Annotated in this window: 49 protein-coding genes (2 of these 49 running past the window's edge); 28 read left to right on the forward strand and 21 right to left on the reverse strand. The window is 42.1% G+C overall.

Features of this window, described 5'->3' with window-relative positions:
• The 3 genes from JEY82_RS06305 to JEY82_RS06315 all read left to right on the forward strand — a co-directional run.
• Positions 1 to 1,472 carry the 3' portion of a methyl-accepting chemotaxis protein gene (locus tag JEY82_RS06305; RefSeq protein WP_304083894.1) on the forward strand. The gene continues 577 nt to the left of window position 1, outside the view, so 1,472 of the gene's 2,049 nt are visible here — the last part of the coding sequence; its start codon lies beyond the left edge, outside the window; it ends in the stop codon at positions 1,470 to 1,472.
• A gap of 86 nt (positions 1,473 to 1,558) precedes the next feature.
• Positions 1,559 to 2,104 (forward strand): chemotaxis protein CheW, encoded by a 546-nt coding sequence (locus JEY82_RS06310; protein WP_304083897.1) that lies wholly within the window; start codon positions 1,559 to 1,561, stop codon positions 2,102 to 2,104.
• Between the two features lie 320 nt (positions 2,105 to 2,424).
• Positions 2,425 to 4,374, forward strand: a complete 1,950-nt coding sequence (locus JEY82_RS06315) for a response regulator (RefSeq protein ID WP_304083898.1) — start codon at positions 2,425 to 2,427, stop codon at positions 4,372 to 4,374.
• 15 nt (positions 4,375 to 4,389) lie between these two features.
• Here the strand turns inward: JEY82_RS06315 and JEY82_RS06320 are convergent, their stop codons facing one another.
• Genes JEY82_RS06320 through JEY82_RS06330 form a run of 3 tightly spaced genes read right to left on the reverse strand, consistent with a single transcriptional unit; the run spans position 4,390 to position 6,945 of the window.
• On the reverse strand, positions 4,390 to 5,001 hold the full coding sequence (locus JEY82_RS06320) for a MarC family protein (protein WP_304083901.1): 612 nt from the start codon (positions 4,999 to 5,001) through the stop codon (positions 4,390 to 4,392).
• A gap of 15 nt (positions 5,002 to 5,016) precedes the next feature.
• On the reverse strand, positions 5,017 to 5,670 hold the full coding sequence (locus tag JEY82_RS06325) for an L-fuculose-phosphate aldolase (protein ID WP_304083903.1): 654 nt from the start codon (positions 5,668 to 5,670) through the stop codon (positions 5,017 to 5,019).
• A 36-nt stretch (positions 5,671 to 5,706) separates the two neighbouring features.
• Entirely contained in the window at positions 5,707 to 6,945 is a 1,239-nt protein-coding gene (locus JEY82_RS06330) for a M48 family metallopeptidase (RefSeq protein ID WP_304083905.1), read from the reverse strand.
• Positions 6,946 to 7,248: 303 nt separating this feature from the next.
• On the opposite strand from JEY82_RS06330, the gene JEY82_RS06335 reads away from it, so the two are divergent.
• Positions 7,249 to 8,241: a M48 family metallopeptidase gene (locus JEY82_RS06335; protein ID WP_304083907.1), complete on the forward strand. Its 993-nt coding sequence runs from the start codon at positions 7,249 to 7,251 to the stop codon at positions 8,239 to 8,241.
• A gap of 101 nt (positions 8,242 to 8,342) precedes the next feature.
• Here JEY82_RS06335 and groL read toward each other — a convergent pair whose 3' ends face one another.
• From groL to JEY82_RS06350, 3 genes are all read right to left on the reverse strand, one after another.
• Positions 8,343 to 10,019 carry a chaperonin GroEL gene (gene groL / locus JEY82_RS06340; protein ID WP_304083908.1) on the reverse strand — a complete coding sequence of 559 codons (1,677 nt, stop codon included), beginning with the start codon at positions 10,017 to 10,019 and terminating at the stop codon, positions 8,343 to 8,345.
• A 43-nt stretch (positions 10,020 to 10,062) separates the two neighbouring features.
• A complete protein-coding gene (gene groES / locus JEY82_RS06345) occupies positions 10,063 to 10,353 on the reverse strand; it encodes a co-chaperone GroES (RefSeq protein ID WP_092162603.1) in 291 nt (96 codons plus the stop codon).
• Between the two features lie 190 nt (positions 10,354 to 10,543).
• Positions 10,544 to 11,191 (reverse strand): S24 family peptidase, encoded by a 648-nt coding sequence (locus JEY82_RS06350; protein WP_304083913.1) that lies wholly within the window; start codon positions 11,189 to 11,191, stop codon positions 10,544 to 10,546.
• Positions 11,192 to 11,423: 232 nt separating this feature from the next.
• Between JEY82_RS06350 and JEY82_RS06355 the strand changes: the two genes are divergently transcribed.
• The 3 genes from JEY82_RS06355 to JEY82_RS06365 all read left to right on the forward strand — a co-directional run bounded on the left by JEY82_RS06355 (position 11,424) and on the right by JEY82_RS06365 (position 14,208).
• Positions 11,424 to 11,741 carry a helix-turn-helix domain-containing protein gene (locus tag JEY82_RS06355; protein ID WP_304083916.1) on the forward strand — a complete coding sequence of 106 codons (318 nt, stop codon included), beginning with the start codon at positions 11,424 to 11,426 and terminating at the stop codon, positions 11,739 to 11,741.
• A gap of 126 nt (positions 11,742 to 11,867) precedes the next feature.
• The gene (locus JEY82_RS06360; RefSeq protein ID WP_304083918.1) at positions 11,868 to 12,638 is read left to right on the forward strand and encodes a hypothetical protein; all 771 of its coding nucleotides are present in this window, start codon (positions 11,868 to 11,870) and stop codon (positions 12,636 to 12,638) included.
• Positions 12,616 to 14,208, forward strand: coding sequence for a diguanylate cyclase (locus JEY82_RS06365; RefSeq protein ID WP_304083921.1), 1,593 nt, complete (start codon positions 12,616 to 12,618; stop codon positions 14,206 to 14,208). Before JEY82_RS06360 ends, JEY82_RS06365 begins: the two co-directional genes overlap by 23 nt.
• Before the next feature lie 60 nt (positions 14,209 to 14,268).
• Here JEY82_RS06365 and JEY82_RS06370 read toward each other — a convergent pair whose 3' ends face one another.
• Positions 14,269 to 14,727, reverse strand: a complete 459-nt coding sequence (locus tag JEY82_RS06370; RefSeq protein WP_092162599.1) for a chemotaxis protein CheX — start codon at positions 14,725 to 14,727, stop codon at positions 14,269 to 14,271.
• Positions 14,728 to 15,222: 495 nt separating this feature from the next.
• On the opposite strand from JEY82_RS06370, the gene JEY82_RS06375 reads away from it, so the two are divergent.
• The 5 genes from JEY82_RS06375 (at position 15,223) to JEY82_RS06395 (ending at position 22,433) form a co-directional block, all read left to right on the forward strand.
• Positions 15,223 to 16,923 (forward strand): glutamine--tRNA ligase/YqeY domain fusion protein, encoded by a 1,701-nt coding sequence (locus JEY82_RS06375; RefSeq protein WP_304083925.1) that lies wholly within the window; start codon positions 15,223 to 15,225, stop codon positions 16,921 to 16,923.
• A gap of 234 nt (positions 16,924 to 17,157) precedes the next feature.
• The gene (gene hydF / locus JEY82_RS06380; RefSeq protein WP_304083928.1) at positions 17,158 to 18,666 is read left to right on the forward strand and encodes a [FeFe] hydrogenase H-cluster maturation GTPase HydF; all 1,509 of its coding nucleotides are present in this window, start codon (positions 17,158 to 17,160) and stop codon (positions 18,664 to 18,666) included.
• Positions 18,667 to 18,721: 55 nt separating this feature from the next.
• Positions 18,722 to 19,735: a BMP family ABC transporter substrate-binding protein gene (locus JEY82_RS06385; protein WP_304083930.1), complete on the forward strand. Its 1,014-nt coding sequence runs from the start codon at positions 18,722 to 18,724 to the stop codon at positions 19,733 to 19,735.
• A 19-nt stretch (positions 19,736 to 19,754) separates the two neighbouring features.
• A complete protein-coding gene (locus JEY82_RS06390) occupies positions 19,755 to 22,115 on the forward strand; it encodes a response regulator (RefSeq protein ID WP_304083933.1) in 2,361 nt (786 codons plus the stop codon).
• 18 nt (positions 22,116 to 22,133) lie between these two features.
• Positions 22,134 to 22,433: an Hpt domain-containing protein gene (locus tag JEY82_RS06395; RefSeq protein WP_304083936.1), complete on the forward strand. Its 300-nt coding sequence runs from the start codon at positions 22,134 to 22,136 to the stop codon at positions 22,431 to 22,433.
• Between the two features lie 20 nt (positions 22,434 to 22,453).
• Here JEY82_RS06395 and JEY82_RS06400 read toward each other — a convergent pair whose 3' ends face one another.
• Positions 22,454 to 23,386, reverse strand: coding sequence for a DUF2156 domain-containing protein (locus JEY82_RS06400; protein WP_304083939.1), 933 nt, complete (start codon positions 23,384 to 23,386; stop codon positions 22,454 to 22,456).
• Positions 23,387 to 23,632: 246 nt separating this feature from the next.
• Here JEY82_RS06400 and JEY82_RS06405 point away from each other — a divergent pair, with 246 nt between their 5' ends.
• The gene (locus JEY82_RS06405) at positions 23,633 to 24,556 is read left to right on the forward strand and encodes a bile acid:sodium symporter family protein (protein ID WP_304083942.1); all 924 of its coding nucleotides are present in this window, start codon (positions 23,633 to 23,635) and stop codon (positions 24,554 to 24,556) included.
• 37 nt (positions 24,557 to 24,593) lie between these two features.
• On the opposite strand, the gene JEY82_RS06410 is transcribed toward JEY82_RS06405, so the two are convergent.
• Positions 24,594 to 25,946 carry an L-serine ammonia-lyase gene (locus JEY82_RS06410; RefSeq protein ID WP_304083944.1) on the reverse strand — a complete coding sequence of 451 codons (1,353 nt, stop codon included), beginning with the start codon at positions 25,944 to 25,946 and terminating at the stop codon, positions 24,594 to 24,596.
• 95 nt (positions 25,947 to 26,041) lie between these two features.
• Between JEY82_RS06410 and JEY82_RS06415 the strand changes: the two genes are divergently transcribed.
• The gene (locus tag JEY82_RS06415) at positions 26,042 to 26,446 is read left to right on the forward strand and encodes a DUF523 domain-containing protein (protein WP_304084070.1); all 405 of its coding nucleotides are present in this window, start codon (positions 26,042 to 26,044) and stop codon (positions 26,444 to 26,446) included.
• 80 nt (positions 26,447 to 26,526) lie between these two features.
• On the opposite strand, the gene JEY82_RS06420 is transcribed toward JEY82_RS06415, so the two are convergent.
• Together JEY82_RS06420 and JEY82_RS06425 are read right to left on the reverse strand one after the other, a co-directional pair.
• On the reverse strand, positions 26,527 to 26,802 hold the full coding sequence (locus tag JEY82_RS06420; protein WP_304083947.1) for a hypothetical protein: 276 nt from the start codon (positions 26,800 to 26,802) through the stop codon (positions 26,527 to 26,529).
• Between the two features lie 2 nt (positions 26,803 to 26,804).
• Complete coding sequence (locus JEY82_RS06425) at positions 26,805 to 27,473, reverse strand: YkgJ family cysteine cluster protein (RefSeq protein WP_304083950.1); 669 nt, start codon at positions 27,471 to 27,473, stop codon at positions 26,805 to 26,807.
• Between the two features lie 370 nt (positions 27,474 to 27,843).
• On the opposite strand from JEY82_RS06425, the gene dsrA reads away from it, so the two are divergent.
• The 4 genes from dsrA (at position 27,844) to JEY82_RS06445 (ending at position 32,116) form a co-directional block, all read left to right on the forward strand.
• Positions 27,844 to 29,157 carry a dissimilatory-type sulfite reductase subunit alpha gene (gene dsrA / locus JEY82_RS06430; protein WP_304083952.1) on the forward strand — a complete coding sequence of 438 codons (1,314 nt, stop codon included), beginning with the start codon at positions 27,844 to 27,846 and terminating at the stop codon, positions 29,155 to 29,157.
• Positions 29,158 to 29,172: 15 nt separating this feature from the next.
• A complete protein-coding gene (gene dsrB, locus JEY82_RS06435; RefSeq protein WP_304083955.1) occupies positions 29,173 to 30,318 on the forward strand; it encodes a dissimilatory-type sulfite reductase subunit beta in 1,146 nt (381 codons plus the stop codon).
• A gap of 61 nt (positions 30,319 to 30,379) precedes the next feature.
• A complete protein-coding gene (locus JEY82_RS06440; protein ID WP_304083958.1) occupies positions 30,380 to 30,625 on the forward strand; it encodes a dissimilatory sulfite reductase D family protein in 246 nt (81 codons plus the stop codon).
• A 99-nt stretch (positions 30,626 to 30,724) separates the two neighbouring features.
• Entirely contained in the window at positions 30,725 to 32,116 is a 1,392-nt protein-coding gene (locus JEY82_RS06445) for a cobyrinate a,c-diamide synthase (RefSeq protein WP_304083960.1), read from the forward strand.
• On the opposite strand, the gene JEY82_RS06450 is transcribed toward JEY82_RS06445, so the two are convergent.
• Entirely contained in the window at positions 32,117 to 32,863 is a 747-nt protein-coding gene (locus JEY82_RS06450) for a hypothetical protein (protein WP_304083962.1), read from the reverse strand.
• A 112-nt stretch (positions 32,864 to 32,975) separates the two neighbouring features.
• On the opposite strand from JEY82_RS06450, the gene lgt reads away from it, so the two are divergent.
• The 3 genes from lgt (at position 32,976) to JEY82_RS06465 (ending at position 36,852) form a co-directional block, all read left to right on the forward strand.
• Positions 32,976 to 33,785, forward strand: coding sequence for a prolipoprotein diacylglyceryl transferase (gene lgt / locus JEY82_RS06455; protein WP_304083965.1), 810 nt, complete (start codon positions 32,976 to 32,978; stop codon positions 33,783 to 33,785).
• Positions 33,786 to 34,103: 318 nt separating this feature from the next.
• On the forward strand, positions 34,104 to 36,074 hold the full coding sequence (locus JEY82_RS06460) for a FecR domain-containing protein (RefSeq protein ID WP_304083968.1): 1,971 nt from the start codon (positions 34,104 to 34,106) through the stop codon (positions 36,072 to 36,074).
• A 193-nt stretch (positions 36,075 to 36,267) separates the two neighbouring features.
• Positions 36,268 to 36,852: a hypothetical protein gene (locus tag JEY82_RS06465; RefSeq protein ID WP_304083971.1), complete on the forward strand. Its 585-nt coding sequence runs from the start codon at positions 36,268 to 36,270 to the stop codon at positions 36,850 to 36,852.
• 90 nt (positions 36,853 to 36,942) lie between these two features.
• On the opposite strand, the gene JEY82_RS06470 is transcribed toward JEY82_RS06465, so the two are convergent.
• From JEY82_RS06470 to JEY82_RS06490, 5 genes are all read right to left on the reverse strand, one after another.
• Entirely contained in the window at positions 36,943 to 38,319 is a 1,377-nt protein-coding gene (locus JEY82_RS06470; RefSeq protein ID WP_304083975.1) for a sodium-dependent transporter, read from the reverse strand.
• Positions 38,320 to 38,548: 229 nt separating this feature from the next.
• Positions 38,549 to 39,292, reverse strand: coding sequence for a complement resistance protein TraT (gene traT, locus JEY82_RS06475; protein WP_304083976.1), 744 nt, complete (start codon positions 39,290 to 39,292; stop codon positions 38,549 to 38,551).
• Between the two features lie 9 nt (positions 39,293 to 39,301).
• Entirely contained in the window at positions 39,302 to 41,536 is a 2,235-nt protein-coding gene (locus JEY82_RS06480) for a S1C family serine protease (RefSeq protein WP_304083979.1), read from the reverse strand.
• Positions 41,537 to 41,690: 154 nt separating this feature from the next.
• Positions 41,691 to 45,926 (reverse strand): acyl-CoA dehydratase activase, encoded by a 4,236-nt coding sequence (locus tag JEY82_RS06485; protein WP_304083982.1) that lies wholly within the window; start codon positions 45,924 to 45,926, stop codon positions 41,691 to 41,693.
• A gap of 3 nt (positions 45,927 to 45,929) precedes the next feature.
• Positions 45,930 to 46,736: a glutaminyl-peptide cyclotransferase gene (locus JEY82_RS06490; RefSeq protein WP_304083983.1), complete on the reverse strand. Its 807-nt coding sequence runs from the start codon at positions 46,734 to 46,736 to the stop codon at positions 45,930 to 45,932.
• Positions 46,737 to 46,849: 113 nt separating this feature from the next.
• Here JEY82_RS06490 and JEY82_RS06495 point away from each other — a divergent pair, with 113 nt between their 5' ends.
• Positions 46,850 to 47,839, forward strand: coding sequence for a tetratricopeptide repeat protein (locus tag JEY82_RS06495; RefSeq protein ID WP_304083986.1), 990 nt, complete (start codon positions 46,850 to 46,852; stop codon positions 47,837 to 47,839).
• A gap of 11 nt (positions 47,840 to 47,850) precedes the next feature.
• Here JEY82_RS06495 and JEY82_RS06500 read toward each other — a convergent pair whose 3' ends face one another.
• The 3 genes from JEY82_RS06500 to JEY82_RS06510 form a co-directional block, all read right to left on the reverse strand.
• Entirely contained in the window at positions 47,851 to 48,504 is a 654-nt protein-coding gene (locus JEY82_RS06500; RefSeq protein ID WP_304083988.1) for a TrkA family potassium uptake protein, read from the reverse strand.
• A gap of 41 nt (positions 48,505 to 48,545) precedes the next feature.
• Positions 48,546 to 49,907 (reverse strand): TrkH family potassium uptake protein, encoded by a 1,362-nt coding sequence (locus tag JEY82_RS06505; protein ID WP_304083989.1) that lies wholly within the window; start codon positions 49,905 to 49,907, stop codon positions 48,546 to 48,548.
• A 108-nt stretch (positions 49,908 to 50,015) separates the two neighbouring features.
• On the reverse strand, positions 50,016 to 51,932 hold the full coding sequence (locus tag JEY82_RS06510) for an ATP-binding cassette domain-containing protein (protein WP_304083991.1): 1,917 nt from the start codon (positions 51,930 to 51,932) through the stop codon (positions 50,016 to 50,018).
• Between the two features lie 288 nt (positions 51,933 to 52,220).
• On the opposite strand from JEY82_RS06510, the gene JEY82_RS06515 reads away from it, so the two are divergent.
• The 5 genes from JEY82_RS06515 (at position 52,221) to JEY82_RS06535 (ending at position 56,702) form a co-directional block, all read left to right on the forward strand.
• Positions 52,221 to 52,637, forward strand: coding sequence for an Hpt domain-containing protein (locus JEY82_RS06515; protein ID WP_304083993.1), 417 nt, complete (start codon positions 52,221 to 52,223; stop codon positions 52,635 to 52,637).
• 140 nt (positions 52,638 to 52,777) lie between these two features.
• On the forward strand, positions 52,778 to 53,869 hold the full coding sequence (locus JEY82_RS06520; protein ID WP_304083994.1) for a bifunctional 3-deoxy-7-phosphoheptulonate synthase/chorismate mutase type II: 1,092 nt from the start codon (positions 52,778 to 52,780) through the stop codon (positions 53,867 to 53,869).
• Entirely contained in the window at positions 53,869 to 54,957 is a 1,089-nt protein-coding gene (gene aroB / locus JEY82_RS06525) for a 3-dehydroquinate synthase (RefSeq protein WP_304083995.1), read from the forward strand. The genes JEY82_RS06520 and aroB overlap by 1 nt, the downstream gene beginning before the upstream one ends.
• 5 nt (positions 54,958 to 54,962) lie before the next feature.
• The gene (gene metC / locus JEY82_RS06530) at positions 54,963 to 56,126 is read left to right on the forward strand and encodes a cystathionine beta-lyase (protein ID WP_304083997.1); all 1,164 of its coding nucleotides are present in this window, start codon (positions 54,963 to 54,965) and stop codon (positions 56,124 to 56,126) included.
• A gap of 213 nt (positions 56,127 to 56,339) precedes the next feature.
• Positions 56,340 to 56,702, forward strand: a complete 363-nt coding sequence (locus JEY82_RS06535) for a hypothetical protein (protein ID WP_304083998.1) — start codon at positions 56,340 to 56,342, stop codon at positions 56,700 to 56,702.
• Between the two features lie 9 nt (positions 56,703 to 56,711).
• Here JEY82_RS06535 and JEY82_RS06540 read toward each other — a convergent pair whose 3' ends face one another.
• Positions 56,712 to 57,152, reverse strand: coding sequence for a hypothetical protein (locus JEY82_RS06540; protein ID WP_304083999.1), 441 nt, complete (start codon positions 57,150 to 57,152; stop codon positions 56,712 to 56,714).
• Between the two features lie 176 nt (positions 57,153 to 57,328).
• Here JEY82_RS06540 and JEY82_RS06545 point away from each other — a divergent pair, with 176 nt between their 5' ends.
• Positions 57,329 to 57,671, forward strand: partial view of a YkgJ family cysteine cluster protein gene (locus tag JEY82_RS06545; RefSeq protein ID WP_304084001.1) — the start only. 425 nt of this gene lie beyond the right edge of the window; only the first 343 of its 768 coding nucleotides appear in the window; it begins with the start codon at positions 57,329 to 57,331; the stop codon falls past the right edge of the window.

The raw sequence follows: 57,671 nt of genomic DNA on the forward strand, positions 1-57,671 counted from the left end.
TCCAAAAAGCTGATGATGCCAATAGATCTATCAAGTGGTTTATTACAACCCGTAAGAATGAGAAAGAGTACATAATTTCTTCCGACAGTAAATATTTAGATATGGTCAAAAATGATGTGGCAAACATTGTTGAACTTATGAAAGATCTGTCTGGAAGATTTTCAAATCCAGTCAATGTTGCTCAGGTTCAGTCCATTTTAAAAGCAATTACTGGTTATGAAGAGAATTTTATAAGTTATACAAATTTAATGAATGATCAAGTGCAGGCAGAGAAACAGATGGTTATCGCTGCACGTAAAGCTGAAAATGAATGCCGTGACGCCCGCGCTGATCAGAAAGCAAAGATGCTTAGTCAAATGGATTTCTCAAATATGATTTTGGTGGTTGGAGCCTGTATAGCTCTGGTTCTCGGAGTTATTACTGCAATCCTTCTGACAAGAGGGATTACCGGACCTATTGGTATGGGTGTAACTTTTGCACAACGTATGGCTCAAGGAGATTTCACAAGAACTCTGGATATAGATCAGAAGGATGAAATCGGAATACTTGCAACCGCCTTGAATGATATGGTGAGCAAACTTTCTTCCGTTGTTACTGAAGTTGGCAGTTCTACTGAAAATGTTGCCGCGGGAAGTGAGGAATTGTCTGCAACCGCTGAAAGTCTTTCACAGGCATCAACGGAACAGGCTGCTAATGTTGAAGAAGTTTCTTCATCTATCGAAGAAATGACCGCGAATATCAGGCAGAACGCTGAAAATGCTCATGAGACTGAGCGGATTGCGTTGCAGTCTGCAAAGCAGGCAGAAGATGGCGGGGCCGCAGTCACTCAGGCTGTCGTTGCAATGAAAAATATTGCGGAAAAAATATCTATTATTGAAGAAATTGCCCGTCAAACCAATTTGCTTGCTCTTAATGCTGCAATTGAAGCCGCTCGCGCAGGTGAGCATGGTAAAGGGTTTGCGGTAGTTGCTGCAGAAGTGAGGAAGCTGGCGGAAAGAAGTGGAGAAGCCGCCGGAGAAATAGGTGATCTTTCTTCAACAACCGTGAATGTTGCTGAAAAAGCCGGAGAAATGCTTAACCAGCTGGTTCCGGATATCAAGCGGACATCAGAATTAGTTCAGGAGATAGCGGCTGGAAGCAATGAGCAACTTTCCGGGGCAGAGCAGATCAATAAGGCGGTTCAGCAGCTTGATCAGGTGACTCAGCAAAATGCTTCTGCTTCCGAGGAAATGGCTTCCACTTCAGAAGAATTATCGAGTCAGGCAGAGCAGCTTCAGCAAGTAATGAGCTTCTTCAGGGTTGGTTCGCAATCTTCAGCACCAATGAGAGCATTGCCTTCCCATCGTCCTCCTGTACGTAAGGTTCCTGAGTTTAAGACTGTGGCGACTGAAAAGCCGGCCAGAGATAATTCATCAGGAGTCGCACTTGATATGAGCGGAGATTTTTCAGATTCAGATTTTGAAAAATTCTAATAAATACTGGATGAAGACTTGTTCTTTAATTGGTATATGCTGAGTTGAAATATGATTGATTATTATCAAAACAAAGCAGGTGAGTGATGGGCGATGAAATGAACAGCACAATGAATCAGTATCTGACCTTTACCTTGAATAAAGATATCTATGCCCTTGATATCTCGAGTGTCAGGGAAGTTCTGGAATTGACTCCTATAACTCGTATTCCAAGAACTCCGAAGTTTATGAGGGGAGTTATTAATCTACGTGGACATGCTGTACCTGTCGTCGATATGCGGCTTAAATTCGGTATGAGCAAGACTGAAGATACAATAAACACTTGTATCATCATTGTTGAAGTCCTTTTTGATGGTGATAGCACTGTTATGGGCGCTCTTGCGGATTCAGTCAGGGAAGTTATTGAGTTTACGGAGGATATGATTGAAGAGCCTCCTAGAATGGGCACGACGATCAAGACTGATTTTATTCGCGGAATGGGTAAACAGGATGATGATTTTGTCATAATCCTTGATATTAATAAGATCTTATCCGTGGAAGAGCTTGCTATGCTTAAGAGTGCACATCAGGAGTCTTCCGCTGAAGCTGTTCCCGAGGTAAATCCGGAGCAAGGCATGACTCTTAATCTTTAAATTAATCACATCTATTTAATTATACGGTATTTTATCCTTACAATGGTCAGTATAAGGCCCGCCCTCGTTTTTTCGGGGGTGGGCTTTAATTTTGTTCTCTAATAAACTAATGATGAATGTTTATTGAATTGTATTGCTTGATAAGACATAGCTAAGTGTATATATATTGTTTGATTATTTATTCTAAGATGTGATAAATGCTTGCTATATAGCATGTAGTGAAATAGAGTGCTTTTTTAATATTGAGTGATTAAATTGATTTATAATTTATTAATAGTGTCTCAAAAATAATTACATGCAAGAGTAATGATAATTCTGCCATGCAACGTATCTTTTATAGTACCTTATTCGCAATTTCTCTCTTAGGAGCATTTATAGCAGGAATTCTGCATGCAGTGTATCCTGTTGCTGCATTAATTTGCGCAATTGGAGCGATAAGTGTTTTAATTTTTGGAATAATTCTTATTGGCAGAGCCTGGGGCCATAGAAATAAAGTAAATGAAGATTTCTATTCTGAGATAGTGCGTAATGCTGATGTCGGATTATATCGGGCGGATCTTAATGGTAAGTGTTTGTTTACAAACGATTGTTTTGAAAATTTATTTAAACATTTTAAAAATTTATCTAAAAATAAAGAACAGGGGATTATAGTTCCTTTTTGTGAAGACTCCGAGAAGCGTAAGGCTTTTATGGATCAGCTTTTATCTGGTGGTGAAGTTCAAGGATTTGAGTCCAGTTTTTACGGTGCTGATGAGCAAATTATTCATATAGCCGAGGATGCTAAACTTCTATTCGATTTGAACGGGACCCCCTCAAGTTTTGTCGGAGTGGTAAAAAATATTTCGGATATTAAGAAAATTGAGAAAGAACTGGCGCTGGAAAAGAGGTATTTGACAGCAGTGATGGATAATTCCTCTGAAAGTGTTTTTATTGAAGACTTTGAAGGTAAATTTTTGAAAGTTAACCGTGTCTTTGCCGATTATGCCGGGGTGGATAACCCTGATCTTTGTGTGGGCAGTAACGTTTATAATTATCTTTCTCCTCAGTTATCCGCAGCTCTTTTAGATGATATTTCAAATGTTGTATTAACGGGAGAGGATAGTTCTTTTATGCTCTCTGCAGATGATAGTCAGGGAAATGGTCTAAATCTTGTTGTTCAACACTCCTTATTTAGAAATTCAGAGGGAGAACCAGCCGCTATTATCGGGTACGCCAGAAAGGTTGAAAGCAAGGTAGAGAGTGTCTCAGACATTCCTTTTTGTTTAAGCAACCTGTGTCATGAATTGAGAACTCCTTTCGTTGGGATAATTGGAAGTTTAAAGGCACTTAATGATGAAGATTTGCCGCAAAGTGCTAAGCCTTATGCTCTTAAGGCTTTGAAATCAGCAGAAAGATTTAAGGATGCACTTAATGGTTTTTTGCACGATTTTTCAGGTGAAGAATCTGTTGTTTCGGGAAATAATTATTTTAATCCTGCTACTGTTTTTTCAAAGATATTGGATATATATATTCCCGCCGTTGAACTTGAAGGTAAGAGCCTTGAGCTTGTTGTTAATAAAAATATTCCAGAAAAATTTTTAGGAAAATGCCAAAAACTGTCACAGGCTCTTTTCGGCTTGATTGGTAACGGGCTATCCCTTATGGAGGGAACAAAGCTTGTCGCAGGAATTGATATGCAGAACATAGCTGTAAACAAAGCTATATTTTCTTTTTTTGTTACTGACAGTTTAAGTGGAAGTATTGAATTTAGCGACAATCAATTGTCGAATGGATTTAAGGATGCGGTCAATAAAATTGAGGGAGAAATTTATTCTCAATTGGATAACAATTTTACAATCGGGTTCAAAGTAGAAACCGGCTTTATTGTCGGTTCGGCAGACGAAGTAGAGAGTTTTGCAAGTATAAAGAAGAGCATTTTGCTGGCAGAAGACGATATAAGCAGCCAGTTTATGATGCGGAAAAAACTTGAGAAATGGGGCTATACTGTGCGCACTGCTTCTACAGGAATTGAGGTCTTAACGTGCTTAAAAGATAGGGCTTACGATCTTGTGCTGATGGATATCCAAATGCCGGAGATGGATGGTTTTGAAGCAATAAAAACTATTCGTGATAACGAGTCTGGCAAAGAGCGGGTACCAATTGTTGTGCTTAGTGCCTACGGCGCTGACATTAATACCGAGCAAATGGCTTTGCTGGGTATTAATGAATTTATTTCTAAGCCGATACGGATGGAAGTACTTAAAGATATAGTCTCTAAGTACTTAAATTGAAGAATAAATTTTTTTTTATTTCGTGAGTACATTTCTGATATAAAATTCAATACCGTCTTCAAGCATTTGCACTGAAAGAAGAATCAGAATCAGTCCCATAAGCCTTTCACAAGCCCTTAGTCCGCGCTTACCCAGAAAGCTGGCTAAAGTCGGCCCGATCATCATAATACCGAATGATACTCCCCACGCCAGCATTACTCCCGCCAGTACAGTCAGAGTTGCGCTTTCTTTGGAGCCGTAAACCATAACTGCTGCCAAAAGGGACGGACCGGCAAAGAGCGGAACAGCTATGGGAACAATGAAAGGGTCTTTTTCAGGTGTAATTTTTAAGTTGTCAGGCTGCGGGAAGACCATTTTCATGGAAATGATGAAGAGGATCACCCCTCCTGCGATACGCAGCGTCGACTGATGAATATTGAGCATCTTCATGAGTCCTGATCCGAGGTACATGAAAAGGATGATGATACCCAGTGCAAATAGAAGTTCTCTTAAAAGTATTTTTCTCTGACGTGCAGGCGAAAAATCTTTCAGCATCGACAGGCACGTTGGAAGATTACCCAACGGGTCCATGATAAGAATGAGAGGAAAAGCGATTTCGATTATCGCGCGAATTGTTTCGTACTGCATGGGTAGGTTCCTTTCTTATCTTTTTCCGCCGGCTTGACCGTACGTTGAAAATTTTTCGATTACTTTATTCATTTCATTTTCGGGAACGATTACAGGAGTGCCGACGGAAAGGGCCTGAATATAAATTCTGGCGACAAGCTCAAGCTCTTCGGCAGCATCAAATGCGTTCTGTATAGCGGCTCCTACAGTAATCAGGCCGTGGTTTGCAAGCAGAACCGCGTTGTAATTTTTAATTGTATTGATGACGTTTTCAGCTAGTTCCGGAGAGCCGAAAGTTGCATATGGTGCAAGGGGAACTTTGTTACCTGCAAAACCTACGAGATAATGAACAGCAGGTAGTTCCATGTTTAGGCAAGCTACAGTTGAAGCATAGACTGAATGTGTATGGACTACTGCATTTATGTCCGTGCGATGTTTGTATAGCGCAGTGTGAAATCCGGCTTCGCTAGAAGGCGTCCGGTTTGAATCGTGTATTTTCCCGTCAAGGTCCATAACAACAACATCGGCAGGTGTGGTTTCAAGGTAATTCAGTCCACTGGCGCTTATGGCTATTAACCCTTTTTCACGGTTTAAAACGCTTAGGTTTCCGCCTGTCCCAGTCGTTAATCCCGCTTCAATCATTTTGCGGCCATATTTTACAACGGAATTTCTTTCATCTTCGAGCAGCATTGTAGTTGTCCTTATCTTTTTATTTGAAATAATTAATTATGCATTGTGCGATTTTAAATTTTCAATTCGTTTTAAAACCGGTGGATGGCTGTATTCAAGCCAGACATAAAAAGGATGCGGAGTAAGATTTGACAGATTGCTTGCAGATAATTTTTTCAAAGCTCCGATAAGTGCAGACGGAGTCTTAGTGGTTTTCGCTGCGAAATTATCCGCTTCAAATTCATGTTTACGAGATTTTGCATTGCTGAAAACAGAGAGTACCACTGATACAGGGGTGTACAGAAGTGCAAAGAATATCAAGCCGGCATGAATGGAAATATTCTGCATGCCGAAGGCCGCAAATAAATCCTTATTGCCGAGAAAAAAAGACATAAGCAGAAAAACTATACCGGTATTTATTATGCTCATGATGATCATTTTGCGGATATGGCCCAGTTTGCTGTGACCTATTTCGTGAGCAAGTACCGCAACAATTTCATCTGTTGAAAGTTCTTTGATAAGTGTGTCGAAAAGGGCAATGCGTTTCTTTTTACCGAATCCTGTGAAGTATGCGTTGGCTTTTGTGGAACGCTTAGAACCGTCAATCATGAAAATGCCGGAAATTTCAAATCCGTTATTCTTTGCAAACTGCCCTATTTTATCTTTAAGTTCACCTTCTTCAAGAGGGGTGAATTTGTTGAACAGAGGGAGAATCCATGTGGGGGCTATATATTGAATTGCAAGAGTTACAACGACAATGAACAGCCAGCACCAAGCCCATGCAAATTGTCCGGCAAGGCTGAAAAAGAGTAGGATTCCGCTTAAAAGAATTCCTCCGATAATTCCTCCGAGAAGGTATCCTTTTATTTTATCCATGAAGAATGTTTTTAAATTGGTTTTGTTGAACCCGAATTTCTCTTCGATCACAAAGGTTTGGTATAGTGAAAATGGCAATGATATCAAATCGCTGAGGATTGCCAGTCCTGCAAAAAAAATTAAGCCTGTGATAATTTCATTATATCCGAAACTGGTTGCCCATATGTCGAGGATGTTAAATCCTCCGCAAATGATAAATAATAAAGTTACCAGAGTCATAAAAGTGCTGGATATGTTTTCGAAACCTATACCCGCTTTAGTATAGTCTTGAGATTTACGATATTTATCAGCGTTGAATGTGCCTTTAAATTCCTCCGGAAGTTCTGGAGAAAGGGCGCTACGGTTCAGTTTTCTGGAAATCAGGCCTAAAAGGCAGACCGCAGTCAGAGAGAATATTATGATAAAAAAGTATATGTTCATTTTTTTTTGTTTTTAGGGTTTAGATTTTATATCAAGGGCGTAAAACTACCTTGTAGGCAGTGGGGCGTCAATCTGCTAAATAGATATTGTGCGTGTAGTTTTTTTTAATTAAAAATAAGGGCGTTATAGCTTTCGTGAGTTGAGGTACTTGACAAGATCTGACAGAGAAGAAACAATTATAATGTTTCAAAATGGTTGCAAAAATAGTTCGTTTGTATTGAAAAGTTATTATCGTGTGTTACTGGATAATTTAAGTATAGTGTTATATTGTTTTTATAAAGAATTTTGAGGGAGAAAGGCTGTATGAGTTCACCTAAAAGTATCAAGGAAAATGTTGCACGCGCTAAAGCGTATGGACAGCGTAAGGACTATATGCGTTGTCTTTATGCGTTGAGTATTTCCCTTGAGGAACTGGCTGACAGTCAGGTTTTTGGTCGCGAAAAATTTGAAATTGGAATCCTTGTTGATGAAGTATTTCGGCAGCTTCTGGCTATGGATGAGCTTAAAAGTATTCTTCCACGCGGATTAAAATATACTCGTGGGCACGAAAAAAAATTATCGGCAGTCCTTCGTAAGATCCATGACACTATCAAAAATGCCATTGAAAAAGCTGCAGTAGATAAAGTTAGAAAGCAGAAAAATCAGATAGATAAGTATACCTTGAGCGGGCAGAAATGTCTTGAAAGTAAAGATGCCAAGGAAGCTAAAAAGTATTTCCGCAAAATTACAGAGGCCTTCCCGGAAGAACGTGGGCTTTTGCAGGATGTTGGCGGGAGATTTGTTAAAGCGGGATTTGCTCAAGATGGTATTGAGTATCTTGAGAGAGCTATAGCGCAAAATCCTACCGACAGTCGTCCCTACATCTCATTGCTCCTCGCTTGGGAGATGCTTGCCGAACAGGATAAGGCTCTTGCGGTCATAAAAGATATAGTCCGGCGCTTCGGTGCGAACGAAAGTATTTTTGTTCGTCAGTCGAAGCTTTTTCTCGCAAAGAGAATGTATGCTGAAGCTTATGACGCCGCTGCCGCAGCTTTAAAGATTAATCCGCTTAGTCGTGAAGGAAAGAAGATTTCTGATCGTTTAGGACCTAAAATTTTCGGAAGAGGGTACAAACCCGGGGCAACTTCCAGCGATATGAAGTCTGCTAAAGCTAAAAGTGCAGGATCTTCAACTTCCGCGACTAAAGGGTCAATAAATCTTGATCTCGGTGGAGGCAGTTCAACTTCCAAGAAGTCTGCCCGTAAAGCGCCGGCGAAAAAGCCTAATGCATCCAAAGTTATTAAGCTTGATTTCTAATTTATAATTTCTACGTTTTCAAAAAAGAACCCCCGACATGCTTTTGCCTGTCGGGGGTTTTATTTCGGTTTTTGAGCCGATGAATGGTTCGGGGGAAATGTTTAGTACATTCCGCCCATGCCACCCATTCCGCCCATGCCGCCCATTCCGCCCATACCACCCATTCCGCCCATGCCAGCAGGCATTCCGGCGTCAGCAGTCTTCGCAGGTTTTTCAGCGATTGCGCATTCAGTAGTAAGAAGAAGGCCAGCTACGGAAGCTGCATTCTGGAGAGCAATACGGGTAACCTTTTTAGGATCGATTACGCCTGCTTTGATAAGGTCTTCATATTCGCCGATTGCAGCGTTGAAGCCGTTTCCATCTTTGGATACTTTAACCTTTTCAACAACAACGGAGCCTTCAAGGCCTGCATTCGCGGCGATCTGGCGAAGAGGTTCTTCGATAGCGCGGCGGATGATGTTGACACCTGCAACTTCGTCATCGTCAGAAGCGGTTACGTTTTCGAGAGCTGGGAGACAGCGAATAAGTGCTGTTCCGCCGCCGGGGACGATGCCCTCTTCAACGGCTGCGCGAGTTGCGTTAAGAGCGTCTTCTACGCGAGCTTTCTTTTCTTTCATTTCAGTTTCAGTAGCAGCCCCAACGTTGATTACTGCAACTCCGCCAACGATCTTGGCAAGACGTTCCTGAAGCTTTTCGCGATCATAATCAGAGGTAGTTCCTTCGATTTCTGAACGAATCTGGCTTACACGAGCTTTGATAGTGTCGCCGTTACCAGCGCCGTCAACGATAATGGTGTTATCTTTGTCGATAACAACACGTTTTGCGGAGCCGAGGTCTTCAAGGGTAACGCCTTCAAGCTGGAGGCCGAGATCATCAGAAACAACAGCTCCACCGGTAAGGGTAGCGATGTCGTTCAGCATTGCTTTACGGCGTTCGCCGAAACCAGGAGCTTTAACAGCAACAACGTTCAGTGTTCCGCGCAATTTGTTAACAACGAGAGTTGCGAGAGCTTCGCCTTCGATGTCTTCAGCGATGATGATGAGAGGTTTGCTCATTTTAGCAACCTGCTCGAGAACTGGAAGAAGTTCTTTCATGTTGGAAACTTTCTTTTCGCTGATGAGGATGAGAGGCTCATCCATTTCGCAGATCATCTTTTCAGCATTGCTTACGAAGTAAGGGGAAAGGAAACCGCGGTCAAACTGCATGCCTTCAACAACGTCGAGAGTTGTGTCGAGACCTTTAGCTTCTTCAACGGTGATAACACCTTCTTTTCCGACTTTATTCATAGCTTCTGCAATGATGTTACCGATGGTTACGTCATTGTTTGCAGAGATAGTACCGACCTGTGCGATTTCTTTCTGATCGCGTGTAGGTTTGGCAAGAGTCTCGAGGTGATCAATGATAGCTTCAACAGCTTTGTCGATTCCGCGCTTGATAGACATTGGGTTACGACCTGCTGCAACGAGTTTTACACCTTCGGTGAAAACAGCCTGAGCAAGAATAGTCGCAGTAGTTGTTCCGTCACCGGCGATGTCAGAAGTCTTGGAAGCAACTTCTTTAACCATCTGAGCGCCCATGTTTTCGAACTTATCTTTAAGTTCGATTTCTTTAGCTACGGAAACACCGTCTTTTGTAATAACTGGGGAGCCGAAAGATTTGTCGATTACGACATTACGACCTTTAGGTCCGAGGGTAACTTTTACTGCGTTGGCAAGTTTGTCTACGCCGATTTTAAGTTTTTCGCGTGCTTTGGCATCAAAAAGAATCTGTTTAGCCATTGTGTTTATCTCCTTAGAAAAATGAATTGTATAATTATAGTTACTAGGCTGCGACTACTGCGAGGATGTCGTCTTCACGCATTACGAGATGATCAACACCGTCAATGGAAATTTCTGTTCCGGCATATTTAGCGAAAAGAACGATTTCGCCTTCTTTTACACCGATAGCTATTCTTGCACCGGAATCGTCAAGTTTGCCGGGACCGACAGCGACGACTTCGCCTTTAAGAGGTTTTTCTTTAGCAGAGTCAGGGATAATGATTCCACCAATGGTTCTTTCTTCCACTTCAAGGCGTTTAACCAAAAGACGGTCACCTAGCGGCTTCAGTTTCATTTTTCATCCTCCAATAAGATATTATTTTACATTATGTTTGTAGTTCGGGCGAAAGCCCTTAATCCGTTTTGACAAAGATAAAATGTTATCTGATTAAAATAAGGTCTAAACGGATTGAATCTAAGTAAGACATTATTGAAAACTGTCAACAGCAGAGCTGTTTTTTTTTTGAAAATCCTGTCTCTTTTTTTTATCTTAAATCTTTGGATACATATAAGACTCTTCCGATTGGTTCCCAACTGAGAGACTGGTCTTTTAAATCAATCTCAATCCTCTTGGGCTGAGCATCAGGATTATCTGACATGAGAAGTATTTTGCCCGGTTCTTTAGCAATTCTTTTTACAACAATTTCCTGATCAATACGAACAACGTAAATACGTCCTTCGTATAAGTCTTTTTGAGATTCATCGACTAATATATTGTCACCGTCTTCTATTCGGGGGGCCATTGATTCACCTGTTACTGCCATTAATTTCATGCAGTCAGGCCTTCCTTTTTTGTTTAACCAGTCAAGTTTGAAAGCATAGGTGTCTTCCACGGTATCGTCGGTCTGTAAACTGCCGCCTCCCCCGCTTGGACGCGCAAGAACTTTAGGCACATGGTGAAATTTATCCATATCATTATTGGTGCCATCTGCCGGGAATATTATTTTTGCGCCAACTGTATCCAGAACTTTTGCAAGAACTTGTATATATTTTCCTCTTTCTTGATTGATGTAGCGAATAATTTGATTAGGAGCGACTCCACAGGCTTTAGCCATCTGAGTCGGGTTTGCATATTTTTTGTTATGACCAATCATGTTTTTCATCCCTTCAACAAGATCAAAATAAAAACTCATATTCTCTCCTTATTGGTATTATGTATGTTATTTCTCTAAAAATGTCCTCTTTTAAATTGTTACTTAAAGCTTATTTGTTGTTTTTTTGTAAATAATATTTACCAATTGGTAAATATTATTTACAAAATGGCTTGCTAAAAAATCAAGTTGTTAATATCTACACTCTTGTTGCTGTTGTTGAAGTCTCTTTTGTAAACTGTTTTTTGATGTTCGTGATTCCTGGGGAGGTCTTATGATATTAGGTTTCGGTTCGAATAGTTTAGATTTTCCAGATTTAAACGATAAGAGAGTTATGTCTGTAGAAGGACTTATAAGAGTTTTAGGGCATGAAGGAGCTGAGAGAATAATATATTACTGGGGTGGAACAAGGGTTTCGGTTCCTAATATTGAAGAATTACAGAAAATCAGGGTTCGCGAGCGGGTAAAGCAGGCTTTTGAGCGGGGAGCAACTCCGTCTCAAGTTGCCGAACGATTTGGTGTTTCGGTCAGAACAGCGCAAAGAATGCGAATACCTTCAGCTTGTGTTGAGGATGATTCGAAAATGATATAATAGTAAATGAGTGTGGAATATATCTAACTTGCCCAATTATTCCAAATCGATTGATAGTCAGTATGGACCTGTGTTTGAAGCTATATGTTTGTCCGGTGTACCAACCGCTGAGAGAGTCTGATTATTATGAATTCAAAAAATAGCCGTAACGCATTAAAACTATTTTTTAAAAGATATATTCTTGTTGCGGTTATTATTTTAGCTGTGGCAATTGGAGTGATGTTTACCCAGAAAAAACAGCATGTTGATCATATTAAAGAACATGAAACAAATCTAGTTAAGAATAGCTGCAAAGAGTTTAGTTTTTGGCTTGAAGCTGGAGTTGAGGACGTCGAGATTATTTGCAATTTATTAGAAAGACGTTTGAACCAAGGCGGTGATTTGGCTGCAAAACTTGACGATGTTGCTGATATGTTCGTTGCTTTTGGAGAGCAAAGGGATATTTGTCTTCAGTTACGATATATTTCTAAGGAAGGGAGAGAGTTAGTCCGCGTTAATATTAAAAACAATGTTGCGGAACGTCTTTATGGCGATTTTTTGCAGAATAAAAGCGATCGTGAATATGTTAAAGACGCTTTGAATTTGGAAAAAGGCGTATATATTTCAAGTTTTGATCTTAATATAGAGCATGGGGAAATTGAGGTTCCGCATATCCCTGTTATAAGGTTTCTGAAAAAAGTATTTGGGCCGGATGGTGCCGAACTCGGGGTTGTTGCGATTAACTATTCCGGGAGGTTTTTGATCAGGATGCTTGAAGCACCTGCAGCGGAGTCTTTCGGGGAAATTTTCCTTATTAATAGCTCAGGGCAATGGATTATAGGTCCAAGTGAGGATTATAATTGGAGATTTGTTTTTGGAAAGCAGGGGGGCTTTGTTGAAAGATCAGTTTCCTGCTGAATGGGAAATAATTTCGTCAGCTTCAGCAGGGCAATTTTTTGGTTCCAATGGTCTTTATACATATAAATCAGTATACGAGGGAGCACCACCAGCGTTGCGTGATTCAGATGTAAGTTTTAATGAACACTGGAAAATTATTACTTATGTTCCGTCTGAAAACTTATTTGTTCCGCAGAACAAAATTACTGTTTTTTTGATTATAATTTTATTTCTTTGGAGCGGCTTTCTGTTTTGGCGCAGAACTCTTTTTTCCATTGAAAAAGATAGTATAAGCAATGCCCTGAAAGAAAGTGAAAAAAGATTTCTGGATATTACCGATGCTGCCGGCGAATTTATATGGGAAACCGGACCGGATGGAAGTTTTATTTTTGTAACCGGACGGGCAGAGAATATTTTGGGATATAGCGCTGAAGAGCTGGTCGGCAGATCCCCGTTTGATTTTGTTGACGAAGATTCTTCGTGGGAAGTTAGAAAAGAGTTTCTTGATGCAGCTCAGGAAGGCAGAAATTTTAATTCTTTGGTGTCTAAATTTGTTAATCGTGACGGTCATAAGTTGTGGCTTGAGTTTAACGGTGTTCCTGTTATGGATGAAGCTGGAAATGTTACCGGATTTCGGGGAGCGACTTCTGATATAACAGCTCAGAGAAAAGCTTTGCAGGATTTACAGGATAGAGAAGATATGCTTCAGAGTATAAGTGATTCTGTTCAGGATGCTCTTATACTTATGGATGATAAAGGCCTTGTTCATTTTTGGAATCCGGCTGCTGAAAAGATTTTCGGTTTTTCATCTGCTGAAATGATGGGCAAAGACTTGCGGGCTTGCGTGTGGCTTGAAGACAACGTCGATGGTTTAGAAGTTTCTCATGAGGAAAAAGAAGGTCAAAGCAGGTTATTTTCTTCGTATGGTTCTTTTACTGTAAATGTACGGCGAAAAGATGGGAATGTTTTTCCTGCGGAAGTTTTATTATCACCTTTGCGAAGAGATGACAGTTGGTGGGTCGTCGGGACAATCAGAGATGTTACGGAGCGTAAAGAAGCCGAAGATGCTCTGCGCAAGCTTGCCACAACTGATCCTTTGACAGGGTTAAGCAATCGTCGGTTTTTTATGGAAAGATCTGAGGAAGAACTTGAAAAAGCTCGAAGATACAATAGAAGTTTATCGTTGTTGATGCTGGATATTGATTTCTTTAAAAAAGTTAATGACACCTATGGGCATGATGCCGGGGATGATGTTTTGAAAGCATTGTCTGTCGTTGGGCTTAAAGTTTTGCGAAATGTAGATGTGTTCGGTAGAATTGGCGGAGAAGAATTCTCCATACTTTTGCCGGATACAGATATTGACGGAGCTGTTCTGGTTGCTGAAAGAATCCGAAATGAGATTGAGCAAGCTAAAATGCAGACACGTTCTGGAGCTCTTACTATAACAGTGAGTATTGGTGTCGCTACTGTGAATGAACAAATATGTACCTTGGAGCATCTGCTAAAGGCGGCTGACCTTGGTCTTTATGCCGCAAAGGATGCCGGGCGTAATCTGGTGAAGGTTCAGCTTGCTCCTGATGAATTGGTATGATCTTAATAGGGCAGATATGTTTTATAAAGCCCGAAAAGAAATCCGGGCTTTTTCACTTTTCTATTCAAAGCAGAATTCAATTGTGAATTTGCCGTTATCGGTTGTGAAGGGGATAGCCATAACAGCTGAGGATGTTACATGTGTGATAGTATGATTGTCACCTATGATAACGGTTGGGGTTGAACCCTGAAGTTTGTAGCCTTGTTCGGTTAAACCAGCTCTTGCCTGCCCTGAAACCATGTTGGTTATTTCACCCACAGCGTCTTTGACATCCTGCATGAGATCTTGAATATCGTCTCCAAGCATGTTTTTTACTATCTGAACTGCACATTTTTTTTCGAATGAGATAGAGATGCTTCCGTTTACATTCCCTGTAAATCCAACAACTCCAGTCACGTCTCCAGAAGCAATGTTTCCTTTTTTAACAAAGGGTTTTCCGGCCTTTGGGGTGACCATAGCCATCATAGAGAGAATATCTATGGTTGCTTTTATGAAGGGCTTTGCCAGCTCAACGTTCATTACAAGACTCCTTAAAAAAGTTCTTATTTAAAAAAATAAATAGTGATATTGAATTACTATGAAATTGCCTCGCAATTAACGGAAGGCATTGTTTGCTTTTTGTTTTAATATAATTATAACTCAAGAAGTAAAAGTATTTTTATCCTTTTGGCAATAAAAAATGAATGCTTTATTTTAGCTATGTCCATAATTATATTTTTGCGGATAAACTTCTTACGAGGTTATTTTGTGTAAACGGAGTAACTCTTTGCTGTTCAAAGGGGTTTGAATTTAAATTATAATTTAGTTTAAGTGAATCTTTTTTCTATGCCGTTGATGAGTATTTTGTCAATTAATGCTGAAATTTTAATGGTTTCTTTCATGTGGTGCAGGTTTGACCGTCTGCTCAAATTTAAGTAGTTGAATATTTCAGAATATGATGGGACTGAGCGTTTTGCGCATGGTTCAAAATTTATATGTAAAAAATAAATAATGTTCATTCAAGGATATAAATCGATGTCAGATAATATTACCGAGTCCACAGGTCCGAAAAACTTCATTGCAGCTATTATTGAGAAGGATAATGAAACTGGAAAGTATGACGGAAGAGTTGCGACTCGTTTTCCACCTGAGCCGAATGGATATCTTCATATCGGGCATGCTAAATCTATCTGCCTGAATTTCGGACTGGCCAAGGATTTTGGCGGAACATGCAATCTCCGGTTCGACGACACTAACCCGGCAAAAGAAGAAGTCGAGTATGTAGAGTCAATTCAGGAAGATGTCCGCTGGCTGGGGTTTGATTGGGAAGATCGGCTTTATTATTCGTCAGATTATTTTGAGCAGTTGTATGACTTTGCAGTGCAGCTGATTAAAGACGGCAAGGCATATGTAGACAGTCTCAGTGCGGAAGAAACCCGTGAATATCGCGGAACTCTGACTGAACCGGGCAAGGACAGTCCATACCGTACACGGTCGATCGATGAGAATCTGGATCTTTTTGAACGGATGAAAAATGGTGAATTTGCAAATGGTGAACATTTGCTTCGCGCAAAAATCGACATGGCTTCACCTAATATGATAATGCGTGATCCTGCTTTATACAGAATCAGAAAGGTGGATCATCATCGCACCGGTGATAAATGGTGCATCTATCCCATGTATGATTTTACGCATTGTATTTCTGATTCAATTGAGAAGATTACCCATTCTGTCTGTACACTGGAATTTGAAAATAATCGTCCTTTATATGATTGGGTCCTTGAGAATCTCGGCATATACAGACCTCAGCAGATTGAATTTGCAAGGCTGAACCTCAGCTATACTGTAATGAGTAAGCGCCGTTTGATTCAGCTTGTTGAAGAAGGATATGTTTCCGGCTGGGATGATCCGAGAATGTCTACTATTTCCGGTATGAGAAGGCGCGGATATTCTCCGGTTGCTATTCGTAATTTTTGCGAACGTATCGGTGTAGCGAAGGCAACCAATATGGTTGATTTTGCTCTTCTCGAGTTTTCTGTCCGTGAAGATCTTAATGCTCATTCTTCGCGTTATATGGGAGTTATCAATCCTCTTAAAGTGGTTATTGAAAACTATCCTGAAGATAAAACCGAAGAGTTTGAATTTCAGAATAATCCTGAAGATCCGGAAGCCGGAACACGTATGGTTCCTTTCTCTAAAGTTCTTTATATTGAACGTGATGATTTCATGGAAGATGCTCCGAAAAAGTTTTTCAGGCTTGCTCCGGGGCGTGAAGTTCGTCTCCGCTATGCCTACTATGTAAAGTGCACTGATGTTATAAAGGATGAAAACGGCGAAGTTGTTGAACTGCGTTGTACTTATGATCCTGACACTCGGGGCGGCTGGTCCAAAGACGGCAGAAAAGTAAAAGGAACTTTGCATTGGGTTTCTGTAGCTCATGCAAAAGAAGTTGAAGTGCGTTTATATGAACATCTGTTTACCAAAGAAAATCCGATGGATAATAAAGATGGATCTGATTTCAAAGATCATATTAATCCGGATTCTCTTAAAGTTTTGCCTAAATGTTATGTTGAACCAATTTTGGGCGAGGTTGAGCCTGGATTCAGATGTCAGTTCGAAAGGGTTGGTTATTTTTGTGTAGATAAAGACTCCACTCCTGAAAAGCCTGTTTTTAACAGGACCTCTACTCTTAGAGATACTTGGAAAAAAATAGAAAAAAAGCAGGGCGGCAAATAAATATAATTGCACTCAGGCGATTAATGTAATTCGTTCTGCCCGGAAATCTTTTTTGATTTCCGGGCAGTTTTGTTTTTAGAGAACGCTTATTTTGTTTATAAAATATTTTTTTACTGCTGTTTGAAGGGTGAAACATTTTTTTAAAAATGTTATTCAGTACATATTAAATGAGTTGATAAATTTATTATTTAAAAAGGTGATAAATGTTTTTTTTCATGAAATGGAGGTCGGAGGATGAGTCCTGAAATTGATAACGGTTCCAGACTTGCTATTGCAATTGCCGGACGGAGTAATGCAGGCAAGTCTTCAATTATCCGGGCCCTTTCGGGGGTTGAAGGGGATGAAGTTCTCCCCGTTGCTCAAGAGGATGAAATGTATCCTCTGACCAGAACTGAGATTTCTCCGTTAGGACCGGTAACGATTTATGATACCGATGCTCATGTTCCTGGCGATGACAAAACAATATTGATTAAAAAGGCTTTATATAGTGTAGATGTCGCCGTAGTCGTTACGGATGAATCCGGCATTGCTGATGAAGAGCGGGAACTTACGACCCTTTTGCTTGAAAGAAGAATTCCTTGTGTCATGGTTTTTAATAAGGCTGACATAAGGCGGCCTAGCCTTGCTGATATGGAGTTTTGCGGATCAAGAGGGATCAGGTTCGTTGCCACGTCAACAGTAGACGGGCGGGGGATTGAGCGGCTTAAAAAGTCGATAATGGCTTTGGCTCCTGAAGAAAATTTATTGGACCCGGTTCTTGCCCGTGACCTGATAGGCAAGGGCGATTACGTGATTTGTGCTATTTCAGATGACCCGGTTTCGCCTAAGGGAAGGCTCGGACTGCCAAAATCGCAGGTCTTGCGGGAAATACTTGATGTCGGGGGAATTGCTGTTCTTGTTAAGGAAGGAGAGCTTTTTCAAACTATTTCCGGACAGAAAAGACGACCTGCATTGGTTATTGCTGATTCGCAAGCAGTGAAAAAAGTTATGGATATTATTCCTGCGGATGTTCTTTTAACCACTTTCCCTATTTTATTTGCCCGCCATAAGGGGAACCTTGAGCAACTTGTTCAGGGCGCAAATGCTATTGACCAGCTTAAAGACGGTGACAGGATTTTAATCGTTGAAGCCTGTCCGCATCATCCAAAGGCTGAAGATTTTAGCAAAGAGATGATTCCTGATCGTATTGCAGGATATTCCGGTAAGAAAGTAACTTTTGAATTAAAAACAGGGTGCGGTCTTCCGCTTGATCTTTCCCGTTATCAGTTGGTTGTTCATTGTGGTGCCTGTATGACAGAACGGGTTGATATGCTTAGGCGTATACGTGATTGTGAAAGACAGCAGGTGCCTATCACTAATTACGGGCTGGCTGCTGCGAAGGTTGACGGCACGTTGAAAAGATTGGTTGAGCCTTTCTTTAAAGATGAAGCTGAAGAGAAGGATGTCATAAGCGGGAAAATTAATGTTTTCAGAGGAAGCAATTCACGGGCAATGCATTTGGTGGTTCCTGCTGAGATTTATCCTGAAAAAGCTGTCCCTTTTAATTTAATGTATCTTTTCGGTGATATTGATGTAACCAAAAAGCATATTGGATTTTCATCTCTTCCCTTTGCACGTGGTGGACAGCAGAAGATTCGTAAATTTGTTGAAAAGCATGGGTATTGTTTTTATAAGTGGCCTGGAAGAGTGTTGGGACCTGATCTGGGAGGGATGCTTGAGCCTGATGAAGATAGCTCTAAATAGTGGTCTGTTGTTGCAACATTCCTAGATAAATAGAATTATTAAAGGCTGTGATATAATGAATTGGGCTATAAAAATTTGTTTTTTCTTTGTTGTATTTGGGGCGATAGTCTTTTTCAGCCCCCTTTCAGAGACTTGTTTTGCCGATTCAACTGTAATTGGTTTTATTGCGGACGGGTCAGCCTTGGACGATGATTCTTATAACTGTATGACTGTTGTCGGTTTAAGACGTTTGCAAAGTGATTATGACGTTAAAGTTCAAGTTCGCTGCGGAGGGTTTACTGCGCAATCCTTTGCAAAGGGGCTTAATTCATTACTTGATAAAGAAATAAAAATAATCGTTATTAATGCTTCAACTCATCGTGATCTTATTGTTGCAACAGTGAAGACTCACTCGGATGTCACTTTTATTTTGAATGGGGTGGCTGTTACCGGTTATCCCAATGTTTCTTCTCTTCATTTTGGACAGAGAATGGGGTCGTGTCTGGTTGGCGCCCTTTGTGGGTGGCAAAGCAAAACTGGAAAAATTGGTTTTATAGGTGGTAACGAGAGCCCTGTCATATTGGAATTTTTGTGTGGCTTTAAGAAGGGCGTGAAGCTTGCCGGTGAAAAAGTTGATGTGGATGTCAAATTTGTTAGAAAAGGTCTTTCGGTAACTGGTTTTGAAGACCCCCATCACGGAAATGAATTAGCTAAAGCTATGTACGCTTCAGGTGTGGACATTATTTATTCGGTAGCCGGGCTTTCGGGTAACGGAATTATTTATGCTGCACAGGAATCTGGAAACTATGTGGTTGGTGTTGATTCCAATCAAGATTACATGGCGAAAGGTAATGTTCTTACAAGTATGATGAAGCTTCTTGATGTAGCTGTTTATCAAGAAGTTGTATCTGTTTTGAAGGGAAAATTTACTTCAGGTGTGAAAGAATATGATCTGTTAAACGGCGGCGTAGCTCTTACAGATATGAAGTTCAGTAGGCATCTGATCTCAAAAAAGATTAGAGATAAGCTTAAAATCATGGAACAGCAGTTAATATCTGAAAAGATCTTTTTTGACTGCTCGGGAATATAAGTTGGCGGCATTGATCTGAATGTTTAAATTTTCTAAAATAAGATATGGGATAACCCTCGGCGTGTTGTTGATAATGACTGCGGTTTTAGTCCCTTTAGGCTATTTTGCAGCAACTCGGCATCATGAATCTTCCGTTCAGGCCCTTTATTCACGGGGTGAGGGAATAGTTTCCTTTGTGGCTTTTGCAAGCAGTGAAGCCATTTTTAAATTTAAATTTTACCGATTGGATGAATTGACGCGAGGGGTTTGCATCGCTCCGGAAGTTGATTATTGCGCTATTTATCAACCTGACGGCTCTGTATATAGTGAGTACGGAAATATTTCTTCCGAATCTGTCGACAATATTTTGAATGTTGAAAAACGCATTTTAAAAGATGGAGAATTGCTCGGATTTGTTCGTGTTGGAATGCTTACAGATTCAGTAGATGAAAGCTTTAGCGTAGCCATACGTAATCTAGTTTTAATTTTTTTGGGTGTCCTAGTTGTTGCGGGACTGAGTATAAATTTTTTTCTGGGTAGATTTTTTATTTCTCCGATAATCAAATTGTCCGAACAGGCTGTCAACATCGGCCAGAACAGGTTTGAAAAGCTTGACGGTATGAACCGGACAGATGAAATTGGTTCTCTTGCTTTAGCCCTTAATACTGCGAGTGATAAGTTCTATCAGCTTAATTTTGAATTGGAAGAGATGGTAGTTGAGCGAACGAGAGAGCTTTGTGATGCAAATATTAAGCTAAGTGAGGAGAATAAGGAGCGTGTACGGGTTCAGAATAATTTAACCTCAGTTCTTGATGAACTTTCTTTTGCAGTTCAGGAGCTTGAGAAGGCAAAAGAAAAAGCTGAAACGGCCAGTCGCTTTAAAAGTGAATTTCTTGCCATGATCAGTCATGAAATAAGAACCCCTATGAATGCTATTCTCGGAATGGGTGACTTGCTTATTGAGACAGGTCTTGATTCTGAGCAGATGGGATATGTTGAAATTTTTAGAGGTTCAGGGGAACTCTTACTTAAAATTATCAATGATATTTTAGACTTTGTTCAAATTGAGTCCGGTCAGATAGATCTTGTTCCTGTCCCTTTCAATCCTTCGCGTGATGTTCAGAGCGTGTGCAAAAGCGTTGCTCATTCCGCTCATGCTCGTGATATTGAGATTATTTGTGACGTTGATATTAATGTTCCTGTTCAGGTAATCGGAGATCCCGTGAGAGTACGGCAGATTCTGATGAATATTGTATCTAATGCCGTTAAATTTACTTCCAGCGGGGAAGTTGAAGTTCGGCTCAGTCTTCAAGAGTCAAGTGAAGATCATGATCAGCTTTTATTTACAATCCGGGATACCGGAATAGGTATTTCTGAAGGTAAACTCAGTAATATTTTTGATAGTTTCGTTCAGGTGGACGGTTCAACTCGTCGTGAGTACGGTGGAACCGGGCTTGGACTTGCTATTGCTTCTCGTCTGGCGGGACTGATGGATGGCAAAATCTGGTTTGAAAGTGAGCGGGGGAAAGGAAGCGTTTTTTATTTTTCAATTCCGTTCAGGAAGTCTGTTTATGAACCTGATATAGGCGTGGTTGATTTTTCAGGAACTAAGGCTTTACTGGTTGATGATAATAATACGGTCCGGGAAGTTCTTGCCCGCAGGCTGCAGGCTCTTGGAGTTTCAGCAACTGTTTCAATAAATGCTGCAGAAGGGCTGGATTATCTGAAGGGAGCTAAGGATCGTAATGAATCATATAATTTACTTCTTATTGATAGTGAAATGCCGGATATGTCAGGAGTGGATTTTCTTTCCGAGGCTCAGCAGCAAGGATGGCTTCAAGGTCTTGTTGCTATAATGTTTTCCGCAGGTTGCACAGAACATGATCGTTACGAAGCCAGAGCAAAGGGTGCTGATTATATTTTGATTAAGCCTGTTTTTGATGTTGATCTTGTCCATTGTCTTTCTGGAACGATTCCGGATACGATTTGTCCCGTTTTGAAAGTTCTTTTGGTAGAGGATAACGAAGATCATCGTAATATTCTGGAAGTTTATATAAAAGACACCGGAATGGAAGTGACTTCTGCTACAGATGGACTTAGAGCTGTTCAGTTGTTTGCGGCTAATCAATATGATCTTGTTTTTATGGATGTGGATATTCCCGTGCTGAGTGGTATTAAAGCCGCATTAAAGATGCGCGAAATTGAGGCCGTAGAAGGTAGAGCCCGGGCTGAAATTGTCGCGCTGGCAGCACATGTTTTGGGAAATTCACAATCTGAGAGCTTTAATGCCGGGTGTGATGGATTTATTTCTAAGCCGATAAGGCGGGAGACTATCCGTTCTGTTGTGATGGCTGTTGCAGAAGGTGGAAAACTCCCGAAAGAAGTTAAAGTTTCAGAGTAGTCGAAGCTTGGAGATAATGTGCAGAAAAAAATATTCACAATTGATGAGAGTGTGAGATCTTTGATTCCTCATTTTGTAATTCATCAATACGCTGAATTGGAACTGATGGAAAAAAATCTGGAAAATGGCAACATGGAAGAAGTCAGCCGGTTAGGACATAGCTTAAAAGGAGCTGCCGCAAATTTTAATCTGGAGCCTCTTCGTAAACTTGGAGTGGCTATTCAGGATGTTGCTAAAATGGGAATGAACGATGCTCTTGCTCCGTTGCTTGCCAGATATCGTTTGTATCTTGAAGAACTGAAATCCATGGAGAGTTGAGTTCAGGAAGAGTTACAACTTTACTTGTAGGGTTTAAGTTCCAATCCGCAGGCACTTGCTGCCGCAATCATTGTGTCATACCATTTGGCATTGCTAGCAACAAAAGTCTTTTTGGTTTCTCCTGAATATTTTGCTTTGTGCTGAGCATTTCCCTTAAAGGGGTAAAGCGGCTCTCCGTATTTGAAAATAGTTTCTGCTATTATTTTTAAAGGATTAGTCAGGTTGTATCCTGTTTTTATTTCTGCAAGCGGAGACAGTCCTAAACTCAATATTTTTTTGTCTTCTTCCCGGAATTTTACGACAGCCTCCAATACAGTCATGACCGAGGTTCCATTGACTGCATCTGCGCAAATGCGGTCGAAATTGTGATAGTAACCAGTGATATTCCCTTTTGAGTATATAGGGTCAAACCCAGCAAATCCTGTTAATCTGTTTTTTTGTCTTGCCCAGAAGAAACGTCCATCAATTTCATCTTTGTCAGGCATTGGACGAGTCAGGAATGACAGTTCTTTTCCACCTCTTCTTTTTAGCCACTCTTGGCAGAGAGTATTCACTTCGATTTTGTTCATTTCCGACAGTTTTTTTTCCTCGATTTCTACTCCGGCTTTTAAAGCCTTATTGCGCCAGTGTCTTAGCGAAGCTTTCTTTCGTCCTTCAAGAGAAAATGATTGGATATTAAATTCGCTTTCAATTCCCAACTGATAAATTTTGTATCCCTGTCGATAAAGAGTTTCTGCCAAAGCCTCATCAATCTGAATCAAAGTCAGTTTTTCAAAAGACTTTTGTAGCGAGTCAATAAGTATACTTTGTACCGACGGGTGGGCAATTGGATTAGAAAGCAGGATTGCGTGACTTGTTGGCGAGAATATCGTTCGGATATTAACCCAGGCAACATAGCCAATGGATTCCCAAATAGCGTAGTTCATTCCTGGTTGCAGGGTGGAGTATGACATGCATCTGTTTCCGTAATTCCTAATGTACGGCAAAAGATCTTTTTTAATATTTATATCCGTGCCCGGAATAAATTTAAATTTTGGAAGTTTGTTTGTATTCATATTTTTCGGGGTTACATGTTCTCATCTAAATCTAACTCATATTTATAAAATATACCAAATATAATTATAAAAAATCGAGCTTGCACGGTAGCTTTTTTTAAAATAGAGCACGGATAAAAAATAAATGTTTTGTATGGGAGAAAAATGATTAATTCCATTTGCAGGCTTATTGAGCGTCATTTTTTGTTACTAGCGATAGCTCTCAGTGCTGCCGCATATATCGAACCAACATTGTTTACATGGTTGAAGCCGCATATTGCTTTATGTCTCGGCATTATTATGTTCGGCATGGGACTTACTCTGGAAGTTAAAGATTTTGCTTCCGCCATCAGGAATTATAAGGCTGTGGGGCTTGGAGTTGCTTTGCAGTATGCGGTTATGCCTATACTGGCGGTTACTTTATCGTCTCTGTTGGGGTTGCCGCAAGAGGCGGTGATCGGAATGGTCGTGGTGGGGGCTTGTCCCGGTGGAACGGCTTCTAATGTTATAGCACATCTTGCTAAAGCCAATGTTGCTCTTTCCGTAACCATGACCTTGATTTCAACCTGTCTGTCACCAATTCTCACTCCCGCGATTATTTATCTTGTGTTGAACCAACAGATTGAAATTCCCTTTTTACCAATGGTTGAATCGGTATTCTGGATTGTGGTTTTTCCGCTTGTTGACGGACTTATATTCAGAAAACTTTTCCGCAAAAAAATTGATCCGATTATACATATATTCCCGAGTCTCTCCATTTTGGTTATAGCTTTGCTGATTGCCTGTATTATCGGGCTTAATCATGACATGCTGGCAACTTTCCCCGTGTTGGTTTTTGTTGCCGTTGTGCTTCATAATCTTGGGGGGCTTGCTGCTGGTTACTGGGGGGGCAGGATTACGGGGTTGTCACATAAAGACAGTCTTACTCTTGCCATCGAAGTGGGGATGCAGAATTCCGGCCTTGGGGTTGCTTTGGCTACGAAATATTTTGGCGCTGCCAGTGCTTTGCCCGGAGCTCTTTTCAGCTTGTGGCATAATATTTCAGGGGTTTATCTGGCAAATAGAAACCGAAAGGTATCAGACAAGTAATTAAAAACCCCGCCCTTAAGAAAGGGCGGGGTTTTTTTTAGCAATTCGGGACGGATACAGCTAAACCTGCTTCTGAAGTTTCTTTGTATTTACTGCTCATATCTTTGCCGGTTTGGGCCATGGCGGCAATTGTTTCATCCAGAGTAACTTTGTGGAATTTTCTGTTTTCAACGGTCGCGATCAGGAATGCGTTATAAGCTTTCACAGCTCCCATGGCATTTCTTTCAATACATGGGATTTGCACGTATCCGCCTACAGGATCACAAGTCATTCCAAGGTGGTGCTCCAAAGCTGTTTCAGCAGCATTCTCCGTGCGCCAGAATTTGAATCCAGCGGCGTAGGTGATAAGAGCTGCCGCCATTGAAGATGCAACTCCGATTTCGCCCTGACATCCAACCTCAGCTCCGGCGATGCTCGCGTTATGTTTGGCAATAAAACCCACAGCTGCCGCGGCGAGCATTCCTCTGCGAACCATGTTGCGGCTTACCCCTGCGTCTTCTTCAAGGGCGTAAACTACAGCTGGGATAACCCCTGCTGAACCAGAGGTCGGTGCTGTTACGACAATATGTCCTGCCGCATTTTCTTCGGAAGCAGCAAAGGCATAAGCGTTTAACCTGATCAAAAAGTTAGATGGATCTTCATACCCTTTTGGGGTGGAGGTGATGAGCGTTTTCGCCTTTCTGTGCAGTCCTAATGTCCCGGGAAGAACTCCTGTTGCGGCCAGCCCTTTGTTTACAGCTTTTTTCATGATATCCAAAATGTTATCGAGCTTTGCTATTACGTCTTCTTCAGAAGTTTCGGTAATGGCTTTTTCATTTTCCAGGATAACTTCATGGAGACGCTTTTCTGTCTCTGTAAGAATTTCTTTCAATTCCTCCATATTGCCGTATTTATAGATAGGGGCCCGTGTAAGAGCAGGTTTTTGACCTTTCCATTTAATAAAACCACCACCGATAGAATAATACTCCTGTTCAAAAAGAATTTCATCTCCGTTTTTAAGACATATTAGCAGAGTATTACTGTAGGGAAAGTCGTTTTTAACTTCGGCAAAGATAACATTTTTTATAGAGAGCGGCAGAGAAATTTTTCCACTTTCAAATTGGTGTTCAATGCCGTCGGCAAGGCTGTCCAGAAAGTCGCAATCGACTGTGTCCGGCGAGTTTCCAAGCAGTCCAGCAATTACGGCTCTATCAGTTCCATGACCTTTACCTGTTGCGCTTAAGCTGCCGTAAAGTCTTACTTCTATTGAAGTCGGGTCTTTTTTGAATTGAATTTCTTTAACTGATTCGTTGAAGTTATATCCCGCTTTCATGGGTCCGATTGTGTGTGAGCTTGAAGGTCCCGGGCCGATTTTAAAAAGTTCAAAAACAGAAGTCGTGATAGCGGTCATAGAACCCTCCTTGACCATGGAATATGATTATGAAATTGCTATTAGCATATTGGATGGTTTTGAACAAACAAGTTTTAGCTTATGGAGTGGTGGAAATGATAGTTGTATCCGGCTGTCTTGCAGGGATTAAATGTAAATATAATGGTACAGAAAGCACTGATGAAACTGTTGTTGAGCTGGTGAAACAAGGCAAGGCTATTCCCGTATGCCCTGAACAGTTAGGAGGGCTGCCAACGCCTCGTCCTTGTTGCGAATTTGTCGGGGACAGAGTGCTTACAACTTTAGGTATAGATGTAAGTGAGCAGTTTTTAAAAGGTGCAGAAGAAGGTTTGCGGTTAGCAAAGCTGGTCGGTGCAAAAAAAGCAATCCTCAAATCGCGCTCCCCATCGTGTGGGTGCGGTAAAATATATGATGGAACTTTCAGTGGTAGGTTAATTGATGGCGACGGACTTTTTTCCGCTATGCTTAAAGAGAATGGGATAACTGTCGAATCTGTTTAATACAAAATCCCCGGGATCATCGCAAATAGAATGATTCCGGGGATTTTAATTGCTTTAGAAAATTAAACAGTTAAGCACGTTTAGTGAATAATTTTATTTTCTTTAATCAATTGCTTGGCAACGTTCAAATCGTAGAGAGCCAGAGGGTTGCGGTCTGAGCCTCGCTCTTTATATTCTTCGGCTGCTTCAAGGATAACGTCGTATGGAAGCCATTCGTGTTTATCCCAGATAGTAGGATTTTCATTGCTCCACAGTCTGAATTCAATGTCAGTACTGTCTTGGCTTTCCCTGACATACATGCGGGTTTCTCGGGTCTGGAGGGATGGATAGTAATATAATCCGCGTTCATCTTTCATATTTAAGCACTCCCTTTTGTTTTGCGAAGTGAAAAAGAACTACCGTTAGGAGTTGCGATAATTCCAAATCCTGAAAGGACTCTGTTTAGCGATCTGCCGAAAAAGAAATCCATTGACTCCGCAGGTAATCCTGATTTTTCAACAAGTAATTCTCTTATTGATTTGTCATAAACCAGCATTTCAAGAAGATCTAGTTGTAATTCAGCGCTGTTTTCCCATTTTTCAAGGATTTTTTTAGCGAGTTCCGCCAATTGTAGAGGAGCGCATTTAAGTTCGTGCTCTTCGATAATTTCAAAGACCGGATGTCCTTCAGGAAGCACATCTTTTCTGGTGATTCTGTCTTTGTCATACATTTTTCGAAGAGGCTCAGGATCTCCGCAAAAAAGAGTCTTGCACTCAATAGGTCTATCTTTGTAAATACGACAAGCCTGAGTTGACGGAGCCAGGAATTTGCATGTCCATTCCTGTCCGACTCCTTTGATTTTCAGAATTTCACTCGCCAATGGGACAACTGCGCCCTCAGGCTGATCATAAGCCAGTTCGCCTATTCTTAGAGTCACTATGTCAGTCAGGTCTATTCCGCCTTCGATACTGAGAAGGTGGAGGTCCTGCGAGTGAAGAGCCGGGCCGCCTTTGCGACAACATGTGCCGCATTGTTTGCATTCTTTCATAACTTTAAGGTCACTTTTTCAAGTTTATGTTGCTGGTTATTGAATTTTTTTGTAGGTAATATTGCTAATGACGCATCTGGCGTCGAGAAGAGTAAATACGCTGATAAAGGTATGCTTGGCAAGCCTAGGTTTATCTACTCTAAAACCTTGCCTGAGTTGACAAAGGGCATAATAGTTCCTTATCTCACCTGCTAGGTTGTTTTTTTTTTCACTTAAGGGTATCGTGCCCTCCCTTACATCGTTATGATTTAAGGGGTCTCGAATTAAGATGAGGAAGCAACTGGGTTTAGACCGAATTTTCGGTTCTCTAAATCGGATGCCTAATTGTATCGGTAGGTATATCTATTAAACTTTATGGAGGTTTAAGGGAATGGCGAAACACAAAACTCCCTTGTTGGACCAGCTAGAAAGCGGGCCCTGGCCTAGCTTTGTGTCTGACTTGAAGCTGGAAGCGAGCGCTAGAGCCAAAAATGAGAAGGGCGTGAATTATCAGATTCCCGTTGAAGTCTGTGAAGACCTTCTTGGCGTTCTAGAGCTATCTTACAACGATGGTGAAACACATTGGAAGCACGGCGGAATCGTAGGCGTATTCGGTTACGGAGGCGGCGTTATCGGTCGTTACTGTGACCAGCCTGAAGCATTTCCTGGTGTAGCTCATTTCCACACAGTCCGTGTGGCACAGCCTACAGGTAAATATTACACCACCGCATTCCTACGTCAGATTACTGACATTTGGGACATGCGTGGATCAGGTCTGACCAACATGCATGGTTCCACAGGTGACATCGTCTTCCTTGGAACAACCACTCCTCAGCTCGAAGAAATTTTCTACGAACTGACTCATGAGGCAAATGTTGACCTTGGTGGATCCGGCTCCAACCTGCGTACCCCTGCAGCATGTCTTGGTAAATCCCGTTGTGAGTACGCTTGTTACGACACACAGGCAATTTGCTATGACATGACTATGGAATTCCAGGATGAACTTCATCGTCCAGCTTTCCCTTACAAATTCAAATTTAAATTTGATGGTTGTCCTAACAGCTGTGTTTGCGCACTTGCTCGTTCTGACTTCTCAGTTGTAGGTATCTGGCGTGATGAAATCCGCATCGATCAGGAAGCTGTTGCAGCTTACATCGGCGGAGAATTCGCTCCTAATGCTGGCGCTCACTCCGGTGGAAACTGGGGTAAGTTTGATATCCAGTCTGAAGTTTGTGACAACTGCCCAAGCAAGTGTATTAAATACGCTGACGGCAAACTCACAATCAATGACAAAGAATGTGTACATTGTATGCATTGTATCAACACCATGCCTCGTGCATTGATGATTGGTAATGATCGTGGTGCATCCATCCTTTGTGGTGCTAAAGCTCCGATTCTTGACGGTCCTCAGCTCAGCTCTCTTTTGATTCCTTTCATCAAGGTTGAAGAACCTTTCACCGAAGTTAAAGATGTTGTTGAAAATATCTGGGACTGGTGGATGGAAGAAGGTAAAAACCGTGAGCGTCTTGGTGAAACCATGCGTCGCATGGGCTTCCAGAAACTTCTTGAAGTTACCAATACCAAGGCTGATCCAAGACACGTACAGGAACCTAGACACAACCCTTACATCTTCTGGAAAGCGGATGAGGTTGCTGGTCCTTGGGAACGTGACGTTAACGAATACAGAAAAAGACACCAGAGATAACTCGGGAGGACAGATATGGCGTTCGTATCTTCTGGCTATAATCCAGATAAGCCGATGGAAAACAGAATCTCGGATATTGGACCTCGTGATTATAATGAGTTCCTTCCTCCGGTTCTTAAAAATAACTATGGACAGTGGAAATACCACGATATCCTCGAGCCAGGCATTCTGCTTCACGTAGCAGAATCAGGCGATGAAGTTTACACAATTCGTTGCGGTACTGCTCGTCTTATGAGTATTACTCTTATCCGCGAAATGTGTGACATCGCTGATGCTCATTGTGATGGTCACCTGCGCTTCACAACACGTAATAACGTTGAGTTCATGGTTGATTCCAAGGACAAATGTGACGCACTTAAGAAAGACCTTCAGTCCCGTAAGTTTGACGGTGGCAGCTTCAAGTTCCCAATAGGTGGAACAGGCGCTGGTGTTTCTAACATCGTTCATACTCAGGGTTGGGTTCATTGTCATACACCTGCAACCGATGCTTCCGGTACTGTTAAAGCCATCATGGATGATCTCTTCGAAGAGTTCACCGGCCATAACATGCCTGCTATGGTTCGTATCGCTGTTGCTTGTTGTCTTAACATGTGTGGTGCTTGTCATTGTTCCGACATCGCTGTTGTCGGTATTCATCGCAAGCCTCCTATCATTGACCATGAATACCTCGACAACCTTTGCGAAATTCCTTTGGCAGTTTCAGCTTGTCCTACCGGCGCTGTTCGTCCTACTAAGATCGAAATCGACGGTAAACAATTCAAGACTGTTGCTATTAAAGAAGAGCGTTGCATGTTCTGTGGTAACTGCTACACAATGTGTCCTTCACTGCCTCTTTCCGATAAGGAAGGCGACGGTATTGCTCTGATGGTTGGTGGTAAGGTTTCTAACCGTATCAGCATGCCTAAGTTCTCTAAAGTTGTTGTTGCATTTATTCCTAACGAACCTCCTCGTTGGCCTACACTTACTAAAACTGTCCGCAAAATCGTGGACGTTTACAAAGCAGATGCTAACAAGTACGAACGTCTGGGCGACTGGGCAGAGCGTATTGGTTGGGAACGTTTCTTCGAAAAGACTGGTATCGAGTTTACTCCCCATCTTATCGATGACTTCCGTGATCCAGCTTATTACACTTGGCGTCAGTCCACTCAGTTCAAGTTCTAGGAATTGAGAATATAGGGGCGCGGCAAAGTGCCGCGCCCTGTTTTAAAAAAAGGGGCTAATTATGGCGATCGAGCTAGAATCTGCAAAAAAAGTAATTATGGACTTCCTAGTTTCAAAGACCGGGGCTAAAAGCAAATTTTACTTCAATGATTTTACCAAACTTTTCCCTGATGAAAAGGGTCGTGACGTTAAAAAAGTCCTGACTGCACTCGTTAAGGAAGAAAAAGTTGTATATTGGTCAAGTGGTAGCACTACCATGTACGGCATGTCCGGCGCTGGTAAACAGGGCGGAGCTGAGGGCGAATAGACCTTTTTAGGCCTAGAGTCTTGAATGCCTTGTCCAATTTTTTGGACAGGGCATTTTTAGTTTTGAATTCCTATCGTTGACTTAGCGGGTAAATGTTTTATGAATTTTCCTCGTCTTGTTCTCGCCGGACTTAGCGGCGGCACTGGTAAAACCATTGTCACTCTGGGTCTTTGTAGAGCTTTTAAAAATCTCGGCAAGAGTGTGAAACCCTTTAAAAAGGGGCCGGATTATATTGATGCAAAATGGCTGGGACTGGCTTCCGGGCAATTTGCGACAAATCTGGATCCTTTTTTAATGTCTGTTGATAAGCTGAAAGCCTTATTTCTTGAGAAGGGGCAAGGGGCAGATATATCAATAGTAGAAGGGAACAGAGGTCTTTTTGATGGTAAAGATGTGGAGGGAACCTGTTCCACCGCTGAACTTGCCAGAATAATAAATGCCCCCGTGATTTTAGCGATTGATTGTACTAAAATGACTCGCACTGTTGCAGCCATAGTCGCCGGTTGCAAAGCATTTGAAGACGGTTTTAATCTCGCAGGAGTTATCCTTAATCGTACAGGCGGTGATCGGCATCGTAATATTCTGCAAAAATCTATCGAAACCTATACAGACGTTCCTGTTCTTGGAATGCTTCCTAAACTCAGCAAAAATCCTATCCCTGAACGCCACATGGGGCTTGTTTCCAACACAGAGTATGGACCACAAGATGAATCCTTAGAAATACTTGGGAAAATGGCACAGGATTGCATTGATCTTGATAAAATTTTTGAGATTGCTTCAAATTCAGGCAATATCCCGCAAAATGAGGAACCTCTTTGGTCTGGTATAGAGCTCGTAAGTGAAGAACATCCTGTAATAGGTGTGGTTCGTGATGAGGCTTTGTGGTTTTACTATGAAGAAAATCTCGAATCTTTGACAAAGGCCGGTGCTAAAATCGAGGAAGTTTCACTTATATCGGATGATCCGTGGCCTGAAATTGATGGTCTTTATCTTGGTGGAGGATTTCCTGAAACACTTGCACCTGAACTCTCTGCGAATAAAGATAGAAGAGAGCACGTCAGTAAATTAGCTGATTCAGGACTTCCAATTTATGCTGAGTGCGGTGGTTTTATGTATCTTGGCGATGACGTCGAATATGAAGGGACGAAATATCCGATGGCAGGAGTTTTGCCTCTATCAACCTGTTTATGCGCCAAACCTCAAGGGCTTGGGTATACCGCAGGAAAAATTATTCAGGAAAATATTTTCTTTCCAGCCGGAACCGAGATTGTCGGTCATGAATTTCATTATTCTCTTTGTATCAGCAGAACAGATTCGAACCCTTCTTATGCTTTAAAGCTTAGTCGCGGGAAAGGCATGGCTGATGGATTTGACGGGATGATTAAAAATAATGTTTATGCCGGTTACAATCATATTCATGCCCTTGGTGCGCCATGCTGGGCTGGAAATTTTGTGAAGGCTGCGCTGCTATTTAAAAAGGAAAGAAAGTAATCAGGGCATATAAGCTCTGGCAATTTTGAAAATGTCATCATAATTAAGCTTGTTTCTTATTCCAATACACATTTCAGTAGCCATCTGCATTTTACGGTTAGAATATTTCAATATTTCCTTACTTTGTGCTGTTAAATTTAATCTGAGAACTCTGTGTTCAAATCCGTCAATTACCTGAGTAAGGCCGTTCGCATAAAACGGGGTTTTGATGTGCGGTATGAATTGTTCAAGTTGCTGTTTTCCTTCTTTGCGACTCAGTATGATGTGGAAAAGCATTTTCACGAGCAGTCTGTCACCCTGAAGTTTATGGTCGAATTCCAGAAGAACATTCTGGTCGGATTCTTTATCATTCAATCCGTCCAATAATCCGTGAGCCAGAGTGAATGCTTTTTTTTCAGAGATAAGTGCTGTCGGGTATTGCGATGCCATGCGAACGAAAGATATTCGGGGATTTTCCTGTGAAGACATTGCAAGCAAGGCAATACACATGGAAGACAGTTTGCGTGAGTATTCGTCAGAAATTGTTTCAGATTTTGCTTCAGCCAGACGGCGGATGATCGTTTCATCCAGTTCTGAAAATCCTGTTTCAAGCAGATGTTTTATAAACGGTTCGCGAGTGTATTTAATTTCTTCATCAAGTACTTTTTTGCTGCGCTTGACGTCGATAAGTTTTTTAATTGAAAGCCAATAGGCAGCCAACCCTTCGGCAGGCATTTCTAAAATGTCAAAATCTTTTTGTTCTTTCATTGGATTTCCTTGTATTTCCTATTGTCTGATTGTAACTGAATTTGTTCGGGAAACAAAGTCCACTTGTTATAGATTTTGATATTGAATTTTTTCAAATAGCAGGGAATTAAATATGATTGTATTACCGGAATTTGATACCACCGCTTTTCAGATTGGACCGCTTAAAGCCAACTGGTACGGCCTTATGTATATGATAGGGTTTGCCTTTGCGTGGGGTCTTGGTCGCTATCGCGCGTCAAAGCCGACTAATAACTGGACTCCTATACAGGTTGATGACCTTATCACATGGCTTGTTGTCGGTTTGGTTGTGGGGGCACGAGTCGGTTATTGTCTCATATATGAACCTGCCTATTTTATTGCGCATCCTGTTGATATTTTAGCTGTGTGGAAAGGCGGAATGTCTTTTCACGGCGGGGCGGCTGGTGTTGCTATTGTGGCTTGGAGATTTGCTAAATCCACTGACAGGGCAACTCTTGATGTCGGTGATTTTATGACACCGCTTGCGCCGCTTGGGTTGCTTTGCGGTCGGATCGGTAACTTTATTAATGGTGAGCTGTGGGGGCGGACCACGGACGTTCCTTGGGGAATGGTTTTTCCAAGTCAGCGGGCCGGTGATCTGCCGCGCCATCCTTCTCAGCTTTATGAAGGTGCTCTCGAGGGTCTTTTATTATTTTTAATTTTGTGGGTCTGGTCAGCAAAACCGCGTCCGAGAGGAACGACCACAGGTTTATTTTTAATTGGATATGGAATATTCAGGGCGTTTGTAGAATTTTTCAGGCAACCTGATCCGCAGTTGGGATTCCTTGCCTTCGGTTGGCTTACTATGGGACAATTGCTTTGTGTTCCTATGATTCTGGTCGGGCTTCTACTTTTTGTCTGGGGAGTCAAGAAGGGGCCTGTTCCTCCGGCAGCGAAGGCTTAGGTCTCGAAAAAGATTTTTTATATACAAATTATTCTCATTTTGAATTAATTACCCGCATTTTTTTCCGGTTTTTCTGGAAAATGCGGGTTTTTTGTTTGCAAAAAAGGGTTATTGCTGTTTTTTTGCTTATTGTTATTAGTTTTTGTTTAATTATGTTATACTAAATTAGGTGAAAAATATTTTTAAAGAAGCATTTGATATCTAAACATAAATTTATTTACTATATTTAGGCTTCAAAAAATATGCGGTTACTATATTGATAAGTGTGCAAACGGAGTTACTATATACTATAGAGCAATTTAAAAAACGAGGTGTATCATGTCACCTACACAAAATGCTGACTTAAACTCTATTGGTGTTGTTCTCGCCGCAAATGGTGAGGTTTTTCTTCAGTCTGATTCCGGTATGAGGACGGTTCAATCCGGTGCTCCTGTTTATGCGGGCGAGGAATTGATTACCGGACCTGGAAGTACTGCGGAAATCCGGTTTGTTGACGATACTCTTCTTTCTCAAGGGGCGGATTCTTCAATCTCCCTTGACGACTATATATATGATAACACGGACGACACAGCGTCCGAACTTCTCTTTAAAATGAGTCAGGGAACTTTCCGTATGGTGACGGGTAAGATTGCTGAACAGAATCCGGAAAGATTCAAGGTCGGTTCTCCTCTTGCGACTATCGGAATTAGAGGAACGATTACTGTTCATGAAATCGGCCCGGATGGCGAAAAGCACGGGGTTGAAGAAATTCACAGTGGTAAGGCTTTGTTGATTCAAAGTATCGACGGTCAGATCCGTCAGATTTCAACGCCTCGTGCGTTGGTGGATATTGCTGCATCCGGTCTTATGAGTACGGTCCGTCCAATGACGATTCAGGAATTTGAAGAGTTCCAGTCTATCGCTCCCGCAGCTATTCAGGCTGAACAGGAAATTCAGGAACAGCAAGATCAGGAAGATCCAGATCAAAAGGATCAGCAGGACGAAGGTGATCAGCAGCAAGGTGAAGGCGAAGGTGAAGGTGGAGAACCTGATGCTGACGTAAGTGTTATGCTGGGTGATGTTTTTGGTGGTGAATTCGGTTTAGAACAATCAGTTGATGCCTTTATGCTCGGACTTGCTCAAGATGCTTTGGATGCCCTTGCTCAGGGTGATTTAGTCACAGCGCAGGAATTACTTCAAAAGCTGGAAGATATTCCGACCGACGATGATATTCTAGAGTTGATCGAAAATACCGGGACAGGTGATATTCCTGATGATGGGGAAGGGCATACGCATACCTCGGATGACGGAATTACCTGGGTTCTCGGTACTTCCGGTGATGATACTTTGATAGGTACAGAGAATACTGACTATATTAACGGTCTAGGCGGAAACGATACGATTCATGGATTGGGTTCAAATGATACTCTTTATGGGGATACTGGAAACGATACCATTTTCGGCGATCACGGGAATGATTATATTCTCGGTGGAGCCGGCGATGATACGATTGGCGGTGACAGCGGAACGAATACCCTGAATGGTGGCGAAGGACTTGACTATGTATCATACGCAAGTTCCTCTGCGTTTGTTACTGTGTGTATAGATTCCGGGACCGCAGAGCATGGTGATGATATTGATTATCTAACAAGTTTTGAAGGCGTAATCGGTTCAAGTTATAACGATTCTTTTTTTGGTGGAACCAATGCCGCCACATTTATCGGTGGTAATGGAAATGATTTTATAGAAAGTGTAAATAACTTTGACGTAACATCGTACGAAGATGCAACCGGTGGAGTTTCTGTTAACTTGGACTTAAGCTCCGGTGAGGCGTTTGGAGATGGTACAAATTATTCAGGAATAGGGATAGATACTCTTCGTGATGTAAATAACGTGATAGGCTCCGGTTATGCGGATAGTTTGCTTGGTAATGGAAATGCTAACACTATCACCGCAGGCGCCGGTAACGATACCCTTACTGGTTTAGTGGGGGCTGACCTGCTGATCGTAGGTTCTGGTAATAATGAAATCCGTTACACTTCTTCGGGACAGGGAGGAGATACTGTGACAAATTTCATTTCAGCTAACGATACTTTCAAGTTCAGCTCCGCCAGTTACAGTTCCGGCGCATTCCAGCAGGTTGCCGATTATGCTGAGACCGGTACTGGGGCAACCGGTTCTGGAGCTTATTTTATCTATGATCCGACTAATGATAAATTGTTTTATGATTCAGATGTTACCGCTGGTGTAGTAGGAGAGCTTATTGCCACGGTTGATGAGGTCAATGCAAGTGATATTGTTTTGTATTAATCTCTGAATCTTAATTCTACTTATAAGGCCGCTTCGTTTTTTGCGAAGCGGCCTTTTTACTTCTATACGACTGGTGGCATTTGAAGAAAAATAACTATTTTTTTAATGGGTACTATGTCAGGCTAAACGGAAATTGATACTTGAAGCAGGTCGCATTAGAATTTGAAACAGAAAGTCACAGACAAGGTAGCAAATGAATAAAATAGATGTAATCCTCGGCAAAATTGACGATCTAGAGAGAGATCTTCGCGGTGAATTGCGGAATGTGCAAAATAAATTTTTTTATACGGTACAGGAAAGAAAAGTCCGTTTCAGTGCGGAGGTAAAGGCCGCTCATCGGGAGTTTGCCGCTAGATGGGTTGATTATGTATATGATTCAGGGGTCTGGGTTATTCTAACCCTGCCGTTTATCTGGATGCCTATTGTTCCGGCTTTAATTCTGGATGTTACGGTCTGGCTGTATCAGCTTATGTGCTTCCCTGTTTACGGAATTCCGAGGGTGAAACGTAGAGATTACGTTGTGCTTGATCGCCATACTCTAAGGTATTTAAACTTAATTGAAAAAGCTAATTGCTTTTATTGCAGCTATTTTAACGGACTTATCGGGTTTGTGCGTGAGGTTGGGGCAAGAACAGAGCAGTACTGGTGTCCTATTCGTCATGCCCGTCCGGTTAAGTCGGTTCATAGCCGTTATCGTCATTTTTTCAAGTATGGTGATGCTGAAGGATATCGCAAAGGATTAGCTGAAGTGCGTGAAACTTTTGATGATACTGAATAGTTTTAAATTATGCTTTCTAATAAAAAAGGTCGCTTCAGATAATCTGAGGCGACCTTTTCCAGTTTTATGTAACGAGTCAGCTTTGTTTATTTAAAAAACTTTGAGCATATTCATCATGACAATTGCAACAAGTAGCGGGCTTACATACTTGATGAGGAAGAATAATACATCGACAACTTTTTCGTTTTTGATGAGTCCATGATTGCTAAGCTCAGCTTTGAATCTGTTTTTACCAAATACCCAGCCGGTGAAAATGCAGATGAGCAGTCCGCCTGCGGGCATGCAGAGATTGGAGGAAAGAAAATCGAAAAGGTCAAAGAAGTTCATACCGAAAACTTTTACATCTTTGGTCAGACTGCTTGAAAGTGCAGCGGGTGCACCTAGAAGCATTATCAGCAGTGCTGTTGTGAGGGTGGCTGCCTTGCGCGACATTTGGCGCGCCTCACAAAGGTAGGCAACCGGCACTTCAAAGAGAGACAGCATTGCCCCTGTTGCTGCTACAGCTGTTAATATAAAGAAGAGAACTGCGAACAGATGGCCCATAGGCATGGATGCGAACACCGCAGGGATTGTGATGAAAAGCAGAGAAGGTCCTGCTGACACATCAAAACCGTATGCGAATACGGCCGGAAAAATGGCGATACCTGCCAGCAGGGAGATCAGAAGATCTGCTAGGACTACGCGGGTTGCTGTTAAAGGAATGTTCTGGGAATTTTTAAAGTATGAGCCGTATGTCATCATGGTTCCCATCCCGATGGAAAGTTTGAAGAAGGCAAGCCCCATTGCCATCAGAATGACAGAGCCGGAAATTTTGGAGAAGTCGGGGGCAAAAAGAAATTCAAGTCCTTTTTCTGCTCCGGGTAGAGTCAGGCTTCTGCCGCAGATGACAAGCAGCAGTAAAAAGAGAATAGGCATCAATTTAATGGTGACCTTTTCAATACCTTTGGAAATACCGAAAGTGATGATTATTGACACAAATATGATTACAAACCATTGCCAGCCGATTGATTGAACTGGATCAGAAATAAGATCTGCAAATGCCGTTGAGGCTATTGTGGGGTCGGTTGTAAGAATCGAGCCTGAAATTCCTTTGAATATATAAGCAAAAACCCATCCAGCTACTTCGGTGTAGAAGCAGAGAATTAAAAAAGCAGCAACAACTCCGGATATTCCGACAATCCCCCAAGGCTGACCTTTGGGAGAAAGTTTGCGCAGAGTGGTGATGGCATTTGCTTTGACTGTACGGCCCAGCATAATTTCTGAGATCATAACCGGAAGGCCGACAACAACTGTGCAGGCGAGGTACACAAAAAGGAAACTGGCCCCGCCGTTTGTTCCGGTCATGGACGGAAATTTCCAGATGTTTCCGAGGCCGACAGCAGAACCTAAAGTGGCGGCAAGCATTCCAAGATTTGATGTAAAGGCATCTCTTACTGAATGTCCGGCTTTGTGGTGTTTATCGCTCATATTTTATACTTCCTGAAATGTAATATTTAAAAAACTAAAAACGCCCTACCACCAAGTCGAGCAGTGTTCAACAGTTAAATAAGTATATTATTTTGTATAACACTGTTTTTTTAGTTCTATAATAAAATATATGTTTTATGTGCCTGTTATTTTTCTTGTTTCTTAAAAAAAGTCTCCGCATTGTAAATGGGGAGACTTTTTTATTAATGTAGTTTTAAATTCAAAAAGGTTAGATTGCGTCTTCGAGTATTTTTTTGAATCGTGAGGTGACACCGCTAACTATTTCAGACTGGTGAGTGTTGTCACCGCCCGCATAAACTGCAACCTGTGATTTTTCACGGGCTCGATATGCGGTGAATCCGGTTTCTTCATTATATTTTTTGATTTGAGTGTCACCGAAGTTGATCACGTATTTTTTTCTTTTGGCAAGTGAATCAACAAGTCCTATCGCAATGTCCGCGACCATGATGTAGGTGTCTTCGGTAGAATAGCTTCCGAGAACTGCTCCGACTGTAGCACCTCCGGCAGTGCCGAGTATTGCTCCGTCCGTGCTGCTAGGGCTTTTGCCTCCGACATAACCACCGGCTGCCGCGCCAACCAGGCCGTATTCAATAGCCATGTTTGTGGATATCTGGCCGGAATAACGCATGTTGATATCAATATGAATACCGTATTTTTTGCCTTTGGTAATCTTGTACCCTTTTTCGATGTATGCTTTTTCAATATCATTGCGAAGAGCTTTCAGATTGACCGCAGGGTCACCGGAAGTGTTGCGGATAGATAATTTAATTGTCGGGTTTGAAAACTGTGACGGGTCCATGAACAGATTGCCGTTCATGTAGGAACCATACATCAAACCTGTGCCTTTTTCTCTGACCATTCCCATACGCTGTCTGGACTGACAACCGGAGAGGATCATTGTCAAAGCTATAATTGCCAGAAGAGCACTGAATATTCTTGTTTTATTTGTCATTTAAAATACCTATTTGCGATAATTTATGCCGTTTTGTTTAAGAAAGTCGATGATTTCGGCATAATGAACTGAGAAGTTAAGGCCTTCGGTTGCTTGTTTAGAGAGTCCCCATGTGTTCACACCGACCAACTTATCTTTATAGAACAAAGGACCGCCGGAGTTACCGTGGTTAATGGGGGCGTCAGTCTGAATGTAGCGAACCTTGCGGCCTGAAGGAGCCGGGCCCATGCCTTGAAGGTTTCTGTATGCACTGAAAACACCGCGAGTAATGGTGTAAGGATATGCTTCGGGGTGACCTATAGCTTCGAGAGTTACACCTGCGGGCAAGGATTTTTTAGAATAGAATGTGACCGGTTTTCCGCGTGTCTGTATTTTTATCAGAGCAAGGTCACGGTGCATGTCATAAACCATCACCTTACCGAATGTTTCCATGTTATTATGGAGTTTCATTTCTGCAAACTGACTTCCTTCAACTACGTGAAAGTTTGTCAGAATAACATCGTCTGTGACAAAGAATCCGCTTCCCATTCCGCCTTGCGGGTTGAAAACGACGACAACAGAATCGAAGCGCGGATCGTTTCCGGTGTCGGAATCATATTTATTTGAGTAGAATTCAGCCAAAGCCTTGTTCCGGTCATGGAGAATGGATTTTTGAATTTTAGCTATGTTTGTATATTTTTTGTCTTTGCCTCTTTGAGAAGCGTAATGTCCTAAAATGTCGGACAAATTGACGCTGACAGGCTGTTTTTCATAGTTTTCAAGGTCCTGCTCTGTTTTGAACTTGGACAGGATGGAATTCGCTTCCGGGTCTTCATCCTGAACACCGTAAGCAACTTTAAAAGTACGCTGCTGTGTTATATCAAAATGATTTTCATAGTAAGCTTTATTGCGGCGGTCGATGATGTAGTATTGAACTGAAGCCTGCTTTGCGTCTTTTACAGTTACAATTTTGTAGTTGTATTTTTGATAGACTGGCAGATTCAGCATGCGCGGAGTATTTGTTGCATTGGCCTGCGCTGATAGAAAATGTTTTTCATTCAGATCGATTTCTGACTGCATTGTCATTAATGCAAGAGCTCCGCCAAGTCCCTGCATTTTAAACTGGTTTATTTTGAATTGGAGCCCGTTGTTAGCCATTTGAGCGTTCTGGTAAATCATCTGAGTTTTGTCGTATTTATTATTGTAAGTTTCGCGATACCCAGTGATTAGCTTACTTTTTTCTGCTTTGTATCCGGTTGTTTTGCGGTTTATTTTTGAAACAGCTTCATTGATCAGAATTATGATATCCGCATCTTTTGCGGTCTGCGAATTGAACATTCCGTGTGCTTCAGCCTGTTCAGCCTGAATGGGCATATCAACGTCAATGCCGAGCCCGAATTCAATGCCGTGCTGTTTCATCATTGTCTTACTGGTAACTCTGACGAAGGCAATTTTACAATCCGGAATTTCAGCGACATCAAATCCGGCTTTTGTCGTGCTCTGGAAGGCTTTGATTATAGCGCGTAAGGATGGAGTGCTTTTCCCTGCAACACGGCGGAGAGCATTTTTGTAGTACTGCGCTCCAAGATTATTTTTGAAGTTTTCTGAAAGATCAGGGCCGTAAGTGTTCATCAAATGAGGAACGCCTGTTCCTTTTGCTGCAAGGATTGTCTTTGTGAAGAAATCTGCTTGCGAATCCAGAAAATCTGTATTGTTAAGCTTTACCGGATAGATTTCAAAAAAACTTTTTCCAGTTAAAAGCGGGTACTTTTGAAATGCTGCTGCTGTGCCGTCAGTTATGATTTTTGTTTTTTTTGCCTTGGAAGATTGCAACTGAGCAAGTTCAGCCGGAACCTGATTAAATACAGTAAGTATTGATTCAGATGCTGCGGTAGCAATCATTTCGCCGGCATCTGTAAGTTTATCTTCAATTATGGGCCACTGCTCAACCGGCGCAGGCCATGTAATAGAATCTACACGAGCTTTTGAGGCTGTCAGTTTAGGCTGAAACATAAGTTTTATGGATGAAGCAAGTGCTTCTAACTGTGGGCGGGTTTCAGGATTTTCATTGAAAAAGGCTTTATTCTGCACCCAGACTTGTTCAGCTTTAAGCAGGTTTTTTTGCTGTACCAACTGCGTGATGTGGTCCGCAGGCGTAAAGAACATTGAATAATTAGTGTCTCCGCCTTTACCTGTTCCGGCAGTTTTACAGCCAGCGACAGAGATCATTATTAATAGCAATAATCCTAAAAACTTAAGCCTCACGACTTCCTCCAGTATGAATACAAAATAACAACGACACCATTAAAGTAGAAACTCGGTATCATAATCAAGGTGTCTATATCAAGGAAGGTCTTGGCAGAAATTAAGATTTAAAGAATGTAATTTTAGTGTATTGTAATAAATCTTTAGAATAGATTTACTTGTTTTTAAGTGTGAGCTGGCGAAGATGTAGTCTTGAGGCTTGTAAGCAGAAAGCTTCGAGGCGAGCCTCTATCAGTTGAGGAAAGGGGTTTCCGTCTGTTTCTATGGCGAGAAAGGGGAGTCTCGTGTCATCTTCAAGAACAGACGAAGCTTTTTTACCTGCGGATATAGCTTTGAAATTTTCACTGAGTATTGATTCTGCCACGCGAGAGGGCATACAACCGAATGGACCGATTGAAATAACTCCGCAGGATGGAGTTATAATTTCATGCAGTGAGGCTCCGACTGTAAGCACCGCTTCGCCTGTGAGATGTTTAGAAATATGAGGCTCGGCTGTTTTTACTATTTTCTGAATATCCGGACCGGAAAAGTTTACAAGTCCGCTTGCTGACAGGATAGAGCGAATCCGTTTTTCATAGTATCCCTTTACGCCTTGCTTGATGATGGACCCCAGTCCAGCTTTACCTTCAAGTCCTTTGCGATTCAGCCAGTCAGTATATTTCATCCATTCCAAAACAGGGGCAACCCGTACAATAAATCCTTCCGATGAAAGCCGCTCAGGCAGATTGCGCCGTGCAAGCGGATCGTGCCGGACATATATTTCACCGAGAAGTGAAATTACGGGATATTCTTTAATAGGTTTTTCAAGTTTAATAACGGAAAGGTCTTTCGCTCCCTTGTGAAGTGCTGTTGAGAATTCTTTCCAATCTGTTTTCATTGCATCAAGTAAATTTTGTCGTACTTTCCAGAATAGTTTTAGTGCGTTTTCCTTGTCCTTTGCTGCTGTCACAATAGTTGCGTGGATGTCCTCAAGAATAGATCCGGCAACGATTCCCTGCCATATGCCGAGAGTTACTTTTGTGCTTAATCCTCCGTAACCATTTGTAGAGCTGGGAGAAAAAATAGCAAGATCCGGTATTTCCAGTCGGCTGACAAGGTCATTCATAAAGACAGAGTACTGCCCGAAACGGCACGGTCCTTTTGCCGTGGGCATAAGGAAGAGTGAAACTTCGGACCCTTTTCTTTCTTCAAGGTGAGCAAGCAAAGCTCCGGCTGTTAATTGCAACGGGAGGCACTCTTTGCAGGATGAATTATTTCGTCCCAGTTTAAGTGCTTTTTCGTCAGCGTGGGGCAGCACTTTGTAGCGGATATTGTCTCTGCTCATTGAGGCTGCCAGAAAATCTGTGCTTATTTCTCCGAGGCTAGGAATAAGGAGTATTACCTCGGGATCGTTTATAGGACGCCATTTCCCTTTGGAATCAGTGATCCCTGAAATTTTATTGCGGGTTTCACTGCGTGCGGGAATAAAATCTTTTTTGTTTGAGTCAGGATTAATATTCTGTCGTTTGAAACCGTTTACAATATCAAGAAAGGCTTCAATGCGGGTTTCTATTCCGGCGTCCGCGGTGTGGCTGTCCAGTTCAAGGGTAAGAGATGGTTTTTTGCCCATGGCGCGTCTGAAATGGCTGAGCAGAAACGAGTCCGGTCCGCATGAAAAATTTGTGATGAATGTACCGAAAAGCTGCGGATGTTTTGCCGCATAATCCGCTGAATCTAAAATCTGCTCACCCGTTGCCCAGTACATATTGCGGTCTTTATTACATCCTTCGGTTTCTGTTCTCGGCAGCATATCGCAAGGAATAATATCGATAGAACGTGTGGAAAATTTGGCAGGGATTGATTTATTAGCCCATGAATTGAAAGCATTATACGGCCTGCCGAAGAGAGCGACAGCATTCTTTTCCGGATCTTTTTTGAGGTCTGTTAAGAACTGCTCACCTTTTTTGAGAAGGTCGTCAAAAAAGCGGTTCTGTTCGGCAACAGCTTCTTCAAAAGCTTGCGTGGCCTTGCCTGATTTTATACCGAGATTTTTTGCTGTTTTAACGAGAACTTTGCGGACTTGGTCTATTCCTTCCTGCATATGAATTACAGGAGTCAGCACGGATCTGTTTTCAAGTTCGGGAAAGGCTGAACGCAAATAGTACGGTTCACCCTGCACAAGTACACACGCGGAAGAGCGGTCGCCGCTTTTAAGTGGCAGTGATCGTAAATGAGGCAGAAAAACGTGATCTGTATTCAGTTTTAACAGTTCGCCCATGCTGCCGTGGGCAAGCTCAACGGGATGACAAAAGGGAGCGCCTTTCTGTTCAATACTTTCGGCATCAACCGAGGAAGGGAGTCTGACTCCGAATCCAAGTGAACTGAAAAAAGTATTGTAGAACGGAAACCATGTATTCATCAGTAATGAGCGGTTCATACCGATAACGGGTTGACCCTTTTCAGGTTCTTTCAGGTCGCGGTAAACTCTTTTTTCGCGCCATGTAACGAGGTCTTCGCCTTCGATTTTATGTGCGGAAATTTTAGAATTATCAAATCTGTTACAGATGCCGCCGAAGGGGAAAATTTTATTATTAATTTCAATGCGTGCGATGAAACATCCTAAGTCACAGTCTCTGCCTGCACCGTTACAGATAAAGGGAGATTTGTAGTGAACTTCTCTTTTCGAGAGTAGTTCAGGATCAAATATTCCTTCGGACAGTATCCCTTGCTGTGTACGTTTTGCCGCTTCGATGGCGACTCCGAAAGCTCCTGTCAGGCCGGGATGCGGAGGCACTATTATTTTACAGCCGGTAAGGGCCGCCATAGCAACAGGAACGGCTTTGTTGTAGCAGACTCCGCCTTGCATGAAAATTTTGTTACCAAGTGTGCGGTTGCCCTTAACTCTATTGGAATAGTTGATACATATAGAATAAACCAGACCTGCGATCATATCATCAAGCGGCACTCCTTCCTGACTTGCCAGCTTTAAATCTGATCCGATAAAGGCCGCACATTGATCGTTGAAATTGGGTGGATTCTGTCCTTTGAAAGCAACTTCTGCGATATCGGTTACTCCAATTCCAAGAGTTTCTTTGGCGCTTTCTTCCAGAAATGATCCGGTTCCGGCACTGCAAGCCTCATTCATGGCATAATCGCATGGGACTGAATTTTTCAGCCATGTATATTTGGCATCCTGTCCACCGATTTCAAAAATTGTATCAACTTCTGGATTGTAATGAACTGCCGCCGCGGCGTGTGCGGTAATTTCATTAATGATGCCTTCCGTTCCGGCATGAAGGCCCGCAATGTTGCGTCCTGAGCCAGTGACACCCATGATTTCGGCTGTGGTTCCCGCAGGAATTTGTTTTGCCAGTTCGGAGTATACGTTGCGCGAGGCTCCGATTGGATCTCCGTCAGTGCGCAGGTAGCAGGATGCGATGATTTTTAGAGTTGATAGATCTACCAGAACTCCTTTTGTTGTCGTTGAACCGACATCAAGACCTAACGCAAGCTTGTTGCCGGAAGTAAATTCAGCTTGTTCTTCTTCATGGAATTCTACGAAATCTATGTAATCTCTAAGAGGGGGCAAAAAGGTAAAACTGGTGTTTCCTTTAATGATCAGTTCGCTGAAATTATCGGAGTGAAATTTTCCGTTTTCAGCAGCCCATAAAGCGGCTCCGAGAGCTTCCATGCAGTTGGCATGTTCTGGAATGACAAGGTCCGGTAATTCTTTTTTCAGTTCTCTGACCATGAATTTGTTCAGGGTGCAGCTTCCGATGAGTGCTACTTTATCAGAAGGAAGTTTTCTGAGCAGTTCTAAACATTTTCCGGCCATCATGCGGGCCAGTCCGGCAACTACCGCGTCTTTTTCGATTCCTTTGTTCAGGGCGTGAGTACAATCACTTTTACAAAATACCGAGCATCTGCCTGACACTTTGTGCGGAGGCAGGTTTTCATCCATATCAGCCATGGACTTGAGATCAAGGCCCATACGACTGAGTTGCTGCACAAGAAATTCACCTGTACCGGATGCACATTTATTTCCGGTATGAACAGTTTCGACCTTACCTTCCGGGCTTAGAAGATATGCCATAAACGTTTCTCCGCCAGCACTGAGAAGTGTGCGGTAACCCTCTTTTGCAAGATCAATAAAGGACAGGGCTGACTCAAGGGCTTGCGGTTCGGATATGGAAGGCAGGTTTAATAGGTGTCTGAATTTTCTGCCAGTGGTCGCAATGCTTATGTTTTCGAGGTTTCCGAATTTTTTTAAAGTGGAAAGAATTGTCGCAGCGGGGTTTCCTTCGTGAGAAACCGAAACTGTTTTGAGCACGGTTGTTTTTCCGTACTCTGAAGAAATTAGAACCATGCCTATGGTAGAAGCTCCGGCGCAAATGCCTAATGATTTGTTCATATATTATAAGTCAGATGTAATTTGCTTCGGTTGATGTAATTTAATTTCAAAAATTTTGTTCCAGAATTTACCAGTGACGAAAAGTCGTTTATTTTTATTGTCCCATGCAATCCCGTTGGCAACTTCCGCTTTTTTTCCCGCAAGAGGACGAAGGTTGGAAATGTCCAGCCAGAATTTTATTTTTCCGCTTACGGGGTCGATTGCACCTATTTTATCCTTGTACCATACATTACAAAGGATGACTCCGTCTGCATACTCAAGCTCATTTAGGCGGAATATTTTTGTGTCTCCGTCAGTGATCTTAAGAGTGTTTATTTTCTTGAAATCATGCGGGTCTCGAAATGTGAGCGAATCTGAACCATTACTTTGAATTAAAAACTGCCCGTCAGAGGTGAGTCCCCAGCCTTGGCCGTTGTATTTGAATGAGCCTGTGCACGCAAGGGACTTTGAATCATATACGAAGCACTTTCCAGATTTCCATGTGAGCTGAAATATTTTTTTATTCCATAGGCATAGCCCTTCGCCGAAAAGGTTCTGATCAATTTTATATTCAGTGCATAGTTTGCCGCTTTCCGGTTCAATTTTGCGGATGGAAGAGTGTCCGTGCTTTCCTGTGCTTTCGTAGAAGAAATTATCGTGATATAAAAAACCTTGAGTATAGGCGGATTCGTCGTGAGGAAATGAGTTTAGAATTTTACAGTTGATTATAGGGGCCTTATGTCGAAAATTTCTAGCATGGCTTTTTGCTGCAAAAATGGGCAAGATAAGGGCAAGCGCTACTAATCCGATAATTATATGATATTTATGCATTGCTCGGAAACCTAGCCGATTTTCTTGAGAAGTTCCAGAATTGAACAGGCTGTTTTTTATTTATATCATTAACTTTCTATAAATTTTTAAAAACCTCTTAAGAGGTAAATAAAATGGGATCAAATACTACATTTTTTCAGTATCAGCCTCCGTCAAAGAAGGAGGAAAAAACTACTCCTGAATTAGTTACAGTAGTTTCCCTTAAGTCAGAAGTTGAAGTCCGGGGAAAGAAAAAAAAGTATTGGCTGGTGCGTGAAACCCCCGGAGAAATGTTTGAATTACAAGAGATTAATTCTAATCATGTTCCCTCCGGTCCTATTCGATTAGTATCCAGCGAAGAATTTTCTTCACTCTATACTCTGGAATTGGATTATTGGCATCAGGAAGTTCGCCCCGGTATGGATAATTTGGATAAAACAGTACAAAGAGGTGAAAGTCATAGAGCTCAAGGTGAACTCTATAGTGCCGAGATGGAGTATGCCGGAGCACTGGAGGTGGACGAGGGTAACGTTCGCGCTACTTTCGGGCTTGGTCTTACTTATCTTGATAAAGGGGATATAGAAAAAGCTCAGGAAATATTTTCCAAGGTATTGCAGCTTAAATCTGCTTTTAAGGTAGAACATAAACATATGTTTAATGATTTCGGCATTTCTATGCGTAAAAGCGGAATGTATAAAGAAGCGTTGCAGTATTATAATCGAGGGGTAGATTTAGACAGCGAAGACGAAAATCTTTATTTTAATATAGCCAGAACTCATTTTGAAGCGGGAGACTGGGAAAACTGTTTTCGTTATCTGACCCTGTGTCTTGAGAAAAACAAAGGCGTGGAAGAAGCTCGAAAATTCTGTTTTTATATTATTGAAAAGAGTACAAATGATGATGATATGCTCCGGGAATTCGGATCAGCTGAGGTCGGTACCAAGCTTCGCAGTGATATCCTGTCCTTATTACGCAAAATGCAGGTTGCAGCCGGAGTTGAGCTTGATGAAGCTATTGAAAAAACTCATCAGATACGGGATCGTATGCTCGCAATTGACGAGGAAGAAAGACATCTTCGCGAAATGGAAAAAGGTCTTTATAATCTAGACGAGAACAACAAGTAATATTCCTTACGCTAAGATATTTTCAAGAGGTTTTCGTGGGCGCCTATCAGGACGAGTATATCATGTTCTTGTAAAGGGTCGTTGGCTTTGGGAACAAAATTAAGCTCGGACGATCCATTTTTTCTGATTGCAATAACCTGAACTTGAAAATTATTTGTTAAATTCAAATCTTTCAAAGTTTTTCCTTTCCATTCACACACTTCTTTTTCTTTTATAAGAACATCCTGCCCCATGGAAAGATAATCCAGCATTCCGGGGGTTGCGAGTTTATATGCCAATTGTTTTGCGGCAAAGTGTTCTGGAAAGACAACGAAATCTACTCCAAGTTTGCTCAAAACTTTTTTGTGAGCGGCGCTCATGGCTTTAACCCATATTTTTTTAACACCGATTTCCTGCAAGTTGAGAACAACCAGAATGCTTGCTTCCATGGAATCTCCGGTGGAGACTACAACATAGTTAAAATCCTGAAAGCTGAGCTGCTCCAGTGTCTGCTGGTCTGTTCCATCAGCTTGAAATACTTGAGTCAAGTAGGGTTTTGCTACTTTCACCCTTTCAGTACTGGAATCGACTCCGGTTACTCCGTGGCCAAGTTCCCGTAAGTTGCGGGCTAGTTCGAGCCCGAATTTACCGAGTCCGATAACTCCTACTTCTATTCTGTCTGCCATTTAATTCTCCAAATATATGTGCGCTTAAATTTTTAGAAATATTAACCCAATGAAAGATCGTCTTCAGGTACTTTATAGCGAGGTTCGCTTTGCCAGCTGTTAATGGCCGTCAGCAACCATACCGGACCGAGTCTTCCCACGAACATCAGCGAAATGATAATTATCTTACCGGCGGAAGTCAGCTTCGGGGTTATTCCGGTGGAAAGACCTACTGTAGCAAACGCTGAAACGGTTTCAAACAGAATTTCGATAAAATGTCCTCTGGCCTGAGTGTGGGGAATGTTGCCGCCTTCAGTTATACTGAGCAGAATTACTGCCGTTCCGAGGATTACTCCGGCAAGAGCCATTATGGTCAGGGATTTATTTATGCTGTCTTCAGTCAGAGCATACCAGCCGACACGGACCTGACTCCTTCCTCTTATTTTGGAGATAACAAATCCGAAAAGGGCGCGGAAAGTCGTTGTCTTCAAACCTCCGGCACATGATCCCGGAGATCCTCCGATAAGCATCAGAAATATCATGAAAATAAGCGAAATGTTGGTCATGCTGGAAATGTCCAGAGTGTTGAATCCGGCTGTTCGGCAGGTGACTGATTGGAATAGGGCACTTAATTCATTGCTTTCAAAGTTCGGTATTACATGGGCCCTTAAACTTTCCGCCAGCAAAAGAGCAACAGTGCCTGCAATGATTAAAAAAAGAGTTGTTTCAAGCACTATATATGTTTGCCATGAAATAGGGTGCGCTGTGATAGGGCGTTTTTTTCTGCGGATGTAGTCGCATAATTTCTGCCATAGCTCGGTCAAAACATAGAATCCAAGGCCACCCATGACTATGAGAGCAATGAACACAAAGTTGATGCCTGCGTGGTCTTTCCAAGTGGAAAGACTGTCTGGATATAATGAGAATCCCGCATTACAGAATGCTGATACGGAGTGGAATATTGCTGAATAAGGTGCAAAACCTTGGGGGTCCATTCTGTTTAGGAGAACGGCTCCGATCAGTTCAATTGAAAGAACTGCGGTGACCACTCCGACAATAAATCTGCCGATATTAAACGATGGGTCGTGAATAAGCGTCTGGCTTACAGCAATGCGGTCTGCCGCGCTGACTTTTTTACCCAGAAGATATATTACGAGGCTGGCATAGGTCATGATTCCTAAGCCGCCGAGCTGTATCAGCGTCAGGATTACGGTTTGACCTGTGCGGCTGAAAAAGGAACCTGTATCAACCACAGCAAGCCCGGTTACGCAGACTGCGGATGTTGCTGTGAATATTGCATCAAGGAGTGAAAGAGATTTGCCCGGATGGCAAATGTCCAGTTTCAATAATAAACCACCTGTGATGATTGTGGTCAGGAAGGCATATATGGGCACCCAGAATGGGGAAGATGCTTTTGATTTCATTGGCTGAATTTACGCCCGGGCGGAGGATATGGCAACAGTTTTACTTTTTCCGCCGCCCGGGGTGATTTTAACTTAGAAGTTATATATATTCGTCAGCTTTTATTTTGATTATGAACGATATTTAGCAAGCTTGGATTCAACTTCTTCCCAGCGTTCAAAAGTTTTTTCATGTTCACTTTCAAGTTCAGCCAGTCTGGTTTTGGTTTTAGCCATTTCCTGCGCTGACTTTCTATAAAAGTCTGAATCGAGCATGAGTTCCTGTATGGCTCCGATTTCTTTTTCAAGTGTTTCGATCTGGGCCGGAAGATTTTTCATTTCTTCTTTAAGAAGGTCCAGTTCACGCTGTTCTTTGTAGCTCATTTTTTTAGGACGAACAGCAAGACTAGGCTGCTCTTCCTTTGCCGCTTTCAGAGTCTTGGGCTTATTCTCTTTTTCCGCTTTGGGTTTCTGTCTGAGCCAGTCATCATAACCGCCGACGTATTCTTTAACAGTTGCGTCGCCTTCAAATACGATTGTGCTTGTTACTACGTTATTCAAAAATGCACGGTCATGGCTTACGATAATGACAGTACCTGGGTACTCCATCAGCTTATCTTCGAGAAGTTCCAAGGTTTCTGCATCAAGATCATTTGTAGGTTCATCCATTATCAGCAGGTTGGATGGACGGGTGAATAATCTGGCGAGCAGAAGGCGGTTTCTTTCTCCGCCGGAAAGAACTCTTACTTTACTGTTGGCGCGGTCGGCAGGGAATAGAAAGTCTTTCAGATAACCCATAACATGTTTAGTTCGCTCGTTGATTGTGACGACATCGTTGCCGTCAGCAACGCTGTCACGCACGGATTTATCCGGGTCAAGCTGTTCTCTGTGCTGATCAAAATATGAAATTTCAAGCTTGGTTCCTAACTTTATTTTACCAGAATTAAGTCTCAGATTACCTAGCAGAACTTGAATAAGGGTTGTTTTACCGGTTCCGTTAGGTCCGATAATACCGATTCTGTCGCCGCGCATGATGGTAACGTTAAGGTCTTTAAATACAGGCTTGTCGCCCCATGAAAAGTTGGCATTTTCTGTTTCGGCTACAATTTTACCGGAACGGGATGCTTCCTGAATCTGGATAGCGGCGGTTCCGGTTTTTTCGCGGCGCTGACTTCTTTCGCTTCGCAGTTTTTCGAGTTCACGAACTCTGCCTTCGTTTCTGGTTCTTCGGGCTTTAACACCTTGTCTGATCCATACTTCTTCTCTGGCGAGTTTTTTGTCGAACTCGGACCAGTTTTTTTCTTCGGCATCAAGAAGTTCTTCTTTACGCTTTAAAAAAGTATCATAATCGCAGGTCCAGTCGGCAAGTTTGCCGCGGTCCATTTCAATGATACGGGTAGCGATGCGGCGCAGGAACATCCGGTCATGAGTAATGAATATGAGAGTTTTGATATGTTTTAAAATAAATTCTTCGAGCCATGCAATGGAGTCGATATCCAGATGGTTAGTAGGCTCATCAAGGAGTAATATGTCAGGGGTGCTGGCTAGGGCGCGGGCAAGCAGTACACGTCTTTTGAGCCCACCTGAAAGGGATTCAAAACGAGTTTCAGGATTCAGAGAAAGACGGGATATGACCATTTCGATTGTGGTCATGGCATTCCAGCCACCGTGTTGTTCCATGATATCTTCGATTTCAGAAAGCTTTGAAACATCGCCTCCGTTAGCCACTTCTGTGCTGACGCGATGATATTTTGCTAAAGCGTTACCCAGTTCTCCGAGACCTTCAGATACTACATCAAAGACGGTTCCATTCAGGACTTCCGGTACTTTTTGAGAAAGCCTTGCTACTGTTACTCCTTTCTGGGTGGAAATAACTCCGCTGTCAGGAACTAAATCCCCGCTCATGAGTCTCAGCAGAGTGGACTTTCCTTCTCCATTTCTGCCGACGATACAGATGCGCTGTCCGGGCTGAACCTGAAAGGATGCCTTGTCTAAAAGCAGTGGTCCGCCGAACGACATTGAGACACTATTTACACTCATTAAGGCCATATTTTAAACTCCGCGTTATGTTCTGAAAAATTATATATGATGAAATCTGAATAAAGTGCGTAAAAAGTATTAATCTTCACGAGGGCGGCAGTGTAGATGGTTGCACCGGAAAAGGAAAGAACTTACAGTGGCTCAGAAAATTTATAGTGGTTTTGCCTTATCTCGGAGATTGACGAAATTAATGCAGTAGGGCAGATAACATATATAATTTAAATTCAGTTTTTGCAAAAAAAATCACCCGTATTTAGCGAGCGATGCAGATTAAATAAAATAAAGGCATTATATTAAATGAGTACAGGCGACAGACTATTAGATATATTTCAAGAAGAGACCTTGGAACGTCTCGACAGCTTGGAATCAGGACTGCTTACCTTAGAAAAAAATACTGAAAATGGATCTCACGAACTGATAAACTCTATTTTTCGTGACGCGCATTCTGTTAAAGCCGGTTCTAATCTCCTGAAGCTTCGTAATATTGAAGAGTTGTCTCATACTCTTGAAAATATGTTAGAATTGATACGATCCACTGATCTTGTTCCAACTGAATTGATGATAACAGCCAGCCTTGAGGCTGTGGATAAACTTCGCGGCCTGGCAGAGAATATTATGGAGAGTGATTCAAAGAGTATCCGGCTGCAAAAAATGATGCTCGAAGTTTCCTTGAAACGAGCCTTGGCCGAAGAGTCCGAAGAGTCCGAAGACTGATGTCTTATCGGAGATAATTTGATCTCCTGTTTTATATATTTTTCTTTCTGTCCAGTCGGTTACTTCTTCTACTAGCCTTCATCATAATTCCGGCTTGGCCTACTCTTAAAAACTATCAACAAGTTAAGGAGGTCTTAACTATGAGTGTTCAACTTGATATCGACGGTATTGATTCCTGGGGTTTCAAATATGACGGGCCTTTTATTATCGCAGGGCCATGTAGTGCTGAAACACGTGAACAGGTGCTTGAAACCGCTCGCGGTGTAGCGAAGACCGGAGCACATATGCTGCGGGCCGGTATATGGAAACCCCGCACACGCCCTAATTGTTTTGAAGGCATGGGTGAAGAAGGTTTGAAATGGCTGGTTGAAGCCCGTGAAGAAACCGGAATGCCTATATCCACAGAGACTGCAACACCTGAGCATGTAGAACTCTGCCTTAAATATAATGTTGATCTTATCTGGATCGGAGCAAGAACCACAGTTAATCCTTTTGCAGTTCAAGCGCTTGCGGATTCCCTTAAAGGTACTGATATTCCGGTACTGGTCAAGAATCCCATCAACCCGGATGTTGAGCTTTGGATTGGAGCTTTGGAGCGTCTTAATAAGGCCGGAGTTAGAAAACTCGGTGCGATTCATCGCGGATTCTCTTCTGCAAAGGTTACAGAACTTCGTAATGCACCTAACTGGAGAATTTTTATTGAACTTCGCCGTCGCTGCGAAGGGTTGCCTATTATTTGTGACCCCAGTCATCTGTGCGGAAAGCGTGCGCTTATTCCCGCAGTGGCACAGAAAGCACTTGATCTCCTTTTTGACGGATTGATGATCGAATCTCACATTGATCCTGATAAAGCTTTAAGTGACAGCAAACAGCAGTTCACTCCTGAAGATCTCGGTAAAGTTATTGCCGGACTTCAGGTTCGTCATCCTGCTATCGAAGATGAAGAATTTATTCATGCTGTTGAAAAGAAACGCATCAGACTTGATGAAATAGACGAATCCATCGTTGAATTTCTTGCTGAACGCATGGCTATCGGACGTACCATCGGTACACTTAAAAAAGAAAAAGGAATTGCTCTCCTCCAGCCTGCACAGTGGAAAAAAACTGTTGAGAAGCGCACTCGTGAAGGTGTTGCCCGCGGCATGGATGAGCACTTCATGCTTCGTATTTTCCAGTACATTCATGAAGAATCTTTGCGTCAGCAGGAATCTACATTTGCCGGAGATAAATAATGCCGAGGGTTGATGTTACGCTGAAAGGAGAATTTGATAACTCCTATGAGATTCTAGTCGAAGACGGGGCTATGGATAGTCTTATCCCGGATCTGTGTTCGCAAAAGTTTGGTCGTACTCCGGTTGTTATATGTGATGAAAATACACGCGAGCTTTTCGGGCTTAAATTAGCTGAGAAGCTTGCACTTGAAAATATTGATCCTCTTCTGCTTACAGTTCCGGCGGGTGAGAAAAGCAAGAGTCTGGATGTGTTCGCATCCCTTCTCGAAGCTATGCTTGAAGCCGGAATCAATCGTCAGGACGTTGTTGTTGCTCTTGGCGGTGGCGTTGTGGGAGATCTTTCCGGCTATGTTGCCGGAAGTTACATGCGCGGAATAAACTTTGTTCAGGTTCCGACCACACTGCTCTCACAGGTTGATTCCTCTGTGGGGGGAAAGGTTGCTGTTAATATCTCCGGCGGTAAGAATTATTGCGGAATGTTTTACCAGCCTAAACGTGTTTATTCTGATATTTCCGCGCTGGACAGTCTGCCTGAACAGGAAATCCTGAGCGGGTTGGGCGAAGTTGTAAAGCATGGTTTTATTGCGGATAGAAAGTTTGCGGAATATCTGTTGGACAATTCCGATAAAATACTTTCTCTCGATAGAGAAGTTATGTCCGTAGTGGTTGCGCGTTGCTGTGAAATAAAAGCAAATGTGGTTTCCAGAGATGAAAAGGAAGGGGGGCTCAGGCGTATACTCAATTACGGTCATACCGTAGGGCATGCTATCGAGACTTTTTACGGGTATAAATTGTCGCACGGTGAATGTGTCGGGCATGGCATGAGAGTTGTTGCCCGGGCCTGCAACCGTGCGGGGATGCTTTCTGATTCAGATCTGGAATTGCATCAGGATGTAATGGACAGATTGTCTCTTGCAACCGGTTGTTTGAATATTCGCCCTGCTGATATTATGGAACTCATGAAACGTGACAAGAAGGTTAAAGACGGGGCAGTTGTAATGGTTGCTCTTGATAAACTTGGTCATGCGGTTATCAGAGATGATTTCCCGCTCGAGTTGATTGAAGCTGAACTGCGCGAAAGGTACTAAAAAAAATGAAAAATATCGGAACAAAGTTAGTTAACGGGGGCAAAAAAGAAGCCCGCCAGAATATAAATACTATCAATCCACCGCTGCACCGTGCTTCTACTGTGCTGTTCGACAGTTATGCAGATATGTTGAGGGCCAATCAAGGCAAGTTTGAAGGTATTGCATACGGAACCTGCGGACTTGCGGCTCAGAATGCTTTTGAGGCTGCAATGACTGAGCTTGAAGGGGCGTATGGTTGCAAGGCTTTCCAGTCCGGTATCAACGCAATTGCTATGGTTTTGCTGGCATTCACCAAGCAGGGTGATCATGTCCTCATTTGTGATAATGTGTATGGTCCGACCCGGCATTTTTGCGACGGATTTATGTCGAAGTATGGAGTTACCGCAGATTTTTTTCCGTCCGATGCAGGGGCTGATATCAGCAAATTTATGAAGGATGAAACCCGACTGATCTTTATGGAATCGCCCGGTTCCAATACTTTTGAGATTCAGGATATTCCAGCCATAACTAAAGTGTGCCGCGAGAAGGGAATTGTCAGTGTTATTGATAACACTTGGGCCACTCCTTTATATCTTAATCCGTTTGAACTTGGTGTGGATGTTTCCATACAGTCCGCCACAAAGTATATTACTGGTCATTCAGATATTCTGCTCGGTACAGTTTCCACTACTGAAGAAAAATGGGCTGAGTTTGAAAAGTGTTGCTATATTTTTGAAATTTTTGCACCGCAAGAGGATTGTTATCAGGCCTTACGGGGACTTAGAACTCTTCACGTGCGTTTGAAGCATCATGAACAATCAGCACTTGATGTCGCAAGATGGCTTGTTAATCATAAAGCCGTAGATAAAGTTATTCATCCCGCTCTTGAAAGCCATCCTGAACATGAACTTTGGAAACGCGACTTTAAAGGTTCAAGCGGTCTTTTCGCTTTCACACTTCGTGATGAGTATGAAGAGATGGATCACTCTGTTTTTGTAGACAGCCTTGAACTTTTCGGCCTCGGTTACAGTTGGGGCGGATATAAAAGTCTTATTACTGGCGGAAGATTTAAGCGCAACAATTCTTTTGCTTACGAAGGAAAAACCATTTTCAGACTTAATATCGGTATGGAAGATGTCGACGATCTTAAAAAAGATTTAGAACAGGGGCTTTCCAAATTGAAGCTCTAGGTTCTGCATATTTTTTTAAGTATATGGTTACATTTTTTATAGAATATTTATCTTCAAGGGTGAATGTAAATATTTTATAGGGGGCATGTAGGAGGCCTGTATCGTCTGTATTTGATATGTGTTTATAACTTTTATTTGAAACTTTAAATGTTTTCATGTTTTTAAATAGAATAGGCGTTGATCTGGCCTTAAATAGATGCAATATTCTATTTTATGAAAACGCTCGTACTATCTGTTCTAATTTTATTTATGCCGTCCATTGTTTGTGGCGCAGAAAGAGATTATCAGGTTTTGTGGTGCGATCAGAATCATGGAAAAACTGAATATAGACTTCCCGATGCAACTCGTGTGGATTGTCTGACTGAAACGCATGCGGTTGAAATGGATTTCGGTCGTAAGTGGGCTGAAGCTATCGGGCAGTCGTTATATTACGCTTCCTGCACTGGAAAACGCGCGGGAGTTGTTCTTATTATGAATAAGAAAAAAGACGCGCGTTATCTGCGTCGCTTAAATGAAGCAATTACGTATGCGAAACTTCCCATTGATGTCTGGGTTATGGATACGGTTCTTCCATAAAAAATAATATTAAATACTGCCGAGGTCCATTTGGTCAGCCATTTGGGTCATGGTTTTTTGAGTGACTTCTTCGTCGCTTGAAAAGCCTGATGAGTAAATTATCACAAGGCTTTTTTCTGCACTTAAAATAATCATAAGTCCGCCTGAGTCTTCCATTCCGGGCTGGAAATAGAAGGCTTTTTTACCTTTATACTTAAATTCCTTTGCATCTGTTATTTGCGGGTTCATATCTCCGGACAGAGTGAACTGATAATTTTTTTCGCCCTGTGTATAGGCTACGAATGCGCTACTGTCGTTTGCTTCGCGCGCAATAAGTTCGGCTCCTTTAGGGACTACCTTCACAACTTGTTTAATGAGCGGGTCAGTTCGATATTCGTTTGCGCATGCAAAAGAGGCTGAGGCCAGTATGAGGACCATAAGAAATTGCAGAATTAAAGCTGTTTTTTTCATGTTAAATCCTTTGAACGTTTGGGGTGACTTGAATTAATCAAATATAAATTAATTTTAGTTGGTACACTAAAGCATGAATGTGCAGTCGCGGCAATAGGATGCCGGTTATAAATGTATTCGGTTGCTTGTTTTTTGAGTGCAAGATAAATAAATGCATTCATAAAACGGAGGAAAGAATGAATTCCAGCCCTGAAAACGTGATCAACCGCGAACTCGCTCATCTTTATGCAATGTTTGAAGCTCATACTGAAATGCAGAAATGGTTTAAGGATATGGCTCTTGCCGTATGTGCTGACTTGAAGGGGCTTACTCCTGAGAATGAATTGTTTGCCCGTATGATTGTTGATAAAGGAGTACGCTGTTTCGAGGCAAATTTTAATGCTGTAGTCGGGCAGATTAGTAATCTTGATCCGACATTTCAGGTTGCATGTACAGAGGGGTGTTCGTACTGCTGTTTTTCTCACATCACCTTGGTGCCGCAAGAAGCATTTAATATAGCATTATATTTGGCTGAGAAGT

The sequence above is a fragment of the Maridesulfovibrio ferrireducens genome, from assembly GCF_016342405.1.
GTDB lineage: Bacteria > Desulfobacterota > Desulfovibrionia > Desulfovibrionales > Desulfovibrionaceae > Maridesulfovibrio > Maridesulfovibrio ferrireducens_A.

What these genes read in the sequence shown, in the direction of transcription:
- JEY82_RS06310 (WP_304083897.1), top strand. Translation starts at nt 1,559, where the DNA reads ATGGGCGATGAAATGAACAGCACAATGAATCAGTATCTGACCTTTACC.
- JEY82_RS06315 (WP_304083898.1), top strand. Translation starts at nt 2,425, where the DNA reads ATGCAACGTATCTTTTATAGTACCTTATTCGCAATTTCTCTCTTAGGA.
- JEY82_RS06320 (WP_304083901.1), bottom strand. Translation starts at nt 5,001, where the DNA reads ATGCAGTACGAAACAATTCGCGCGATAATCGAAATCGCTTTTCCTCTC.
- JEY82_RS06325 (WP_304083903.1), bottom strand. Translation starts at nt 5,670, where the DNA reads ATGCTGCTCGAAGATGAAAGAAATTCCGTTGTAAAATATGGCCGCAAA.
- JEY82_RS06330 (WP_304083905.1), bottom strand. Translation starts at nt 6,945, where the DNA reads ATGAACATATACTTTTTTATCATAATATTCTCTCTGACTGCGGTCTGC.
- JEY82_RS06335 (WP_304083907.1), top strand. Translation starts at nt 7,249, where the DNA reads ATGAGTTCACCTAAAAGTATCAAGGAAAATGTTGCACGCGCTAAAGCG.
- groL (WP_304083908.1), bottom strand. Translation starts at nt 10,019, where the DNA reads ATGGCTAAACAGATTCTTTTTGATGCCAAAGCACGCGAAAAACTTAAA.
- groES (WP_092162603.1), bottom strand. Translation starts at nt 10,353, where the DNA reads ATGAAACTGAAGCCGCTAGGTGACCGTCTTTTGGTTAAACGCCTTGAA.
- JEY82_RS06350 (WP_304083913.1), bottom strand. Translation starts at nt 11,191, where the DNA reads ATGAGTTTTTATTTTGATCTTGTTGAAGGGATGAAAAACATGATTGGT.
- JEY82_RS06355 (WP_304083916.1), top strand. Translation starts at nt 11,424, where the DNA reads ATGATATTAGGTTTCGGTTCGAATAGTTTAGATTTTCCAGATTTAAAC.
- JEY82_RS06360 (WP_304083918.1), top strand. Translation starts at nt 11,868, where the DNA reads ATGAATTCAAAAAATAGCCGTAACGCATTAAAACTATTTTTTAAAAGA.
- JEY82_RS06370 (WP_092162599.1), bottom strand. Translation starts at nt 14,727, where the DNA reads ATGAACGTTGAGCTGGCAAAGCCCTTCATAAAAGCAACCATAGATATT.
- JEY82_RS06375 (WP_304083925.1), top strand. Translation starts at nt 15,223, where the DNA reads ATGTCAGATAATATTACCGAGTCCACAGGTCCGAAAAACTTCATTGCA.
- hydF (WP_304083928.1), top strand. Translation starts at nt 17,158, where the DNA reads ATGAGTCCTGAAATTGATAACGGTTCCAGACTTGCTATTGCAATTGCC.
- JEY82_RS06385 (WP_304083930.1), top strand. Translation starts at nt 18,722, where the DNA reads ATGAATTGGGCTATAAAAATTTGTTTTTTCTTTGTTGTATTTGGGGCG.
- JEY82_RS06390 (WP_304083933.1), top strand. Translation starts at nt 19,755, where the DNA reads ATGTTTAAATTTTCTAAAATAAGATATGGGATAACCCTCGGCGTGTTG.
- JEY82_RS06400 (WP_304083939.1), bottom strand. Translation starts at nt 23,386, where the DNA reads ATGTCATACTCCACCCTGCAACCAGGAATGAACTACGCTATTTGGGAA.
- JEY82_RS06405 (WP_304083942.1), top strand. Translation starts at nt 23,633, where the DNA reads ATGATTAATTCCATTTGCAGGCTTATTGAGCGTCATTTTTTGTTACTA.
- JEY82_RS06410 (WP_304083944.1), bottom strand. Translation starts at nt 25,946, where the DNA reads ATGACCGCTATCACGACTTCTGTTTTTGAACTTTTTAAAATCGGCCCG.
- JEY82_RS06415 (WP_304084070.1), top strand. Translation starts at nt 26,042, where the DNA reads ATGATAGTTGTATCCGGCTGTCTTGCAGGGATTAAATGTAAATATAAT.
- JEY82_RS06420 (WP_304083947.1), bottom strand. Translation starts at nt 26,802, where the DNA reads ATGAAAGATGAACGCGGATTATATTACTATCCATCCCTCCAGACCCGA.
- JEY82_RS06425 (WP_304083950.1), bottom strand. Translation starts at nt 27,473, where the DNA reads ATGAAAGAATGCAAACAATGCGGCACATGTTGTCGCAAAGGCGGCCCG.
- dsrA (WP_304083952.1), top strand. Translation starts at nt 27,844, where the DNA reads ATGGCGAAACACAAAACTCCCTTGTTGGACCAGCTAGAAAGCGGGCCC.
- dsrB (WP_304083955.1), top strand. Translation starts at nt 29,173, where the DNA reads ATGGCGTTCGTATCTTCTGGCTATAATCCAGATAAGCCGATGGAAAAC.
- JEY82_RS06440 (WP_304083958.1), top strand. Translation starts at nt 30,380, where the DNA reads ATGGCGATCGAGCTAGAATCTGCAAAAAAAGTAATTATGGACTTCCTA.
- JEY82_RS06445 (WP_304083960.1), top strand. Translation starts at nt 30,725, where the DNA reads ATGAATTTTCCTCGTCTTGTTCTCGCCGGACTTAGCGGCGGCACTGGT.
- JEY82_RS06450 (WP_304083962.1), bottom strand. Translation starts at nt 32,863, where the DNA reads ATGAAAGAACAAAAAGATTTTGACATTTTAGAAATGCCTGCCGAAGGG.
- lgt (WP_304083965.1), top strand. Translation starts at nt 32,976, where the DNA reads ATGATTGTATTACCGGAATTTGATACCACCGCTTTTCAGATTGGACCG.
- JEY82_RS06460 (WP_304083968.1), top strand. Translation starts at nt 34,104, where the DNA reads ATGTCACCTACACAAAATGCTGACTTAAACTCTATTGGTGTTGTTCTC.
- JEY82_RS06465 (WP_304083971.1), top strand. Translation starts at nt 36,268, where the DNA reads ATGAATAAAATAGATGTAATCCTCGGCAAAATTGACGATCTAGAGAGA.
- JEY82_RS06470 (WP_304083975.1), bottom strand. Translation starts at nt 38,319, where the DNA reads ATGAGCGATAAACACCACAAAGCCGGACATTCAGTAAGAGATGCCTTT.
- traT (WP_304083976.1), bottom strand. Translation starts at nt 39,292, where the DNA reads ATGACAAATAAAACAAGAATATTCAGTGCTCTTCTGGCAATTATAGCT.
- JEY82_RS06485 (WP_304083982.1), bottom strand. Translation starts at nt 45,926, where the DNA reads ATGAACAAATCATTAGGCATTTGCGCCGGAGCTTCTACCATAGGCATG.
- JEY82_RS06490 (WP_304083983.1), bottom strand. Translation starts at nt 46,736, where the DNA reads ATGCATAAATATCATATAATTATCGGATTAGTAGCGCTTGCCCTTATC.
- JEY82_RS06495 (WP_304083986.1), top strand. Translation starts at nt 46,850, where the DNA reads ATGGGATCAAATACTACATTTTTTCAGTATCAGCCTCCGTCAAAGAAG.
- JEY82_RS06500 (WP_304083988.1), bottom strand. Translation starts at nt 48,504, where the DNA reads ATGGCAGACAGAATAGAAGTAGGAGTTATCGGACTCGGTAAATTCGGG.
- JEY82_RS06505 (WP_304083989.1), bottom strand. Translation starts at nt 49,907, where the DNA reads ATGAAATCAAAAGCATCTTCCCCATTCTGGGTGCCCATATATGCCTTC.
- JEY82_RS06510 (WP_304083991.1), bottom strand. Translation starts at nt 51,932, where the DNA reads ATGGCCTTAATGAGTGTAAATAGTGTCTCAATGTCGTTCGGCGGACCA.
- JEY82_RS06515 (WP_304083993.1), top strand. Translation starts at nt 52,221, where the DNA reads ATGAGTACAGGCGACAGACTATTAGATATATTTCAAGAAGAGACCTTG.
- JEY82_RS06520 (WP_304083994.1), top strand. Translation starts at nt 52,778, where the DNA reads ATGAGTGTTCAACTTGATATCGACGGTATTGATTCCTGGGGTTTCAAA.
- aroB (WP_304083995.1), top strand. Translation starts at nt 53,869, where the DNA reads ATGCCGAGGGTTGATGTTACGCTGAAAGGAGAATTTGATAACTCCTAT.
- metC (WP_304083997.1), top strand. Translation starts at nt 54,963, where the DNA reads ATGAAAAATATCGGAACAAAGTTAGTTAACGGGGGCAAAAAAGAAGCC.
- JEY82_RS06535 (WP_304083998.1), top strand. Translation starts at nt 56,340, where the DNA reads ATGAAAACGCTCGTACTATCTGTTCTAATTTTATTTATGCCGTCCATT.
- JEY82_RS06540 (WP_304083999.1), bottom strand. Translation starts at nt 57,152, where the DNA reads ATGAAAAAAACAGCTTTAATTCTGCAATTTCTTATGGTCCTCATACTG.